The sequence below is a fragment of the Mycobacterium sp. 1164985.4 genome (genome assembly GCF_001668575.1).
GTDB lineage: Bacteria > Actinomycetota > Actinomycetes > Mycobacteriales > Mycobacteriaceae > Mycobacterium.
In genome coordinates this window covers 1-56,507 of record NZ_LZMD01000094.1, presented here as the reverse complement: position 1 = coordinate 56,507, position 56,507 = coordinate 1, and the positions used below count along the sequence as shown (strand labels likewise).

Sequence of the window (56,507 nt, the reverse complement as noted above, 5' to 3'; positions counted from 1 at the left end):
CCTCGGCGGCGCGATCACCTCGACGCTCGCGCTGGTGTTGATCGCCGTGTCGCGTCCGTCGTCGCGGTCAGCAGATTCCACGGAGGCACGCTACGAAACGCGTGCCATGAACCACGAGTGGGGCTAAGAACGCTCGGTCAGCGCAGCGAGGCGAGGTTGGACACCGACTTGCGCACGTCGGATTCGATCACCTTGGCCACCAGGTTGCCGACCCGCGTGTTCAGCAGGCCGCCGGACAGATCGGCGACCACCTGGAACGTCGACCCCGGTTGGTCGTCGCGGACGCACAGCGTCAACCCGATGCGGATACCCGGCCTGCCCCTGCCGACCATCTCCACGACCTTCGGCTCGTCGTAGCGCTTGACCTGCCAGTGGATGGTGTTGCGGAATCCCTTGACCTTGATCAGCGACGACACGCAGGTGCCGACCTCGATGTTGTCGGGCACCTCGCTGCGCCACCCGCCGAAGATCGTCAGCCACTCGTCGAACCTGCTCAGGTCCGACGCCAACTCCCACGCCTTGTGGGGGCTGAGATCCGACGACACCGAAACGTCCACTGCTGCCATGCCTAGTGCCTTACCCGGCGAAGCCGGGCAGGTAAACGGCGTTTCACCCGATCGGGCCTGCTCCGGCTGCGAAACTGAGCGGGAGAACCCCTCGAGCGTCGGCGCCGGCTGCGGCAGCCGACCGGATTCCGACGGTTCGAACGCAGCGAATTTGGTGCCCGCGATCACACCAGACAAAGGATTCCATTGTGAATATGTAAATTCCGTGCGGAATCGCTTGCGAGGGACCGCGTGATCCGCGATTGTTTACCCACAGCTGGGGGGCAGCCTGTAGGAGGATCCGCACTGACCGGCTCACACACCACCGCCGTCGACCAATCTTCGGGACACCACGAGGCGACCCGCCCGAGCGGGGCCCCGGTCATCGAGATCGACCACGTCACGAAACGCTTCGGTGACTATGTCGCCGTCGCCGAGGCGGACTTCTCGATCGCCTCGGGTGAATTCTTCTCGATGCTGGGTCCGTCCGGCTGCGGTAAGACCACGACCCTGCGCATGATCGCGGGGTTCGAAACCCCGACCGACGGCGCGATCCGGCTCGAGGGCGTCGACGTTTCGAAGGTTCCGCCGCACAAACGCAACGTCAACACGGTGTTCCAGCACTACGCCCTGTTCCCGCACATGTCGGTGTGGGACAACGTGGCCTACGGTCCACGCAGCAAGAAGCTGGCCAAGGGTGAGATCCGCAAGCGGGTCGACGAACTCCTCGAGATCGTCCGGCTGACCGACTTCGCCGACCGGCGCCCGGGCCAGCTGTCCGGAGGGCAGCAACAACGCGTCGCGCTGGCCCGCGCACTGGTGAACTACCCCAGCGCGCTGTTGCTCGACGAACCGCTCGGCGCCCTCGACCTCAAGCTGCGCCAGGTGATGCAGTTCGAGCTCAAGCGCATCCAGCGCGAGGTGGGGATCACGTTCATCTACGTAACCCACGACCAGGAAGAAGCGCTGACGATGAGTGATCGCATCGCGGTCATGAACGCCGGCAACGTCGACCAGATCGGCACGCCCACCGAGATCTACGACCGGCCCGCCACCGTGTTCGTCGCGAGCTTCATCGGGCAGGCCAACCTGTGGGCGGGTCGCCAGACCGGCCGGGCAAACAGCGATTACGTCGAGATCGAGGTGCTGGGCTCGACGCTCAAGGCGCGTCCGGGCGAGACCACGATCGAACCCGGCGGTCACGCGACGCTGATGGTGCGCCCGGAACGGATCCGCGTGTGCATGGACGCCCCTACCGGTGACGTCGCCGGTGTGCGTGCGACGGTCACCGACCTGACCTTCCAGGGTCCGGTGGTGCGGTTGTCGCTGGCCGCGCCGGACGATTCGACGATCGTCGCCCACATCGGACCCGAGGAGGATCTGCCGATGCTGCGGCCCGGCGACGATGTTCATGTCTGCTGGACGCCGGACGCCTCGCTCGTGCTGCCGGCCGCCGACATCCCGACCGCCGAGGATCTCGAGGAGATGCTCGACGATTCCTGATCGTCACGTGGCGCACCGACACCGCCCCGAGCGGCGCCCTCGAAAGCTGTCGGCCCCTCCCCTCCCTCCGACGAAAGGCACAGTCGCCATGCCCTACGAGATGGACCCCCGCCTGGCCCGTTTTGCCACCAACCGCACGTCGCGCCGCCGCTTCATCGGCGGAGGCGCCGCCGCGGCCGCCGCAATGGTTCTCGGCCCGTCGTTCCTCGCGGCCTGCGGTTCGGACAGCGGCACATCCGGGACCACCACGCAGGAGGGCGGACCCGCGAGCGGGACCCTGCGGATCTCGAACTGGCCGCTGTACATGGCCGACGGGTTCATCGCCGCGTTCCAGCAGGCGTCGGGTATCACCGTCGACTACAAGGAAGACTTCAACGACAACGAGGAATGGTTCGCCAAGGTCAAGGAACCGTTATCGCGCAAGCAGGACATCGGCACCGACCTCGTGGTGCCCACCGCGTTCATGGCGTCCCAGATCCGATCGCTCAACTGGGTCAACGACTTCAGCGAGAACGGCATCCCGAACAAGAAGAACCTGCGCCCAGATCTGCTCGACGCGCAGATGGACCCGGGCCGCAAGTGGAGCGCCCCGTACATGACCGGCATGGTCGGCCTCGCGTTCAACCGCGCGGCCACCGGTCGCGACATCACCAAGATCGACGACCTGTGGGATCCGGCGTTCAAGGGTCGCGTCAGCTTGCTCTCCGACTTCCAGGACGGCTTGGGCATGATCATGCAGTCGCAGGGCGGCGACCCGGCCTCGCCCAACACCGAAACGGTCCGCAAGGCGGTCAATCTGGTCCGCGAGCAGAACGACAAGGGACAGATCCGCCGGTTCACCGGAAACGACTACGCCGACGACCTGGCGGCGGGCAATGTCGTGATCGCGCAGGCCTATTCGGGCGACGTCGTGCAGCTGCAGGCCGACAACCCGGACCTGCAGTTCGTGGTCCCGGAGTCCGGTGGCACCGACTTCCTCGACACCATGGTGATCCCGTACACGACGCAGAACCAGAAGGCCGCCGAGGCGTGGATCGATTACGTCTACGACCGGGCCAACTACGCCAAGCTCATCGCGTTCACACAATTCGTGCCGGTGCTCTCGGACATGACCGCCGAGCTCGACCAGATCGACCCCAACCTGGCCAAGAACGAGCTGATCAATCCTCCGCAGTCCACCCTCGACCGCGTCAAGGCGTGGGCTCCGCTCAAGGACGAGCAGAAGCAGGAGTACGCCTCGATGTACGCCGAAATCACCGGCGGTTGATGAATGGCAGGCGTCGCCAGTAGCGGCCGGCAACGCAGCAGGATCGCCCCGTATCTGATGATCCTGCCAGCGATGGTGTACCTCGCGGTGTTCTTCGTCGTTCCGTTCGTCTCCCTGGCGCGGATGTCACTGTCGACGACCAGCGGGTCGATTTTCCTTCCCACGCTGACGTTTTCGTGGGACTTCGCGAACTACGGCGAGGCGTTCAGCAAGTATCACGAACAGATACTGCGGTCGTTCGGCTACGCCACCACAGCGACGGTGCTGAGCATCCTTCTCTCGTTCCCGTTGGCGTACGTGATCGCTTTCAAGGCAGGCCGGTTCAAGAATCTGATCCTGGGCTTGGTGATCCTGCCGTTCTTCGTGACGTTCCTGATCCGCACCATCGCGTGGAAGACCATTCTCGCCGACAACGGTTGGGTGGTCGACGCGCTGGACGCCATCGGGCTGCTGCCCGCCGACGGGCGGTTGCTGTCGACCAGCTGGGCCGTCATCGGCGGACTCACCTACAACTGGATCATCTTCATGATCCTGCCGCTGTACGTCAGCCTGGAGAAGATCGACCCGCGGTTGATCGAGGCGAGCAAGGACCTCTACTCGTCGAACACCCGCAGCTTCACCAAAGTCATCCTGCCGCTGTCACTTCCGGGCCTGCTGGCCGGAAGCCTGCTGGTCTTCATCCCGGCGGCGGGCGACTTCATCAACGCCGAATACCTTGGCAGCACGCAGACCGCGATGATCGGCAACGTGATCCAGCAGCAGTTCCTGGTCGTCAAGGACTATCCCGCCGCAGCGGTGCTGAGCATGGTGCTGGTGGGCATCATCCTGGTCGGCGTCCTGCTCTACACGCGGGCATTGGGCACGGAGGAACTCGTATGACCGTGCAGGCGATGGAAGCCGCGACCAGTCCGGCCCCGGCCGGTCGGGTGAAGGGTTCGCCGAAGTGGGGCGATTGGCTGCTACGTATCGTCGCGGGCCTGGTGCTGCTGTATCTGTTCCTGCCCATCTTCGTGATCGTGTTGTTCTCGTTCAACGATCCGAAGGGCAAGTTCAACTACAGCTGGCAGGGCTTCACCCTGGAAAACTGGGCCGATCCGTTCAAGTACCCGGCGCTGACCGAGGCCCTGAAGCTGAGCATCAACGTCGCGGCGGTCTCCACCGCCATCGCGCTGGTGCTGGGCACACTGGTGGCCATAGCCCTTGTGCGCCAACGGTGGCGGGGACAGCGCGCGGTCGACACGTTCTTGGTTCTGCCGCTGACGGCACCCGAGGTGGTCATGGGCGCCGCGCTGCTGGTGTTGTTCCTCGACCTGGGCTGGGCCACTGGCTATACGACGATCGTGTTGGCGCACATCGCGTTCGAGGTCAGCTTCATCGCGATGACCGTGCGCGCCCGGGTGCGCGGTTTCGACTGGACGCTCGAGGATGCGTCGATGGATCTGGGCGCCAGCCCCACACGCACGTTCTTCCGGGTGACGCTTCCGTTGATCGTTCCGGGGATCGTCGCGGCGGGCATGCTGTCGTTCGCGTTGTCGCTCGACGACTTCATCATCACCTACTTCGTCAGCGGTTCGACGGTGACGTATCCGCTGTATGTCAACGCCGCGGTCAAAGCCGCGGTGCCGCCGCAGATCAACGTCCTCGCGACGGCGATCCTGGTGATCAGCCTCATCCTGCTGGCCCTCGGAACGCTCTACCGGCGCAAGCGGATCGACGTCTAGCTACACACCGACCTCGGCGGGCACCGCGGGCTGGCGCGCGCCGCTGCGGGCGGCACCCATTCCGGCGGCCACGACGAAGCACATGCCGAGCACGCCGAGCGCCTCGGGGACCTGACGCAGGATGACGAGGCCGACGATCATCGCGAAGCCCGGTTCGAGCGCCATCAGCGTGCCGAACGCCGCGGTGGTGAGCCGTCGCAACGCCAGCAACTCCAACGCGAACGGCACGACGGGCAACAGGATCGCCAGGCCGATCCCGATCAGCAGGATGTCGACCGAGAGCCGCGGCAACACGAGGTGCCCGACGGCCAGCGTGGCCACGATGCCCGCAACCGGCATCGACACGGCGAGCCCGTTCATGCCCGACACCTCGTCCCCCACCCGCTGGGTCAGCAGGATGTAGCCGGCCCAGCAGACCGCGGAGGCCAGCGCGAACAGCACGCCGACACCGTCGACGTGCCCCGCCCACGGCTGAGTGAGCAGGATGACCCCAACGGCGGCGAAGCCCGGCCAGAGCACGCGACCGCGCCCCGTACCGTGCATCACCGCCACACCCAACGGGCCGAGGAATTCGATCGCGCTGGCGGTGCCCAACGGGATGCGGGCCAGTGCGGCCATGAAGAGCAAGGTGATGCCCGCGGTCACCACGCCGAGCACCACACACATCCGAAAGCTCGCCCGGGTGAAGGCTTTTGGGCGCGGCCGGACGATCAGGAGCATGAGCACACCCGCCCAGGCCAGGCGCAGCCACGCCGCACCTTCGGCGCCGATGCGGTCGATCAGCGTGACGGCGATCGCCGCGCCGGTCTGCACACACAGCATCGACGCGACCGCCATCAGGGCACCGATGCGTGCGTGGCCCGTCATTAGTGCATTGAACGGGATGCCGACCGGATCCGTCCACGGGATTTTCGTGGCTGCAGGCTAAAGGCGAGCGAGGCTGAACGGGTAGGTGAAGGTCCCGCCCGGAGCTCCGTCGCAGCCGGTCGCGAACGACGATTCGAGGGTGCCCGACCGAGTCGCCGCATCCCACGAATAGACATCCCGGGTCGGGATCACCGGACCGTAGTAGACGTTGCCGCACCGCAGCCCGTCCGGAACGTCGACGGTCAGCGTGTACCGGCCATCGGCGAGGTATGCATCACCGCGGTAGGCAAACGCTTTCGCGATGGGCTGCGGGGTCGCCTGGATGTGCACGCAGTCGCCGGGGCAGCGCGAGATGGCCCACAGCCACGTGTGGAAGTCGTAGCGCCCGTCGATCACGAGATGGAAGTTGCCGTAGACGGTCTCGGCGTGGGCGGGCCCCGGGGCGAACAACGCCGCGATGGCCAGCGTCACACCGATCAATGCGGAGGCGACGGAACGGCGTCGGACAGGCACGGTGTCCTTGATACGTCATGTCGACGACGACCGACGGCGGTGGTGCCGCTCAGCGGGATCACCTGTTCCACTGAGCGGACGCGGATCGTCCTGCGCGCCGGAACCGGCCTAGGTTGATCATTCGTCACGATCGGTGAAGGAGACGGCGATGCGGATGACCGGTGTCGCGGTGGGTGTCGTCGCTGCTGCCGTGACGGGCATCGGCTTGGCCAGCGAAGCCGAGGCCACCGACAACGAGTGGGGCCTCAACGGCCGCTACACCGCCACCTCGAACGGCGAATTCGCCAAGACCAACGACAGGTTCCGCGACGAGGCCAGCCTGCGCAGCACCTGGACGATCACTACGACGTGCAGCTATCCGACCGAATGCACCGGCACGGTCGTCAGCGACTTCGGTTGGACCGCCCCGATCTACAAGACGGGTGGCGTCTGGTACGTCAAGCACACGGTGGAGGACTGGATTCCGTGTCCCGATGGCACGGCGGCCCCCGGTCTTCAGGTGTTCCGGTTCGTCCCCGTCAATGAGGACGGCAGCCTGACCGACCCCGCATCGACGACGCTGGCGGGCGAAGACCAGACCACCGGCCCGAGCGGCGCGTGCGGCGTCAGCAAGCCGGTCTTCATCAACATGCCGTTCAAGCTCGTCAAAAACGACGCCTGACCCGCTTACCCATTCGGGACGAGTAGGTCCTGCCACGACTTCGGACCCGCAGGCGCCGCCAGGTCGGCTTGCCGGAACACCTGTCCGTCCGGCGTCGCGTACTGACCCGTCTGCGGATCGTAGGGGGCGAAGGCGACGGACGGGCCACCCGAGCTCGAGGAACTCGGGGCCGTGGCGGGAGCTGCACCGCCGGGCGGCGGCGGTGGCGGTGACGGTGGCGCAGCTTCGCCTGGTTGGGCGGGCGGCATCGGCGTGCCTTGCACCGGACCGTAGATCCGCTCTTCGAAGTCGACGCGGTCGTCAGGTGCGAAGCCCTGGGCGATCAGGTTCGGATCGATCGGGTACGCGCCCAGCGGATGCTGGCGCATCGCCAGCGGCTCGAACGGCTTGTCGCTCTGGCACATTTCGGCGGTCGGCGCGCGCTTGCCCGGCCGCGCCAGGCACGGATAGTTACGCGCCCCGCGCACCCCGATGGGCGAATCCTGCGGCAGTTTGCAGTACAGGCCGTCGGGCGTGTCGACGATCGTCTCGTCCTCGGGTGAGCGCCACTGGTTCGGCGGTAGGAACCCGACCGTGCACGCGGGCGGGTCGCTGATCACCAGCGTGAAATCCCCCATCGCCATGCCGGTGGGGTTGTTGCGCGCAACGCCGACGGTCTGCGTGGCCGCCACATACGGCGGAAACAGCACCAGAAGTTGTTCCAGCGCGGCGTGATACGTCACGCCGACCTCGCCGACCGACGTCAGGTTGGCCAACAGCACGGGGAGGGTCGCCTTGACGTCGTTGAACAACCGCGAGGCCTCGTCGGCCGCGCCGGGACCGACCTCGAGAATCGTGCGCATCTGCGCGTCATCGGCCTGGAGTTGACCGGTGATACCCGCCACGCTGCGCGCCCAGCTGCGGATGGCGTCGGCCGATTGCGCCTGGCCGTCCAGCAGCGGACGGCTGTCGTCGATCAACGCCCGTGTCTTGTCGGCGATCGCGTTGCCGTCACCGACGATCTTCGCCGAGGAGTCGATCAGTGAGCCGAAGTCGTATCCGGCCCCGTCGAATGCCTTGAACGACTCGTCGAGCAGACCGCTGATCTTGTCCTTCGGAATGCTGTCGATCAGGGCGCTGACCTGATCGAGCATCGGGCCGACGGCTTGCGGTACCGAGGTCTTCTCCCGGGGGATCACCGAGCCGTCCTGCAGGGACGGTCCATTCGTGTCGTCGGGCACCAGGTCGACGTACTGTTCCCCGACGGCGGACACGCTGCGCACGGCGGCACGAGTGTCGGCCGGAACCTTCGGTGAGGTGTTCAGCGACAGCGTCGCGACGGCCCCCTCGCGGGTGGCGCGCACGTCGAGGACCTTGCCCATCTGGACACCGCGATAGGTCACGTTCGAGAACCGGTAAAGGCCACCGGTGCCGGGCAGTTCGAGCTGCACCGTGATGCGGCCGATGCCCAGTAGCGTCGGCACCTGCATGTAGCCGAACACCATCAAGGCGATGCCGATCACCGAGGCGATGGTGAAGATGATGAGCTGATTGCGGACGAAGCGCGTCAACATCAGTTGCCGCCTCCCCCGGCGACAGCCGCGCCGTCCGCCGCGAGGCCCGATCCGTGGTCGACGACGACCGCGGCCGAATCATCCGAGCCGTCGGCGCTTTCGACGAGCGGTGGTGGCTCGACGACCTCGGTTGGCGCCGGTGTGATCGGCGCGTTCAACGGGTCCAGGGTGTAGGTCAGGTACCAGGGATCGCCTGGCGCGGGCACCATCGGCGCGCCCTCCTGCCCCCAGCGGGTGCCGAGGAACAACCCCCGCTTGAGCCGCGGAATGGTGAAGTCGAAGATGATGAATTGGTTCATGTAGTCGCCGCGGATCGCACGGTCGATGAAGCTCTGTGTGTAGGGGAACGTCGGCGCGTAGGCCAGGACGGTGCCCAGGTTCGGGCCGACGTCGGCGAGCGCGCGCAACGTCGGTTTGAGGTTGGCGAGGTTGCGCACGATGTCGTCTTTCGTGTCGTTGATCAGTCCGGTGGCCGTGTCGCTGAATCGTCCTAGGCGCGCGAGCGCCTCGGTGATGCGCGGCCGTTCCTTGATCAGCACATCGAGAGCGGGCGGAATGCGGTGCAGCCCAGCCGTGATGACGTCCCGTTCGGCGGCGAACGTGCTCGACATCCGGTCCATCGCGGCGATGGAGGCGTTGATGTCGTCGCGTTGGGTGTCGAGCATCCCGATGAAATCGTCCAGACGGACCAGCAGGTCCCTGATCTGGTCTTCGCGTCCGTTCAGTGCGGCGTTGAACTCACGGACGATGTCACCCATCTGTCCAAGGCCGCCGCCGTTGACCACGACCGACAGCGACGACAGCGTCTGTTCGGTGGACGGGTACGTCGACGACCTGTCGAGTCCGATGGTCGACCCGGGTTCCAGCGCGCCGCTGGGTGCCTGCCCCAGGGGCGGGTCGAGCGCCAGGTGCATCGAGCCGAGCAGGCTGGTCTGTCCCACGGTCGCCACCGCGTTCGCGGGTATCACGACGTCGGGCCGCACCGACACCTCGATGTCGGCGTGCCAGTTCGTCACCTTCATCCTGCCGATGCTGCCGACGACCACGTCACCGAGGAGGACCGGTGAATTGGGTTCCAGCGAACCGACATTCGCGACCTGGACGTGATACACGGCACCCTCACCCCGGCCCACCGTGCCCGGCAGCGGCAGCGAGTTCACGCCTTCGAACGTGCACCCGGTCACCGCGAGGGCGACGCAGCACGCCATGACGACGAGGCTACGGATCGAGCGGGCCCTCATCATGACGGCCCCATCGGGGTCGCGGGCGGTGCCGGCGCCTCGGCAGGCAGCAGCATGCCCTCGAGCGTCGTCGGCTGCGAGACCGTCGTCGGTGGGCCCGGCGGGATCGGCGCGCCCGGATACAGAGCGGGTTGCGGTGCGGCCGGCAGTCCGTTCGGGGCGTAGGCACCGGGCGGACCGGGCGCGGTGGCCCACCCCGCAGGCGGCGGCACGTCAGCGGCGCCGGTGTACGCCGACACCGCCGGTGGGGCCTCCGGAGGTTGCGGAGCCCCGCCGGCTCCCCCGGGCGCCAGCGCGGGATCCGAATAGATCAGGTTGCCCGGGCTCGGCGACTTCTGCAGATAGGCGTTGAACGGCATCGGCAGATAGTTGAAGTTCAGCAATCGCAGTGCCGGACCGAGGTATTCGGCGCACGCCTTCGACGCCTCGGGCGCCGTGGCGTTCTTCACCGCGGCGATCGACGAGCACACCAGCTGCACCGGGTTGGCGAAGTTCGCCAATGCGAAGCCGCCGATCATGGTGCCGGTGTCGGGGTTGTAGATGTTGTATCCGTTGCCGATAGCGTTGGGCGCGACGTGAAGCACGTTCTCGAGGGTCAGCCGATTGTCGGCGAGGTTCTGTGTGACGGCGCCGAGGCGCTGGATCTGTTCGGCGGTCTGATCCCTGCTGCCCGCGATGAACCGCTGCACCTCGCCGACGGCTTCGGCGAGATACGTGAGTGCGGCGTCGAGATCGGACCTGCTCGAATCGATCACGCTGCTCACCGTGGCGAGGCGGTCCTGGAACTGCACGATCTGGGCGTTGCTGTCGCGCAGTGCGTTGACGAAGGTCTGGAGGTTGACGATGACGTCGACGATGTCGCCGCTGCCGTCGGCGAGGATTCGGCCGACCTGTGCCAGCTGTGTGATGGTCTCGCGGAGTTTGTCGCCGTTGCCGTTCATGGCGTTGGCCGCGCTGTCGATGAAGCGGCTGACCGATGTCGTCGAGATGTCGCCGCTGGGGCCGAGTTCCGTCGCCAGCCGCGTCAGTTGCTCCTTGACCTCGTCCCACTCGACAGGCACCGCGGTCCGGTCGACGCCGATGACGGCGTTGTCGGGAAGTGTCGGGCCGCTGGTCTCGTAGGCGGGGGCGAGCTGGACGTAACGGGCGGACACCAGGTTCTGCGCGACGATGACCGCCTTGGCGTCGGCGGGGATCGGCACGTCCCGGTCGACAGACAGCCGCATGCGGGCCAGGGCTCCGTCGGGCTCGATCGCTTTGATCGTGCCGACCCGCACTCCCGCGACGCGCACCTCGTCGCCGGGGTAGATCGCGGTGGCGGAGGTGAAGTACGCGGTGATGGTTCGGGGGCTGAAGAACGCCTGGCGGATGACCATCGCGGTTCCTCCGACGAGCAGGCCCACCAGGACCACCATCAGCACGGTCGACAGCGTTTTGCGGCCGATCATCGCGACCCTCCCGGAATACCGTTGTACGGGAAGGGGAATTCGGCGCGGGGCCCCGCGTTGTCCGGCGGCTGTCCGGCGTTCACGCCGCGGCGATAGCCCAGCGCATAGTCGAGGAACGGTTGCAGCGACTGCGCAGGAAGCAGGTTGCCGACGAACGCGTTGTAATAGAACCCGTTGTTGACCGCCTCGCCCTGAGTGACTTGATATTTCGCCAGCCCGGACAGCGCCTTGGCGATGTTGTCGCGGTTACGCTCGAGCATCTCGTAGACCGCGTTGAGCTTCTGCAGCGTCGGCGCCAGTTCCTGCTCGTTGTCGTGCACCAGGCCGGTCAACTGCCGGGCGACCACCGAGGTGTTGGCGAGCAGGCTGACGATGGCTTGCCGGCGGGTCTCGAGAACACCCATCAGGTCGTTGGCGTTGAGGATCAAGGTGTTCAGCTGCTCGCTGCGCTCGGACAGCACACCGGTGACGTCGGCGGCACTCTTGAGCAGCCGGCCCAGCGACTCATCGCGTCCGTTCAGTGAGCGCGACAGCCGGCTCAAGCCGTCGAAGGTCGGTCCGAGTTGGGGCGCGATCCGGTCGATCGTGTCCGACAGGGTGTCGAGGGCCTGGTTGATCGATGCGGTGTCGGTGTCGGCCGTGTTCGCGGTGAATTCGCTGACCGCCTCGGTCAGTGAGTACGGCGACGAGGTCCTCGACACCGGGATGACGTACAGCGGCTTCACCCGGTCATCACCCGCCGGTTCCAGGGCCAGCGTGCGCTCCCCCAGCAGGGTGCCGGTGCGGATGTGCGCCGTGGTCTGCGATCCGAGGCGGACCTTTCCGTCGACGGTGAACGTCACGAGGGCCTTGCCCTTGTCCAGGGATACCTCGGACACCGAGCCGACCGTCATACCGGAGACCTTCACGTCGTTGCCCGGCGCCAGACCGCCGGCCTCGGTGAACAGTGCCTGATACCTGACGGCGGTCGCCCATGACCACAGCCGCTCGGGTTGCAGCCCCACAGCGATGATCAGGACGATGAGAACAACGCCGATGAATCCGGCTCGAATCAGCTCTGGGGCACGATATTTCAGCATCAGGGCTCCCCGCATCTTCCGTTGTTCTGCAGGATCCATGGGAAGTGCGCGGTGCGCCCCTGAAGGTCGGTGACCCTGACCGATATTCCGCACAGGTATTGGTTCAGGAAGCTGCCGTACGCGCCCAGACGCACGAGCTTCTTGTAGTTCTGCGGCGCCTTCTGCAGGGAGATGTCGAGAAGCGGTATGTCCTTCTCGAGCAGCGGAGCGACGCGGTTGAGCTGGTCGACGCTGCCGGCAAGTGGTGGCCGCGCCTGGGTCATCAGATCCGCGAGCGACGCGGTCCCGCTGTCCAGTGCGGTGATCGCCTCCCCGATCGGGTCACGGTCGGCGGCCAGGCCCGTGATCAATTTCTCGAGGCGGTCCACCGCGCCGGAGAACTTGTTCCCGTCCTTGGCGATGACCGTCAGCACGGCGTTGAGGTTGTCGATCAGGTTCCGAACGGTCTCGCCGTTGTCGGCGATCGAGTTGGTGAAGGACGCGGTCTTGGCGAACAGCGATTCGAGGTTCCCACCCTGCCCCTGCAGGACCTGAATCAGGGAGCGGGTCAACGCATTGACGTCGTCGGGGTTCAGGCCGCGGATCACCGGCTTCAGCCCGCCGAGAAGGAGGTCAAGATCGAGGGCAGGCTCGGTACGGTCGGCGGGGATTCGTGAGCCGGGTCCGGCGACCCTCGTTGAGCCGGGCCCGTCGAGGAGTTCGAGGTAGCGATCCCCGACGAGGTTGAGGTAACGCACCGCGGCTTTGGTTCCGGTGGTGAGCACGATGTCGGAGGCGGCGTCGAAGGTGACCACGACGGTGTTGTCCGGTTGCAGGGAGACGTCGTGGACGGTGCCGACGCGGATACCCGAAACCCGCACCGAATCACCGGGTTTGAGGTCGGAGATGTCGGTGAACACGGCGGAGTAGTTGTGCGCGGACCCGGTGCGGTACTGGCCGAAGATGGCGAACAGCGCCGCGGTCAACAGCAGCATCACCGCGCCGAAAACGCCCAGTTTGATCGCAGTTTTGGCACCGCTCATCCCGGTTGTCCGATCTGCGAGGAGTTGCGGGGCGGACCGTCGATCGGGCCGAACAGCGCCTGCTTGAGCGCATCGGAGTTCAGCAGGATGCCCTGGTTGCCGTACTGCGCACGGCTCGCGTCGATATCGCTGACGACGTAAGGTGCCCGGGTTTCGTATCCGACGTCGGGCAGTCCCGCGCACTGGGGCCCGCCCTTGGCCGCGACCTTGGGCAGGTTCTGCGGATAGCGGTAGCGTTCGGAGCCCAACACGAACGAGTCGAGCAGCAGCACCCCGGGGACCGGCGCGGGTGCGGCGGTGGCCAGCGGGGCCATACCTGCCAGAAGGCAATTCAGCGCCGGGTGGTATTGGTTGGTCAGGTCGGTCGTCGGCACCAGAAGGTGAAAGACGTCGGTGATCGCCTTGCGGTTGCCGGCGAGCACTTCGTCGCCGATGTCGGCCAACCCGATCGTGCTGAGCAGCAGGGTGTCGAGGTCCTGCTGCTTGTCGACGATCGTGCCGCTGATACTGGTGGCGTTGTCGACGATGTCCAGCAAGTTCGGGCTGGCGTCGGCGTAGGCCTCGAGAACCTGTGGCATGACCGCGATGTCGTGACTCAGATTCTCCAGGCTGGGATCGATCGTCGCGAGCATTGCATCCAGATCGGACAGCGTCTGCCCGAACTTCTCGCCGCGTCCGCTCAGACCCGAGGCCAGCGCCCCGAGCGTCTCGTTGAGTTTGGCGGGTTCGATGCGGTTCAAGACCGACACGAGTTGTTCGAAGATGGTGTTGATCTCGACGGTGACGTGATCGGCGTCGAGCACCTGGCCGGCGCGCAACACCTCCGGTGACGGATTCGCAGGCGGAACCAGCGCAACAGATTTCGCGCCGAACACCGTCGACGACGCGATGTCGACACGCACGTTGGCGGGGATCAGCTCCATCGCGGAGGGGTCCATTGCGAGGTGGATCGCGGCACGGCCGTCGGGCAGGGGTTCGACCGAGGCGACAGTGCCCACTTGGGCGCCGTGCAGCTTGACCCTGGCGTCGGGGTTCATCACCAGACCGGCGCGGTCGGTGATCACGGTGACCGGTTCGGTCTTCGTGAAATCGCCCCGGAAGAGCGCGACGGCGATGGCGACGATCGCGACGATCGCGAGGACGGCAACGAATCCCGCTGCCGGTCTTGCGTATTCACGCGGCTCCGCGGGGGCGGGCGTCTGCTGATTTGTCGTCAACGTGCCACTATCCGGACAGGTTGAAGTTGCCGTTGGAACCGTAGATGGACAGCGAGACCAGCAAGGTGACCGACACGACGACCACCAGCGAGGTACGCACCGCGTTGCCCACAGCAACCCCCACACCCGACGGCCCGCCCGAGGCAAAGTAACCGAAATAGGTGTGAATCAACAAGATCGTGATCGCCATCAGCACCGCCTGCAGAAACGACCACAACAAATCGATCGGATTCAAAAACGTATCGAAATAATGGTCATAGAGCCCCCCGGACTGACCGAACAACACCACCGTGGTGAACTGCGACGCCACAAACGACAAGATCACGGCGATCGAATACAACGGCGTGATCGCCACCATCCCCGCCACGATCCGCGTCGAGACCAGATACTCCACCGGCCGAATAGCCATCGACTCCAGTGCGTCGATCTCCTCGTTGATACGCATCGCACCCAACTGCGCGGTCACCCCGGCCCCGAACGTGGCCGCCAACCCGATCCCGGCCACCACCGGCGCCGCGATACGCACATTGATGAACGCCGCCAAAAACCCCGTCAACGCCTCGATACCGATATCGCCCAACGACGAATAACCCTGCACCGCCAACGTGCCACCGGCCGCCAACGTCAAAAACCCCACGATCGCGACCGTGCCGCCGATCATCGCCAACGTGCCCGCACCCATCGAGATCTCGGCGATCAACCGCACGATCTCCTTGCGGAAGTGCACCGCCGCATGCGGCACCCCACCCAACGCGCGCAGATAAAACAGCATGTGATCGCCGATACGACTCAAAAAGTCCACCGGACGGCGCATCCCCGACGTCAAACGCGGATACGTACTACGCAGAACCTGAACCGTGCCCATTCGGCGACCCCGCTAACCCGTCGTCCGGATGTGGCCGCTCGCGACCGTCATCGCGAAGCACCTGGCGGGGTCGCCGGCGACATCGGGCCTCCTGACTACACGCGGGCGCGTCGACGGCCCGTCTCTCTCGACCGGCAGCGTCGCAGTGAAACGCACACCGGCACAGTGAGCGTCCCGCTTACCGGGACGACCGATGAACGGAACACCCGCCCGAGGCGTGACCGGGCGCGTGGCAGGCTATGGGCGTGACCGATACCGCAGCCTTCATCGCCAGCGTCGAGAACGACCTCCGCGAGACGCCCACCCCCTCTGGTGTGCTGCGCTACTACGACGTCGGTGACGGTCCCGCCCTGCTGTTTCTTCACGGCTCCGGGCCCGGCGTCACCGGCTGGCGCAACTTTCGCGGTGTGTTACCCACCTTCGCCCAGCACTTCCGTTGCCTGATCCTGGAATTCCCGGGTTTCGGGGTCAGCGACGACTTCGGCGGCCATCCGATGATCACCGCGCAGGGCGCCGTCGTCCCCTTCCTCGACGCGCTGGGGATCGAACGCGTCGACATCGTCGGCAACTCGATGGGTGGCGGCGTGGGGATCAACTTCGCGATCAACAACCCCGATCGCATCGGCCGCCTGGTCACGATCGGCGGCATCGGCACCAACATCTTCAGTCCCGGTCCGAGTGAAGGGATCCGGCTGCTGCAGGAGTTCACCGAGGACCCCACCCGTCAGCGGCTGGTGGACTGGCTCAACTCGATGGTGTACGACCCGTCTTTGGTCACCGAACAACTGATCGAGGAGCGCTGGCAGTTGGCGACCGATCCGGAGACGCTGGAGTCCGCCCGGCGGATGTACGGCAAGAAGGCCTTCGCGCAGATGATGGCATTCATGCGCAGCAGCGATGCGCCGTTGCCGTGGGCGCAGATGCACAAGGTCGCCGCACCCACGCTGTTGACGTGGGGGCGTGACGACCGGGTCAGCCCACTGGACATGGCGCTGATACCGATGCGCACCATTCCCAACGCCGAGCTGCACGTGTTCCCGAACTGCGGGCACTGGGCGATGATCGAGGCCAAGACGGCGTTCGAAAGCGCCGTGCTGGCGTTCCTCTCCCGAGACGCCTAGGACAGCCTAGGACTGCCTAGGACGAAGCAAGCAGCCGGAAGCCCTTGTAACCCGCGGCGGCCACCTCGGCGCAGATGTCGAGGTAGGTGCCGAATCCGCCGATGAACAACATGAATCCGCGCGGTTTGCCCGGCACGTTGGCGCCCATGTACCAGGAGTTGGCCTTCGGGAACAACGTCGCATCCGCGCGTCGGGTGCACTCGGCGATCCAGTTGTCCACGGCCTCGCCGGTGGCTTCGATCGCGGTGTAGCCGTGGTCGTCGAGATAGGAGATGGCCTCGGCAATCCAATTCACGTTCGCCTCGGCGTGCAGCACCATGTTGGCCAGCACCGCGGGCGCGCCGGGACCGGAGACCAGGAACAGGTTCGGGAAGCCGTCGACGCCGAGACCGAGGTAGGTGCGCGGACCGTCCGACCAGTCGTCACGCAGCTTCTGTCCGCCCCGACCGACGATGTCGATCTTGCCCAGTGCACCGGTCATCGCGTCGAACCCGGTGGCGAGCACGATGGCGTCGACGTCGTAGTGCGCGTCGGTGGTGTTGATCCCGTCGGCGTCAATCGACACGATCGGGGTCTTGCGCACGCTGACCAGGCTCACGTGCGACTGGTTGAACGTCTGAAAATAGTTGGTGTCGGTGCAGATTCGCTTCGTGCCGATGGGATGGTCGTTCGGGATGAGAAGTTCGGCGACCTCGGGGTCGTCGATCACCGCACGGATCTTCTGCTCGTAGAACTTGCGCGCTTCCTCGTTGGCGGCCATATCGATCATCTGGTCGCTGAACGTCTTCGAGAACAGCACACCCCCGAGTTCCCAACGCTTCTCGAACGCGGCCCGGCGTTCCTCGGGCGTGGCCTCCATCGTGAGCTTCGGATGGGCGATATGCGGCGAACCGCCGCCGCTGCGCCACGACAGCCGCCGCCGTTCGGCATAAGTTGCCTTGACCCTCGCTCGGTCCTCGTCGGTCAACGGTCGATTACCGGCGGGCACGCTGTAATTCGGCGTGCGCTGGAACACGAAGAGACGATCGGCCTGTTCGGCGATCACCGGAATGGACTGGATACCCGACGAACCCGTGCCGATCACCGCGACCCGCTTGCCGGTGAAGTCGACGGGCTCGTGCGGCCAGTGCGCGGTGTGGTACAGCTCCCCCGCGAAGCCGTCGAGACCGGGAAAGTCAGGCGTCAGTGCCGCGGACAGCGGACCGGTCGCCATCACGCAGAAGCGTGCGGTGACGACCTCACCCTTATCGGTCGACACCGTCCAGTGCAGGTTGTCCTCGTCGAGTGTCGCCGAGGTGACCCGGGTGTCGAACGTGATGCCGTCGCGCAGGTTCAGCTTGTCGGCGACCCAGTTCAGGTAGCGCAGGATCTCGGCCTGCGTCGCGTACTTCTCCGACCAGTCCCACTCCTGCTCGAGTTCCGGATCGAACGAGTAGCAGTAGTCGACGCTCTCGACGTCGCAGCGAGCACCCGGATAGCGGTTGTAGTACCAGGTTCCCCCGATCTCCGGCGCCGCTTCGAACACGCGCACCGACAAGCCCTGCGACCGCAGCTTGTGCAAGGCGTACAGCCCGGCGAAGCCGGCGCCGACCACCACCGCGTCCACGCTTGACCGCTCATCGGAGATCTCCACGCAGCCACGGTAGGTCGTGGGAGACCCGCAGCCCCCCGAGTTTCCCGATGACCGGGCAATCGAGCGATGACAGTTCCGCCCATCGGAAGGACTGCTCGACCCGATTCCCGACGACGGTGAGGATCACCCCATGTCACAGACCGACGCCTGCGGGACGCGGGTCGATGCCACCGTTCGGATTGATCTGGACGGAACTCGGCACCACCTGTGCTGGCCGCGCGACAAGACATTGGTCGACGCGATGCTCGCGGCCGGTATCGACGCTCCGCACTCCTGCCGGGAGGGTCACTGCGGCTCATGCGTCGCAACCGTCGTCTCAGGCGAGGTCGACATGGCCACGTGCGACATCCTCGAGCCCGACGACCTGGCCGACGGCCTCATCCTGGGCTGTCAGGCCCGACCGGTCAGCGACGACCTTCACGTCGAGTACTGAGCCGGAAACGTCGCCCGCTGACCGGGATTGCGTCCCATTCGCACCTCCGGTGCGGTAGACCATCAAGTGCAGCCAATAGTGAGGACATCAGCATGAGTGAGCGCGTACTCGACCGGGTGATGCACCTGGCCGAGCAGTTCAAGGATCAGGGCGCCGAGGCCGAGAAGATCGGGCGGCTGACCGACGCCACGGTCAAGTCGATGAAAGCCGCCGGGTCCATCCGCCTGCTGCAGCCCAAGAAGCACGGCGGCTACGAGGCTCATCCGCGCGAATTCGCCGAGACCGTGATGGCCACCGCGGCCCTGGACCCCGCCGCCGGCTGGGTCAACGGCGTGGTGGGCGTGCACCCCTATCAGCTCGCCTATGCCGATCCGCGGGTCGGCGACGAGGTCTGGGCCGATGACATCGACACCTGGATGGCGTCGCCGTACGCACCGCAAGGTGTGGCCAAGCCCGTCGACGGTGGCTACATCTTCAACGGGCGCTGGCAGTTCAGCTCCGGGACCGACGCGTGCGACTGGATCATCCTCGGCGCGATGATCGGGGACGCGGACGGTAAACCGTTGATGCCCCCGCAGATGCTGCACATGATCTTGCCCCGGTCGGACTACGAGATCGTGGACGACTCGTGGGACGTCGTCGGATTGCGCGGCACCGGATCCAAGGACGTCATCGTCAAAGACGCGTTCGTGCCGGAGTACCGCACGATGGACGCGATGAAGGTGATGGACGGCACCGCCCAGCGCGAAGCCGGCATGACCGAACCGCTGTACCTGATGCCGTGGTCGACGATGTTCCCGCTCGGCATCTCCGCCGCCACGATCGGCATCGCCGAGGGCGCGTTGGCCGCACACCTGGACTACCAGCGCGAACGCGTGAACTCCAGCGGTGTTGCGATCAAGGACGACCCGTATGTCATGTACGCGATCGGCGAGGCCGCCGCCGACATCAACGCCGCGCGCCAGGAATTGCTGGCCAACGCCGACCGCATCTACGACATGGTCGCCGCGGGCAAGGAGGTCAGCTTCGAGGACCGCGCCGCGGGCCGTCGCACCCAGATCCGTGCGGTGTGGCGCGCCGTGTCCGCCGTCGACGAGATCTTCGCCCGCTCGGGCGGCAACGCCGCGCGCATGGACAAGCCGTTGCAGCGGTACTGGCGCGACGTGCACGTCGGCCAGCTGCACGCGATTCACGTGCCCGGCACGGTGTTTCACGCCGCGGCGCTGAGCTCGCTAGGCGTGGATCCGCAGGGCCCGCTGCGGGCGATGATCTAGAAAGGGCACGATGAGCGATCTCAAGAGCCTCGGATACGTCAAGGTTCAGGCCACCGACATCGACCGCTGGCGCCACTTTGCGTTCAAGGTGCTCGGCTTCGCCGAGGGCTCCGGTCCCGACGACGATGCGTTGTATCTACGCATGGACGAGCGCGCCGCGCGCATCATCGTGGTGCCCGGCGACGTCGACAAGATCGTCACCGTCGGGTGGGAGGTCCGCGACCATGCGGCGTTGACGCGCGTGAAGTCGACCCTCGACGGCGCAGGCGTGGCGGTCAAGGAACTTTCGCTCGAGGAGGCCGACGCACGTCGCGTCGAAGAGGTGATCGCGTTCGACGATCCGGCGGGGACATCCACCGAGGTCTTCCACGGCGCGGTGCTCGATCACAGCCCGGTGGTGACGCCCTACGGCGCCCGATTCGTCACCGGCGATCAGGGACTGGGCCATGTCGTGCTGCCGGCCCTCGACGTCCCGGGGCTTTTCCAGTTCTACACGGAGGTCCTGGGATTCAAGTCGCGCGGTGCGTTCCGCGTTCCGACGCCGCCGGAGTTCGGGCCGCTGCGGGTCCGGTTCCTCGGCATCAACGCACGCCACCACAGCCTGGCGATCTGTCCCGCGATGACGCTGCGTGACCCGGGCCTGATCCACTTGATGGTGGAGGTCGACAGCCTCGACGCGGTCGGGCAGGCCCTCGACCGGGTGAACAAGGACGGCTTCCAGCTGTCCTCGACGCTGGGCAGGCATACCAACGACAAGATGGTGTCGTTCTACGTGCGCGCGCCCGGCGACTGGGACATCGAGTTCGGCACCGACGGTATGCGGGTCGACGAAACGTATTACACCGCAGAGGAAATCACGGCCGACAGCTACTGGGGCCACGAGTGGGTGTCCGACCTGCCGGCCGCAATGCGCCCGTGAGCGACGATCTCACTCCTCTGCCCGCGGCAGACATCACGCAGTGGGACGAGGAGGCCGACGTCGTCATCGCCGGCTTCGGCATCGCCGGGGCGGCCGCGGCGGTGGAGGCCACACGTGCCGGCGCCGACGTCCTGGTCCTCGAACGCACCGGGTCCTGGGGCGGCGCGGCGTCGATGGCCGGCGGGTTCATCTACCTGGGCGGCGGTACACCCATCCAAAAGGCTTGTGGATTCGACGATTCCGTCGCGAACATGGCCGCGTACCTGAACGTCGCGATGGGCCCCGGAGCCGACGAGAAGCGCATCGCCGACTACTGCGACGGCAGCCTGGAGCATTTCGACTGGCTTGTCGGCTGCGGCGTCCAGTTCAAACCGGAGTTCTTCGGTGAGCCCGGCTGGGAGCCCATGGGCGATCAGGGGCTGATGTACAGCGGCGGGGAGAACTCCTACCCGTTCAACACGATTGCCACGCCCGCGCCGCGCGGACACGTCCCGCAGATGTCGAACAAGAAGCAGGGCGAGGCGAGCGCCGGCTACATGCTGATGAAGCCGCTCGTCGAGACGGCCACCGCGGCCGGCGCGCGGGCGATCTACGACGTTCGTGTGCAACGGTTGGTCGTCGATTCCGACGGCCGGGTGGTCGGTGTGTACGCGCGGCGGTACGGCGAGGAGATCGCCGTGCGGGCGCGTCGCGGTGTGGTGCTCGCGATGGGCAGCTTCGCCTACAACGAGGCCATGGTCGCCCAGTACGCGCCGCGCATCGCCGGCCGGCCCGCCGCCGCCATCGAGCAGCACGACGGCCAGGCGATCCGGATGGCGCAGGCGCTGGGCGCCGATCTCGCCCACATGGACGCCACCGAGGTCGCCATCTTCATCGATCCGCAGCAGCTGGTGCGGGGCATTCTGGTCAACGGCCGCGGCCAGCGCTACGTCGCCGAGGACACCTATCCCGGCAGGGTCGGGCAGCTGACCTTGTATCACCAGGACAACACGGCGTTCCTGATCATCGACGACCAGGCGCAGGAGGAGGCGATGGCCTCGCTGTCGCCGCAGTTGATGCTGCGCCCGCCGACCTGGGTGTGCGAGACGGTGGCCGAACTCGAATCCGAGATGGGGCTACCGACGGGGTCACTTCAGGCGACCGTCTCCGCGTACAACGCCGGCGCCGCCGTGGGTGAGGATCCGTTGCTTCACAAGAAGCCGCAGTGGCTGCGACCGATCGGCACGCCGGTCGGCGCGATCGACCTGCGCGAGAGCACCGGCGGCTTCACCCTGGGCGGGCTGCTGACCTCACTGGACGCGGAGGTCTTGCACGTCAGCGGCGAACCGATCCCCGGCCTGTTCGCCGCGGGCCGCTGCACCGCGGGCCTCGCGGCGTGGGGGTACGCGAGCGGTATCTCGTTGGGCGACGGCAGTTTCTACGGTCGACGGGCCGGACGCAACGCGGCGGGCGCCTAGTCCCCTGTCCGCGTGGTACACGATGGACCCATGAAGGCCGTCAGCTGTGAACGAGGCACCCTGGCGACTTCTCTGCGACCCGTCGCGAGATGGCGGTGCGCTGCGGCGCCGACGTCGTCGTCGACCCCGCCGTCGACTCCCCGTACACGGCCGTCGATCAGTCCGGGGCTGTCACCGAGGCCCAACAGTTGTTCGAACTCGCCGTCGGCACGATGGAGAAGCTGCGCCGCGTGCCCGGGTGGTCGCATGTGTACCGGGTCGCCGACAGGCTGGGCGCAGCGTCGCCGAAGCGGCCGGTGGTTTTCGAATGCGTCGGCGTGCCCGGGGTCATCGACGGCATCATCCGGGCGGCGCCCGTGCAGTCGCGGGTCGTCGTCGTCGGCGTGTGCATGGGCACCGACCACTTCCGCCCGGCGGTCGCGAACGGCAAGGACATCGACCTGCGGTTCGTCTTCGGCTACACGCCGCTGGAGTTCCGCGACACGCTGCACCTGCTCGCCGAGGGCAAGGTGGACGCCTCGTCCCTCGTCACCGGCACGGTGGGCCTGGACGGCGTGGCCCGCGCCTTTGAGGTGCTGGGCGCGGCCGAGGCGCACGCCAAGATCCTGATCGACCCCCGAAGCGACGCCGTTTCGCCCTAGCCGGGGTCGCAACACGCCGGTGCGCGGCCCGACACCGCAGTCATTGACGTGACCGAAAGCAAATCGTAGTGATCGTGTGACACCTCGCACAGCGGCATGCTACAAATAGGCATATTCCTATTAGAAATATTGCCTGCCTGTGCAGGTCGCTCTCCGGAGGCCACATGACACCGACTGTTGAAACACCCAGCGCCGTCCTCGACCGCGTATCGCTGGTTCTTGACGCTTTCGATGGGCCGGGACGGCTGACACTGGCGCAGATCGTTCGCCGCACCGGGCTTCCCCGCTCGTCCGCGCACCGCATGCTCGAGCGCCTCGTCCAGCTGCGCTGGCTACGGCGCAACGGGCGCGATTACGAGTTGGGCATGCGGCTGGTCGAGTTGGGTTCGCTTGCCGTGCACCAGGACCGCCTGCACCGCGCAGCGGTGCCCCTGCTGCACGACCTGCATCGCGCCACCGGTCTGGTCGTCCACCTCGCCGTCCTCGACGGCACCGATGTCGTGTATCTGGAGAAGATCGGCGACGGGTTGGGCGCAGCCATTCCCAGCCGAGTCGGAGGGCGTCACCCCGCGCACTGTTCGGCGCTGGGCAAGGCGATGCTGGCCACCGCGACCGACCTGAACTACGACACGATCGACCTGACGAACCGCCGTACCAAGTACTCCATCGGGTCGCCCGTCCAATTGCGCACCGAGCTGGCCAAGGTGCGTTCGCATGGCATCGCGTTCGACCGCGAAGAAGCCCTCACCGGATTCGGTTGTGTCGCAGCGCCGATCGGCGGCCAGGGCGAGGCCGTGGCGGCCGTGTCGGTGTGCGGCCCGATGAACCGCATGATGTTCGACCAGCGTCTCGTCGCGCCGGTGCGGATGACGGCCATGGCGGTGTGGCGCAACGCCGAGGACGGTCCGCGACGGGTGGCCCCGACGCTGCAGCAGGCCCGGCCGCTGCGGAACATGCCTGCACCGCGACCCACGGCGCCCCGCGAGCCGGTGTTGCAGTACGCGTGACACTCGATCCGCAGATCGCCGACCTGATCGAGGCGCTGGACTCCGGATTTCCGCCGGTGCACACCATGAGCGGTGCGCAGGCGCGAGCGACGATCCGATCGCGGTTTGTGCCTCCGGCACAGCCCGAGGCCGTCGGATCGGTCGAAGACGTGACCATCGCCGGCGATGTCCCGGTCCGGATCTACCGACCGGTGTCGGATGTCCCGATGCCGGTGGTGGTGTACGCCCATGGCGGTGGATTCGTGTTCTGCGACCTCGACAGCCACGACGGTCTGTGCCGCAATCTGGCGAATCTCCTCTCCGCGGTGGTCATCTCGGTGGACTACCGACTCGCGCCCGAGAGCAGGTGGCCGGCCGCCGCCGAAGACGTGTACGCGGCGACGCGGTGGGCGGCCGAGCACGCCGCGGACTTCGGTGGCGACCCGGACAGGCTCGCGGTGGCAGGTGACAGCGCCGGAGGCAACCTCGCGGCGGTCACCACCCTGATGGCGCGCGACCGCGGCGGGCCCGCGCTGTCCGCCCAATTACTGATCTATCCGATGATCGCCGCGGACTTCGAAACCGAGTCATACCGGCTGTACGGCAAGGGTTTCTACAATCCGCGGCCGGCACTGCAGTGGTACTGGGACCAGTACGCGCCCTCCCCCGCCGACCGCACCCACCCCTATGCGTCGCCGCTACAGGCGCGCCTGGCCGGGCTGCCGCCGGCGGTGGTGGTGATCGCGGGTCACGATCCGCTGCGGGACGAGGGCGTTGCCTACGCCGACGCGTTGGAAGCTGCGGGTGTGCCCGTGGCGCGGTGCACGTTCGACGGCGGGATTCACGGTTTCATGACGATGCCGATGCTCGACATCGCTCATGAGGCGCGGCGCCAAGCCACCCAAGAACTCGCGAAGGTGTTGTGACGCCCTCCGGCTAGACCTTCGGCACCGGCCCGTAGCGCTGGTGCGGGTCGAGCACGCAGTGGGTCCGGCCGAACACCGTGACCATGCACTTGTTGTTGTGGTTGCAGCGACTGCGCGTGTCGTGGTCGGCGATCATCGCGTTGACCAGGTCGGGTTCACGCAGCAGTGCCCTGCCCATCGCCATGAAGTCAAAGCCCTCACGCAGCCCTGTCTGGAGATGCTCGTAGTTCGTGACGCCGCCCAGCAGGATCAGCTTGGTGTTGCGGACCACCGGCACGAACTGCCGTGCCGCGTCGAGCATGTAGAGATCGCGGTACGGGTAACTGCCCATGACCCGCTTGCCTGCGAGGCGGACGCCGGGCCGCAGCGCGGACGGCATCACCTCGGCGAATTCCTTGACCGGGACGTCGCCGCGGAACAGGTACATCGGTTTGTAGACCGAGGAACCCTGGGTCAGCTCGATGGCGTCCAGCGCGGAGTCGGCGTCGAGCAGTTGCGCGGTCCGCAGGGCCTCGTCGATCCAGATGCCGCCGGGCAGCCCGTCGTCCATGTCGAGTTTCGCGATGACCGCGATCTGGTTCTTCACGACGTCTCGGACCCGGGTCGCGATTTCGCGGACCAACCGCGACCGGTTGTCGATCGAACCGCCGTATTCGTCGCGGCGCCGGTTGATCCGCGCACTGAGGAACGAGCTCGGCAGGTAGAGATGGCCGAAGTGCAGTTCGACGGCGTCGAAGCCGGAGTCGATGGCAACCTGCGCCGCTGTCGCGAATTGTCCGATCACGTCACGGATCTCGTCGCGGGTGATCTCGCGACAGTAGGCGAAGGAGGTGGGGTTGACGAAGCGGCTGGGGGCGACGGCCGTGACGCCGGTCAACTTCTTCGGAGCGACGACGCCGGCGTGGCCGAGCTGCGCCGAGATCGCCGCGCCTGTCGCGTGCACGGCGTCGGTGAGCCTGCGCAGTCCGGGCAGCGCCGCCGGGCTCATCACGATCTGGCCGGGTGCGCTGGCGCCCTCCTTCGAGACGCAGCAGTACGCGACCGTCGTCATGCCCACGCCGCCCTTGGCGAATGCGACGTGAAAGTCGATCAGGTCGTCGGTGACCATGCCGTCGGGCGAGCGGCCCTCTGACGTCGCGGCCTTGATGACCCGGTTGCGCAGCTTCACCGGACCGAGCCGGGACGGCGCGAACGGGTCCAGCGTCTCAACGGTCATCGGACCACGGTGCTCCCCACCGCGGCGGCGGTCAACCGTGTCGTCCCGATGGCCGGGAGCGTCATCGGCACCACGAACGCCGTCGCTCTAGTGTCGGGCCATGGCCGACGGTGAGGTGTTCGTCATCGACCGGGTCATCACCCGGCCCGGATGCGCAAGGCGTTTCGTCAACACGTATCTGGCCGAATACGCGCCGGGTGCGCGCGATCGCGGGATGACGCTTCGCGACGTGCTCGTCAGCCCACCGATATGGTTCGACGACCAATCCAACGTGGTCACCGTGACGTGGTCGCTACCCAGCCCGCAGGCCTGGTGGGAGATGACGTGGAAAGGCAGGCCCGACGCTACGCTCGGTGCGTGGTGGGACGGCGTGGCCGAACTCGTCGTGGAGCACACCCGCAGCGTCGCCGCCGCGGCAACCGATGTGGACGGACTGTGCGATGTATAGCGTCATCCGGCTGATCGATGTGGCCGGTGTGCCCGAACGCGACCGCCTGCTGAAGGAGCTGCGGGAGGCGTCGGTGGCCAGCGGCGCGGCCCACACTCTGGTGCAGCCGACGCTGCCGGGCGTGCGCAACGGCGGCGACATCCTCATGCATCTGCGGTTCGGCGACGCCGACGGATGGTCCTCGGTGGCACCGTCTTTCGACGCGTTGCTCGACCGCCCCGAGGTCGCCCACGTCAACGGCGCCACCTACACGGGCGTCTCGAGCGTCACCCGAGACATTTCCGCCACCGTTTATCGGACACTGCTGCTGCGGGTGCAACCGGACACCGACGAGGCGACGGTGGCGCGGTTCGAGGACGATCTGCGCCTGCTCCCCCGCTATGTCACCTCGATCGGCACATGGCAACTCAGTCGCGTCGACTCGGCCGTCGGCACCTCACCGTGGACCCACGTCTTCGAGCAGGAGTTCCGCGACCTCGAGGGTCTGACCGGTCCGTACCTCATGCACCCTATTCACTGGGCGTACGTGGACCGCTGGTTCGACCCCGAATGCCCCGACGTCGTCGTCCGCGACCGGGTCTGCCACAGCTTCTGCAGCACCCTTCCACAGTGATTTCGGTGCGCTAGCAGTCGCTCATCGATCGTTAGTGCACCGAAACCGCTAAAGGCCGGCGGGCAGGATGTTCGGATTGGCCGTCGCGGGCGGTTCCAGCGGCGGCAACTCGGCGGTGCCGTCGAGCGTGTGCACGGTCAGCCCTTGCGACCACGGATAGTGCAGGCTGAACGCGACCAGCCCGGTGCGCTCGGCGGCGGGCCGGTGACACATCGCCAGCACCGTCTCGGCCAGATACTCGACCGGCTCGGTCGGGAAGGTGTCCGGAATGAGTTGTGCCGCACCGGGAGTGCGGATGGCCGTCGACGGGCCGACGCAGTTCACCGCGATGTTCGAGTCGAGTAGTTCGGCGGCCACTCCCTGCGTGAAGCGGTGCAAGGCGGCCTTGCAGGAGGCGTAGACGACGTCGCCGGACGTCTTGTTGTACTCGCGGTACGGCCGCACGGGAGCAACACCGGTCACCGACCCGATGTTGACGATCCAGCCTGCACCCCGTTTCCGCATCTGCGGCACGGCGGCCTTGGTCAGCACGAACGGCGTGCGCAGATAGTGCTCGACGGTGCGGTCGAAGGTGTCCAGGCCCATGTCCTCGACGCAGGCATAATCTGCGAAACCCGCGTTGTTGACGAGAATGTCCAGCCCACCCGCGCGTTCGACGACCTCGTCGACCAACCCGCCCCGTTGTTCCGGGTCTTCGAGGTCGGCGGCGATGCCGATCGCGGTGCCGCCCGCCCCCTCGATCAGCTCGACGGTCTCGGCGATCGTCCCCGGCAGGGCCGTCGCCGCACCGCCGCGTATCGACGCCGACGGCTCGAACGATCGCGCGGTGACCACCACAGTCGCGCCCTCGGCGGAAAGGCGTTGCGCCACAGCGCGTCCGATGCCCCGGCTACTGCCGGTGACCAGCGCCGTCTTGCCTGCGAGCAGGCCGGTCATCGGATCACGAAGTGTTCTTCGACGGGCGCGCGATGCTGGTGCCAGATGTCGACCAGGCGGTACGGCGTCGCGACGACCACGCGACCGGATGCCGAACGGTAGTAGGTGTGCGCGTTCGGGGTGTGGCACCACACCGTCCGCGACATCGCCTCGTCGATCTGCGCGACGTAATCGTCGTAGGCCTCCCGCGTCACCTCGATGGTGTCGGCATCGCGCAGCGCGAGCAGTTGCAGACATTCCATGACGTAATGCGCGAGCACCTCCATGGAGAAGTTGGCGCCCGCACCGTGGCCCGGGCTGTAGTTGGGGGCCGAGGTGATGAACAGGTTCGGGAAGCCCGGAACCGTGCCACCGCGGTACGCACGGGGACTGTCACCCCACTCCTCGCGCAGTGTCCTGCCGTCGCGGCCGCGGATGTCGACCGTGGACAGGAAGTCGAGGTGATAGCCGGTGGCGTAGATGATCACGTCGAGATCGATATGCCGCCCGTCTTCTGTAACGATGCCTGTGGCATTGACGGCGGTCGGTTCGCTCGCCTCCACGTCGACGTGTTCCCGGGTCAGCGCCGCGTAGTAGCCGCCCGGGTCGCGGATGATGCGCTTGCCGTATGGCGCGAAGTCGGGGGTGACCTTCTTCGCCAGCTCCGATCCCTCGCCGAACGTTTCGTTGATGTACTCCATGCACATCTGCAGCAGGACGTCGTTGGCCTGCGAGATCGACAGATGGTCCTTCGCCCACTCGGGGTCGCGCAGGATGACGGGATAGTTGTTGTCGGCCGTCGCCCAATAGGACTTCAGCCGGTGCCAGTTCGCGTAGTACGGCAGGTGCCGTCCGAGGAACCGCCGGAATTCGGGGACATCGTCGGACAACCGCTTTCGCGGAGCCACCCAGTGCGGTTGCCGTTGGAACACGGTCAGGTGTTCGACCTCGTTCACACACGCGTCGACGATCTGTACGGCCGTGCACCCCGCGCCGATGACGGCGACCCGCTTACCGGTGAGGTCCAGCGACGGATCCCACAGCGCCGAGTGAATACTGGTGCCCTCGAACGATTCTCGACCTTCAACATCGGGAAACCGCGGTCGGTTGAGATAGCCGGCGGCAGTGACGACCACCCGGGCGTAGCTGACGTCGCGATTCCCGTCGCGGTCGACCGCGTGGATCTGCCACTGGTTGCGCGCGTCGTCCCACCACAGCGCCTCGACCTCGGTGCCGAACCGGGTGTGCTCACGCAGTCCGTGCCTGTCGGCGAGCGACACCAGGTAGTTCTGGTATTCCGCGCCCTGCGGGTAGTAGCTCGACCAGTCGGGGTTGACCTCCCGCGACAGCGAGTAGTACGCCGACGGCGTGTCGACACCGATACCGGGATACTTCGTCGTCAACCAGGTACCGCCGACCTCGTCGTTGCGGTCGAAGATCTGATACCGCACCCCGGCGTCGGCTGCGGCCAGCGCGGTGATGATGCCCGCGATGCCCGCGCCGACGATCGCGACATTCGTCGTCGGCGGGATCGGCACGGTGCGCGGCAACGTCGGCTGGGAGAGGTGAAAACCGCCCTGCTCGAGCAGGAGCGGAACGAACTCGTCGTCGACGTCGGAGCCGAGCGCCACCGGCAGCGCGCGGGTGAACAGATCGATGTCGTCGGCGGCCATCGCCCCTTCGGCCCGCGGCGAGGACAGCGCCGAGACGACCGCATCGACAAGCGCCGCCATGGTGTCGGCGTCGGTGACGCCGGCGCGCTCGGGCGGATCGGGGATGTGCGTGATCTTGGGCCCGAACCGGTCGAGCACCGACGGGTCACCCGTCAACTGCGCCAGCACCGCGACCAGGACGCCGGGGTCCGCCTGAGCGAGGTTCGCCCTCAGTTCATCGCGGTCGACGTCCGCGGCGTGCGGCGACGGTATTGCTCGAGCGTCTGCAGTCACGGGCACAAGTATCGGCGCAGCACGGCCGACCGGGCAGTGCCCTGCCTACTGAGCGGGACATCGGTCCCTCGCCCCACGCCAGACATGCTTACGCTGCCCGCCATGGATCTGGATGCGGTGGTCGACCAGGCGCGCAGCCACACCTTGGGCGACATCCCGCGCCGCTCGGCCCGCAGGCAACCCGACAAGACCGCGATCATCGATGGCGACACGGTGTTGACGTTCGCCGAGTTCGACCAGCTCGTCGACCGGGCCGCGGCGGCGTTGCAGGACAACGGCTTTGACCCCGGTGACCGGGTGGCGCTGCTGGCACGCAACTGTTGGCAGTATGCGGTGCTCGCCTTCGCCACCGCCCGCGCCGCGGCGGTGCTGGTGCCGGTCAACTTCATGCTGACGGCCGAGGAGGTCGCATACATCCTCGGCCACAGCAAGGCCAAGGGCTTCATCGTCGAAGCCGAGCTGGCGGACGTCGCCGAGGACGCCATGCGCATCGACGGAGCGGTGCGCACCAGGGCGGCGATCGTTCGGCCCGGACAGAGCATTCCGTCAGGCTGGGACGACTTCGCGCGGTGGCTCTCCACCACCACCCCCGCGCCGAGTCCGCGCATCGACGACGACCAAGTGCTGCGGTTGATGTACACCAGCGGCACGGAGTCACGGCCCAAGGGCGCGATGCACACGAGCCGCAGCCTGATGTGGCAGTACGTCAGCACCATCGTCGCCGGTTCGATGGCCGGTGACGACGTCGAAATCCACTCGCTGCCGCTGTATCACTGCGCGCAGCTGGACAACTTTCTCGCCACCGACATCTATCTCGGTGCCACCAGCATCATCCTGCCCGGGCCCGACCCCGAGACGGTGCTGCGCACGATCGCCCGCTACGGGGTGACCAACTACTTCGCGCCTCCGACGGTCTGGATCAGTCTGTTGCGTTGTCCGGTGTTCGACGAGGTCGATCTGTCGAGCCTGCGCAAGGGCTACTACGGCGCTTCTGCGATGCCGATCGAGATCCTCGCCGAGATCCGCGACCGGCTGCCGAACCTGAGGTTGTGGAACTTCTACGGACAGACGGAGTTGGCACCGCTGGCGTCCGCGCTCGGGCCCGACGAGCAGGACACCCACGCCGGTTCGGCGGGACGCCCCGTGGTCAACGTCGAGACGACGATCCTCGACGAGGACGACGCTCCGGTAGCACCCGGCGTGGTGGGTGAGATCGCCCACCACAGTCCGCATCTGATGCTCGGTTATCTCGACGACCCGGCCAAGACGGCGGAGGCGTTCCGCGGCGGTTGGTTCCACTCCGGCGACCTCGGTTACTACGACGAACACGGGCTCCTGCACGTGGTCGACCGCAAGAAGGACATGATCAAGACCGGTGGCGAGAATGTCGCCAGCCGCGAGGTCGAGGAAGTTCTGTACCGGCACAACGGGGTTCAGGAGGTCGCGGTCTTCGGTCTTCCGCATCCGAAGTGGGTCGAGACCGTGGTCGCCGCGGTGGTGTCCCGCGAGGGCGCCAACCTGACCGAGGACGACCTGATCGCGCACTGCCGGCAGCATCTGGCCGGGTTCAAGACCCCCAAGCACGTCTTCTTCGTCGACACGTTGCCGAAGAACCCGAGCGGCAAGCTGCTGAAACGTCAACTGCGCGAACGCTTCGCGGCCGAACCGCTGAGCCGCTGAGCCAGAAGGGAACTGGGGATTGGTCACAGGACGTATCGCGCGCTTTAACGCGCCCGGAAAACCGTTCGAGATAGAATCCGTGAACCTGGCCGAGGTCGGCCCCGGCGAGATCCTGATCAAGGTCACCAGGACCAATATCTGCGGATCGGACCTGCACGCGTGGCACGGCACCTTCGCCACCCGCGGACTGGGGGGACAACTTCCGACGGTGCTCGGTCACGAAATGGTCGGCGCGGTATCCGAACTCGGTGACGGGGTCACGGCGGACTCGAACGGCGCACCGCTGGTGAAGGGCAGCCGGGTGGTGTTCCCCTACTTCTTTTCCTGCCACCGGTGCCGAAGCTGCCTGGCGGGCAGGCGCAACGCGTGCCTCAACCTCGCGATGGCCATGCTCGGACGCGCCGACGCGCCGCCCTACTTCGTCGGCGGCTACGCCGACTACTTCCTGCTGCCGGCCGGGGCGGTCGTGTACACCGTGCCCGACCGGGTCAGCGACGACATCGCGTCGGGCGCGAACTGTGCACTGTCCCAGGTGATGTACGGCCTCGAGCGTGTAGACCAACAACTCGGTGAGACCGTCGTCGTGCAGGGCGCCGGTGCGCTGGGGCTGTATGCGATCGCGGTGGCCAAGGCCCGCGGCGCGGGCCGGGTCATCGCCATCGACGGTGTGCCCGAACGTCTCGAGTTGGCAACCGCGTTCGGCGCCGACGCGGTGATCGACATCAACACGACCGCCACGGTGAAGGACCGCGCAAAGATCATCCGCGACCTGACCGACGGTCACGGCGCCGACGTCGTGGTCGAGGTCGTGGGCCACCCGTCAGCCATCGACGAGGGCCTCAAGATGCTCGGCCAGTTCGGCCGTTACGTCGAGATCGGAAACATCAACATCGGCAAGACCTTCGAATTCGACCCGTCACGGTTCGTATTCGCCAACAAGACGCTGGTCGGGGTCTCGCTGTACGAACCGCCGGTGCTGTCGCGGGCGCTGACCTTCCTCGAACAGCACCAGGATGCCCTCCCCCTGCACCGGCTGGCTGCAGCGCAGTATCCGCTCGACGACATCAACGAGGCGTTCGCCGCCGCCGAGCACAAGCGCGACGTCCGCGCCAGCATCGTTCCCTGATCCCAAGGAGACCCATGCACGACTACACCCGCAAGACGCTGTTCATCGACGGGCAGTGGATGACACCGTCGGCGGCCGACGTGATCGACATCGTCGACCCCGCCACCGAGAAGGTGATCGGCTGTGTGCCCAACGGAACGGTCGCCGACGTGGACGCGGCCGTGGCCGCCGCCCGCCGAGCCTTCGATCCGTTGATCACCCGCGCCGAGCGCAGTGACCGGCTGGCCCGGGTGATCGCCGCGATGGAGAAGCGGCTGCCCGACATCGCCGAGACCATCAGCCGGGAGATGGGCGCACCGGTGCGGGTGGCGCAGGGCGTTCAGACCAAGGTCCCACTGGCGGTGGCCCACGGTTTCGCCGACGTCCTCGAGTCCTTCGAATTCGAAGAGCGCGTGGGCAACTCGTTGGTGCTGCGCGAGCCGTACGGCGTCGTCGGCGCCATCACCCCGTGGAACTACCCGCTCTATCAGGTGGTGGCCAAGGTGCTGCCCGCGATCGCCGCGGGCTGCACCGTCGTCCTCAAGCCGAGCAACGAGGCGCCGCTGTCGGTGTTCGCGTTCATCGAAGCGGTCGAGGAGGCCGGACTTCCCGACGGTGTGGTGAACCTGGTGTCAGGACGCGGATCCGTGGTGGGCGAGCGCATCGCGTCGCATCCCGACGTCGACGTGGTGTCGTTCACCGGATCGACCGCCGTGGGCCGCCGGGTCGCCGAGCTCGCCGCCGGATCGGTGAAGAAGGTCGCCCTCGAACTCGGCGGCAAGTCCGCCAACGTCATCCTCGACGGCGGCGACCTGACCACCGCGGTGAAGGTCGGCGTGGGCAACGCATTCCTCAACGGCGGGCAGACCTGCATGGCGTGGACCCGGATGCTGGTGCCGCACTCGCGCTACGACGAGGCCCTCGAACTGATCGAGGCGGCCGCCGCCAAGTACACGGTCGGCGACCCGTCCGATCCCGGTACCCGGATCGGCCCCCTGGCCTCGGCCGCGCAGTTCGAATCCGTGCGCGGGTTCATCGACCGCGCACGCCGCGACGGCGCCCGCCTGCTCACCGGCGGATCCGAATCGGTCCGCGACACCGGCTACTACGTCGCCCCGACCGTGTTCGCCGACGTCGACCCCGACTCCGAGCTGGGCCAGGAGGAGGTGTTCGGGCCGGTGCTCGCGGTGATTCCGTTCCGGGACACCGACGACGCCCTACGCATCGCCAATGGCACGCCCTACGGGCTCGCGGGCGCGGTGTGGGGTCCCGACCTCGACACGGCCATTTCCTTCGCGCGTCGCGTGCAGACCGGACAGCTCGACGTCAACGGCGGCATGTACAACCCGGTCGCGCCGTTCGGCGGGTACAAGAAGTCCGGTGTCGGTCGCGAGCTCGGCCGCGCGGGGTTCGAGGAATTCCTGCAGACCAAGTCCCTACAGTTGCCGTCATGAGCACACCGCTGAACATCGCCGCTCACGGTGCGACACAGACGTGGACCATCGACCTGCCCGAGGTCGGCAACGCGATCACCGACAAGGGCTTCATCTCGGCGTTCGAGGCCGCGGTCGACGCCGCCAACGCCGACCTCGACGTGCGCGCGGTGATCCTGACCGGCGCGGGCAAGATCTTCTCCGCGGGCGGCAACGTCAAGGAGATGGCCGACCGCACCGGGATGTTCGGCCTCGACGCCCTCGACCAGCGGCGCGCCTACGTCGACGGGATCCAGCGCATCCCGCGCGCACTCGGGCGCCTGGAGGTCCCGCTGATCGCCGCGGTCAACGGACCCGCCGTGGGAGCGGGCTGCGACCTCGCCATGATGTGCGACATCCGCGTGGCTTCCGAACGGGCGTCGTTCGCCGAGAGCTTCGTACAGATCGGCATCATCCCGGGCGACGGCGGCACCTGGTTCCTGCCGAGGGCGATCGGCTACGAGCGCGCCGCCGAGATGACGTTCACCGGCGACCGCGTCGATGCGGCCACTGCCCTGGAGTGGGGCATGGTCAGCCGCGTTGTGCCGCACGACGACCTGCTCACGGAGGCGCTCGCGTTGGCCGAGCGGATCACCAAGAACCCCGCTCACGCGCTGCGGATGGCCAAACGTCTGCTGCAGGAATCGCGGGCCGGCTCGCTGGACTCCACGCTGGCCATGGCCGCGGCCATGCAGCCGCTGGCCCACCGCGACCGGGAGCATGAACAGCGCATCAGCCGATGGCGGACCGCCCCGTGACGCTCCCCCGCCTGGTGCCCCCGGCTGCCGTCGACGCCGCTGCGACCGCGGCCCTGCGGGCAGAGGTTCGCGCGTTCATTGCCGAGCAACGTGCCGCGGGCGCCTTCACGCCGTCGGTCGACGCGTGGCTGACGGGATGGGACGAGGACTTCACCAAAGCGCTTGCCGCCCAGGGCTATCTCGGAATGACCGTGCCGGTCGAGTACGGCGGACACGGACGCTCCTTCGTCGAACGGTTCGCGGTGACCGAGGAGCTGCTCGCCGCGGGCGCACCGGTCGCGGCGCACTGGATCGCCGACCGGCAGATCGTGCCGTCGTTGCTCAAGTACGGCACGGAACTGCAGAAGAGGGAGTTCCTTCCCCGAATCGTGCGCGGCGAGTGCTTCTTCGGCATCGGCATGAGCGAACCCGATTCCGGCTCCGATCTCGCGAGCGTGCGTACCAAAGCGGTACAGGTCGACGGCGGCTGGTCGCTGTCCGGGACGAAGGTGTGGACCTCGGGCGCGCACTACGCGCATGCGTTCATCGCGTTGGCCCGCACTGCGCCCGTCGATCCGGACAACCGCCACGCCGGATTGAGTCAGTTCATCGTCGACCTGCGCGGATCGGGCGTGCACATCCGGCCCGTCGTCTCGATGAACGGCGCACACCACTTCAACGAGGTGGTCCTCGACGGCGCCTTCGTCCCCGACGACATGGTGTTCGGTGAGATCGGTGCGGGCTGGCGCCAGGTCACGTCGGAACTGGCTTTCGAGCGCAGCGGACCCGAACGGTTCCTGTCCACCTTCGTGCTGTTGCGGATGTGCGGCGAAAAGATGGCCGCACAGAGGCTTTCGCGGGACGCCGGACTCGGCCGCCTTATCGCCCGAACCGCCGGATTGCACCAGATGTCGACCGCAGTCGCGGGCGCACTGGAGCGGCGCGAGCCCGCCGATGTTCCCGCGGCGGTGGTCAAGGTGCTCGGCACCACCACCGAGGGAGACATCGCGGACTTCGCCGACACGCTGACCGACGGGACCACGAATCCCGAACTCGCCGAACTGGTTTCGAGAGCCGTGGATCAGCGTCCCGGCTTCACGCTGCGCGGCGGCACCAACGAGGTGTTGCGCGGCGTGATCGCACGAGGGTTGGGGCTGCGATGACCGTCGATCCAGCGCTCGTCGAGATGATGGACGCGGTCTTCGCCGAGTACCGCGACGCCCACCCGCCTGCGAAGGCCGTCGAACGGGATACCGAGTTGTGGCGGCGCCTCGACGACCTGGGCCTGGTTCGCCTGACCGGCGCCGAGGAGTCGGGCGGCAGCGGGGCGGGCTGGTTCGAGGCCGCCGAACTGCTGGCGGCCGCCGCCCGCAACGCGGTGCGAACACCGTTGGCCGAACACGACCTACTGGCCTGCTGGCTGCTCGAGGCGAACGGGATGAGCGGCGACGACGCGGTGCGCACGGTGTGCCTGCTCGGCGAGGACGGCACCTCCGACGGCGTCCCCTGGGCCGCGGCCAGTGACCGGGTGGTCGTCGTCTGGCGCGACGGCGACGACCATCGCGTCGCCGACGTCGACGTCGCCGCACTCTCGATCACGGCCGGCAGCAACCTGATCGGTGAACCCCGCGACTCCATCGAGGCCGACGTCACCGCGCTCGACGGCGTCCCGGTGACCTCCGATCGGGTGGCCGAATTGCGGCTGAGAGCCGCGATGGTGCGGGCGATCCAGGTGTGCGCGGTGCTCGACCGCATCGTGCTGTCGTCGGTCGAACACGCCGCGTCGCGAATCCAGTTCGGCCGGCCCCTGTCCCGCTTCCAGGCCGTCCAGCACCTGATCGCCGACTCCGCCGCCGAAGCGGCGCTGGCGCGGGCGGCCACCGAGGGTGCGCTGACGACGGCCGTCACGAACGGTTGGTCGACGGGCAACCTCGCCTTCCGCGTCGCGGCGGCACGCTCCTGCGTCGGTCATGCCACGTCGGTCGTGGTGCGCAACGCCCACCAGGTTCACGGCGCGATCGGCACCACCCTCGAGCACCGGTTGCACGAGTTCACCCGCGCCGCGCTCGCATGGCGATCCGAATTCGGGTCGGTGCGCTATTGGGACGAACGGGTCACCGACGCGACGCTGGCCGCCGGAGCCGACGTGTGGAGCCTGATCGTCGACTGATCCGACTGCCCGGCCGCGCGGTGTTCCACTGACCGGGCACCGCCGCGCCACGTCCCGGTCGGCGACGGTTGACTCGCACCCATGAGCAACGAGATCACGCTGTCCGAGGTCCAGGAGTTCATCGCCGCCTTCTGGTACCACTACGACCAGGGTCACTTCGCCGAACTCGGGGCCCGGCTCGGCGAGGAGATGGAATACCTGAGCCGGTCCGATTCCGGGAACTGCCCGTTCGAGGATCTGCTGGCCGCCGAGTTGCACGGCAAGGACGAGACCTTGGCGTGGTTGACCCAGCACCGCAACGAGAATCCCTATCCGCTGCGCCACCACGCCACCAACGTCTTCCGCACCGGCGTCGACGGAGACGTCACCACCGCGCGCTTCTACCTGTACGTGAACCAGGTGACGAACAACGTCCCGTTCGACGTCTCCAGCGGTGTGGTCGACGTGGGCATCCGCCGCGCCGGCGACGGCCTGGTGTTCACATCGATGACCGTGATCCTCGACGCCGAGGACTCCGTCACGTTCTCCGAGCACGCCGCCAAGACCGCCACCGCCTCGACCGCCTCGTAAGGCGTGGACGCACGCGCGACGTTCGGCGGTGGTGTCGCGGTCATCACCGGCGCCGGAAACGGGATAGGCGCGGGACTGGCACGCCATGCCGCCGCGCTGGGCATGACCGTCGTACTGGTCGACATCGACGCCTCGGCTATCGCAGTACTTCGCGACGAGCTCACGGGCTCGGTGGACCTGGTGTGCGATGTGCGCGACCCCGAGGCGCTCGAAGGCCTTGCCGCACAGGTGTACTCAGAGGTCGGCCCGGTCCGGCTGCTGGTCAACAACGCCGGTGTCGAGCAGTTCGGATACCTGTGGGACACCCCCGTCGCCAATTGGGACCGGCTGGTGGACATCAACATCAACGGCGTGTTCCACGGAATCCGCGCATTTCTCCCGCGCATGATCGCCGCGGACACTCCGTCGTGGGTGTGGAACCTGTCGTCGATCGGCGGGGTGGCCGCCGTGCCGCTGCAGGCGCCCTACATCATGAGCAAGCACGCGGTGCTGGCGCTGACCGAATGTCTGCGACTGGAGGTCGAATTGGCCGGCCACGCCGACCGGATCCACGTGCAGGCGGTGCTTCCCGGCGCGGTCAAGTCGAACATCTTCGAGTCCGCCGGCGGCGTGGACGACGGCGACGTCGGGGCCGCCGAGGCGCAGCGGACCGCGATGCTCGACATCAAGGCCGAGGCAATGGATCCGGTCGAAGCGGCGCGAGTGGTCTTCGAACAGGCCGCGGCCGGCGAGTTCTATCTGCTCACCCAACCCGAGTACGTCGGCAACGCCATGGCGGAGCGCGCCGAAGTCCTGGCGTCGCGCCGGGCGCCGGCCCTGCGCGCCAAGCGGCGGTTCGACCCCACTCGGCATTGACGGAATCCGATTGAAGGAAGGTCGACGTGCAGATCGCCGACAAGGTGTTCGTGGTGACCGGCGCCGGCAACGGTATGGGCAGGCAAGTCGCGCTCGGACTCGCCCGCCGCGGCGCACGCATCGCTGCGGTCGACCGTGACTCGGTCGGCCTGGCTGGTACGGCGGAACTCGCGAGCATCACCGGCATCCCGATGTCCACGCATGTTCTCGACCTCACCGACGACGAGGCGGTCGCCGCACTACCCGAGGCGGTAGCGAAAGAGCACGGACAGATCGACGGACTGGTCAACATCGCCGGCGTCATCCACCGATTCGCCCCCTTCTCCGAGCTTTCCCCAGATGAGACCGACCGCATCATGGCCGTCAACTTCGATGCCACAGTGCGGATGTGCCGCGCCTTCCTGCCGTCCCTGCTGACGCGGCCGGAGGCGAACATCACCAACATGTCGAGTCTCTCCGCGCTGTTGCCGTTCGCCAGCCAAACGCTCTACAGCGCGAGTAAAGGAGCGGTGAAGCAGTTCAGCGAGGGTCTCTACGCCGAACTGTGCGACACCAATGTCCATGTGGTGACGGTGTTTCCGGGAAACATCGACACCAACCTGACGGGGAACTCCGGGGTGGCGATGCTCGACGCCGGTGACAAGAAGGTTCGTTCCGCCACCGCCGAAGCCGCAGGCAAGAAGATCGTCGACGGAATCGCCCGTGACCGCTTCCGAGTCCTGATCGGCACGGACGCATTGGCCCTCGACATCTTGGCCCGGCTGTCGGCGAAGCGCACTACCCGGTTGGTCGCCAAGCAGATCAAGTCGGTTCTGTGAGGTTGAACGTGGCAGCTGAAACCGAGTACGACGTCATCGTTGTCGGGTTCGGTGCTGCCGGCGCCGCCGCCGCGATCGAGGCTGCCGATCGCGGAGCTCGCGTCCTGGTGCTGGATCGGGGGTATGGCGGCGGCGCGACTGCCTTGTCGGGCGGGATCGTCTACGCGGGCGCGGGTACGGCCGAACAGCGGGCCGGCGGATACGACGACAGCGTCGCGGATATGCGGGCGTATCTCGAACAGGAGGTCGGCGACGCGGTCAGCAGTGAAACCCTTCGGAGGTTCTGCGAACAGAGCCCGGATCTGATCGAGTGGCTCAAGAGACAAGGGGTCGGGTTCCGCGGCGGTCCCGTGTCCTCATACAAGACGTCGTATCCGACCGACGATTTCTACCTCTACTACTCCGGCAACGAGAAGGCCCATCCCTACGCGCGGCACGCGCGGCCCGTGCCGCGCGGGCACCGCGTGGTGGCTCCGGGTATGAGCTCGGGCAAGGTGCTGTTCGAGAACCTGCGCCGTTCGGCGAAAGCCAAAGGCGTCGAATTCATTCCGTTGTGCCGAGTGCACCAACTCATAGCCGATGACCACGGGCGGATCCGCGGGGTCCGGTATCGCGCGATGCCGACGAACCATCCCGATGCGCGCAAGCACCGCGTTCTGACCAAGCTCACCGGAAAGGCAGGCACCTGGCTGCCCGGCCTGGTCAAGGGCGCGGTCGCGCGCGCCGAGACGCTGTGGTCCGAGGCCGCCGTGGACGGCGAGGCGTCCGCACGAGCAGTGATACTGGCCGCCGGCGGTTTCGTCCACAACCGTGAGTGGATGGCCGAACACGCTCCGGAGTTCATGAAGATCTCGCCGCTCGGCACCCCCGGCGACGACGGCTCGGGTATCGCCCTGGGAGTCGAAGCCGGAGGCATGACCGACAAGATGGGCAACATCACGGCCTGGCGTTTTCTGTCGCCACCGAGCGCATTTCTCGAAGGCCTCACCGTGGGCCGGGACGGCCGACGCATCGCCAACGAAGACCTTTACGGCGCAACGCACGGCAATGTGATGATGCGCGAGTTCAGCGGCGCGGGCTGGGCCATCTACGACGCCCCGACCTGGAGAAAAGTAAAGGCCCAGATTCGCACGCAGACACAGCTCTTCCAGCGCCTGCAATTGATGTACCTGTTGACGGTCGGACACCGCAAGGCGTCGACGGTCGAGGACATCGCACGAAAGAACGGGATCGATCCGACGGGTCTGCGCCGCACCGTCGAGGAGTACAACCGCGGCATTGCCGGCGGTGCGGGCGACCCCGCGCACAAGGAGCCGGATCTGTGCCCCCCGCTGACAACCCCGCCGTTCTACTCGATCAACATCTCTGCGGACTCGTCGATGTTCTACCCGATCCCCGGGCTGACACTCGGCGGCCTCATCGTCGATGAACACACCGGCGAAGTCGCCCATCGTGACGGTGGAACCGTGGCGGGCCTCTACGCCGCGGGTCGCAATGCGGTCGGTATCTGCTCCAACAGCTATGTCAGCGGGTTGTCCATCGCGGACTGCATCTTCAGCGGACGGCGCGCAGGGGCGCACGCGTCGGACACGCTGCGGTCGGTCTCGAGTGATCGAGATCGCCTGTGACGCACTACTGCCTGGATCCCGACGCCGCGGCGCGGGTTGCGCAGTTCGGGGACGTGGCGCCGATGCGGGAGCGCGGGCTCGACGCCGTGCGTGACGCGTTGGAATCCGCGCCGCTGCCTGCGATGCCGGAGATTGCCGACGTCGAAGACCGGATCATCGAGGGCCCCGTCGGGGACATCCCGCTGCGCATCTACCGGCCGTCAACCGACAGCGACGCCCCAGCGGTCGTCTACTTCCACGGCGGCGGGATGGTTCTGGGCTCCAACCACTCCTTCGAACCGTTGGCGCGCAACCTCGCCCAGCACTCCCACGCCACGGTGGTGTCCGTCGACTACCGCCTGGCCCCCGAAGCGGCACCCCCGGCCCAGTTCGACGACGCCTACGCCACGACCTGTTGGGTGGCCGCCCATGCCGACGACCTCCGGATCGACTGCACCCGGGTCGCGGTGGCGGGCGACAGCGCCGGGGGAACGCTGGCCGCCGGCGTCGCGTTGGCCGCCCGCGACCGCGGCGGCCCAACCCTATTCGCTCAGGTGCTGATGTATCCGGGCGTCGACAAGGATCTCGAGGTCCCGTCGATCCGGGCCATGCCCGAGGCGCCGATGCTCACACTCGCCGACATCGAGTACATGCACGAGCTGGCCGAAGGCCCCGAGCACCCGTACACGGTTCCCGCGCGCGCGCATGATCTGTCGGGCCTGCCGCAGGCCGTCGTCGTGACGGCCGAAGCCGATCCGATCCGCGACTGGGGTGAGCGCTATGCGGACCGGTTGCGCGAGGCGGGAGTGCAGACGACGGTGACCCGCTACCCCGGTGTGTACCACGGGTTCTTGATGCGTTCAGAGGCGACGGCCCGCGGGAGACTGGCGGTGGCCGAAATCGGCGCGCTGCTGCGCGCGAAGTTCGCCCATCCGCTGCCTTTCTGACCGGGCGGAAACAGATGTCCCGATGACCGGACAGGCACGCGTCCACTTGCGCGCCGCAACCACAGAATTGGCCAAGCGACCGGCATGAGATGCCGGCCTCGAGAGTAGGAGAGAACATGCTCACCCAAGAGCAGCGGATTGAGTTGTCCGACATCCTGCGGCCCGCCTCACCGCCCCGCGAGATCGACAACCTCTATACCGACGACCAGCGGGAGCGCCTCCTCGATGTGGTGCGCACCCAGGGTCCGTGGAAGCTGATCATCGCCCAGCACTTCGCGTCTGCCGAAGAACTGATGGCCACCATGAGCGGGTTGTTCCCCGAGGGCTTCACCCCCTCGCTGGACCTGTTCCTCACCGCGACGTTCCGCGGTTATCTGGCCAATTACGGCACGGTGCTCTACCCCGAGTTGCACGACTGCTTCTACAACCAGCGCTTCGTCGAGTACGCCAAGAGCTACTGGAACGCCGAGTACGCCAAGCCCGAGATGATGCTGTTCAACATCAACGGCCCCTGCGCGAACCGCGATCCCGGCCACCTGGACTCCCCCAGTTTCCGCGGCGTGCGCCACGAGAACGCTCCCACCTGGCTGACCAGCGTGATGGGCAAGTCGGGGCTGTTCCGCGACTACCTCATCAAGATGGCTCAGGTCATCACGTGGTTCTCGCTCGACGAGGGCAGCGGCTTCACCTACTGGCCCGACGGACCACTCAAGCCGCCGAAACGCCTGCTGCCGCCGGTGTACAACCGCGGTGTGCTCGTGCAGAACGAGATGATGGTGCACCGCGGCGAGGCCAACGGGCCGCTCGATCAACAGACCCCGGCCGGCCTGGCGTTCGACACGGTGTTTACCGGAGATCCGTCCGACCGCGACTTCTGGCTGCTCAAGAACGGCGACGACGTCATCGCCCGTCACCACACCGACGAACTGCGGTTCCTGGTGCACTGGTCGGCGGAGGTGTTCACCGACTTCGACGAGCTCAAGAAGAACATGGACGGCAGCGACGATCTGACCATCGACAAGGCGATCGACATGCTCGTCGACGATGTGCACTCCAAGGGCATCAAGCTCGATGTGCCGAGCGAGCCTCTACACGACCCGGAGTTCATCGCGGCGCTGAACGCGGTCTACGACCTCGGCGGGCCGGCGGAGTACCCGCAGGAAGCTCCCCTCTCGGCATTCCAGCTGACCTAGTAGCGATTTCGGTGCGCTATCAATCGCTCAGCGATCGGTAGCGCACCGAAGTCACACTGTTTCGTCGACGATCGGCACCGCCCCGCGGCGCGCCGCCTCCTCGATCGAATCCCGCAGCTCGAAGCAGACGAGGAACGGTCTGCCGTCGTGCGCATGGATGGCTTCGGCGTCGCGGCGCTGGTGGCACTTCTCGGTGGACTCGGCGTCCCATTGCACGCTGGTCTGCTGCCAGGTGCTCTTGCGCACCAAAACGGTTGCCGCGCAGAGCCGGCACGTCACCGAGGTCATCGGCGTGTCGGCGAGTCGGTTGTCCTGGCGGACGGTCATCCCGCGCTCGTGACGGCGTCCCGTGCGGCGATATTGGCCTCGACGACCTTCATCCACTCCTCCCGCGGGCGGGTGGTGTCGATCTCGTACTCGAAGCGGTCCACCATGTCGGGTGTCACGTCGGCGACATCCACATAGAACTGCTCGTACCACCGACGCAGTTGGTAGACCGGCCCGTCCTCCTCGCACAGCAGCGGATTGTCGATGCGGGCCTTGTTCTTCCAGATCGCGACGTCCTGCTCGAAACCCATCTTCACGAAGTCGCCGAGACCGATCGCGGTCTGCATCGCGAGGTCCTCGGGCAGCTGCTCGGACTTCTTGACGATGATCCCGTACTGCAGCACGAAGGAGTTCTGGTCGATCGGATAGTGGCAGTTGATCAAGATCGTCTTGTGGTCGATGTCGGTGTAGTGGTACGTCAGGTCGTCGATCATGAACGACGGCCCGAAATACGATGCGACGGAGGTGGTTCCGAGCATCTGCGTCGGACCGGGCTCGCCGAGGTCCGGCCGCCCCGCGCTGTTCATGTACTGGGTGGCGACGTGGCCTTCGAAGATGTTCTTGAAATGCGTCGGCAGTGAACCGTGAATGTAGAAGAAGTGCGCCATGTCGACGACGTTGTCGATGATCTCGCGGCAGTTGGTGTTGACCACCGTGGTGTACCAGTGCCAGTCGGTCCACTCATCGCTCGTCGCACCCTCGATGCGCGGAATGGTGACCTCGGGAGGTGGAGGGTTGCCCTCCGGGTCGTTCCAGACGAACAGCATGCCGTCCTGTTCGAGCGTGGTCCACGTGGCGGTGCGGGCCAACCGGGGGACGCGCTTGCTGTAGGGCACCTTTTTGCATCGCCCGTCACCGCCCCAGCGCCAGTCGTGGAAAGGGCACGCGATCTCGTCGCCCTTGACCTCGCCCTGGCTCAGGTCGCCGCCCATGTGCCTGCAATACGCGTCCAGGACGTTGATGCGGCCGTCACCGCCGCGGAACACCACGAGCTTCTTGCCGAAAGCGTGCACTTGGTGCGGTTTGCCGTCACCGAAATCTCTGATCAGGCCCAGGCAGTGCCATCCACGAGCGAACCGCGACGGCGCGGCCTCCGCCTCGATCTGGCGGACCTCGATATCGGTGTCCATCGTCATACCGCTGTTGTAGCAGCCCTCGGCGAGCGTGTTCACGGTTCTGTTCCGCTCATCAGGACATCGATTCCGCACCGCGTCGAACAGCTCTAATTTGTTCGGTTGTGAGTAGCGCACACCGGGCGACGATCCCCGACGGCTTGCCGATGACCGACACCGACGTCGATCTGGTGGTGATCGGGTCCGGCACCGGCATGGCCGCCGCACTCGCCGCTCACGAGCGCGGCCTGTCCGTGCTGATCGTCGAGAAGTCGGCCTACGTCGGCGGCTCGACTGCACGTTCGGGCGGCGCGCTGTGGCTCCCGGCCAGCACGGTGATCAAGGGCGACGGCGGCGCCGACACCGCGGCCCGGGCCAAGACGTACCTCGACGCGGTGGTGGACGGGACGGCGCCCGCGCAGCGGTCGGACGCGTTCCTGGCGAACGTCGGCGCGACGATCGAGCTGCTGCGGCGGGCGACGCCGATGCGGCTCTTCTGGGCCAAGGAGTACTCGGACTACCACCCCGAAGCGCCCGGCGGCACCGCCGTGGGTCGCACGTGCGAATGTCGTCCCCTCGATTCGGAGATCCTCGGCCGGTACCGCACGCGTCTGCGGCCCGGCGTGATGGAGGCCAAGGTCCCGATACCGACCACCGGCGCGGATTACCGCTGGATGAACCTGATGTCGCGGGTGCCGCGCAAAGGTCTGCCGGTCATCGCCAAACGCCTCGGCCAAGGAATCGGCGGACTGGCCCTCAAGCGGCGGTACGTCGCCGGCGGTCAGGCGCTGGCCGCCGGCCTCTTCGCAGGTGTGCTGCGCGCGGGCATCCCCGTGTGGACCGACACCACCTTGCGTCGGCTCGTCACCGCTGGCGACCGGGTGAGCGGCGTGGTGCTCGACCACAACGGCGCGGAGATCACGGTGTCGGCGCGCCGCGGTGTCGTGTTGGCGGCGGGTGGTTTCGACCACGACATGGACATGCGCTGGAAGTTTCAGTCGGAATCCCTCGGCGAGCATGCCAGCCTGGGCGCGGAGACGAATACTGGCGACGCGATCCGAATCGCCCAAGACGTCGGCGCCGCAACCGATCTGATGGACCAGGCGTGGTGGTTCCCCGCCGTCGCGGCGCTGCCGGGCGCCGATCCGAAGGTCATGCTGGCGGAGCGATCGCTTCCCGGATCTCTCATTGTCGACCAGACCGGTAGCCGGTTCGTCAACGAGGCGACGGACTACATGACGTTCGGACAGCGTCTGCTCGAGCGTGAACGCGCCGGGAACCCGGTCGAATCCATGTGGATCGTCTTCGACCAGGGCTATCGCAACAGCTACGTCTTCGCCGCCGAACTGTTCCCGCGTATGGCGATACCCCAGAGGTGGTACGACGCCGGTATCGCGCACCGCGCCGACTCCATCGCCGGACTCGCCCCCAAGATTGGCGTCGACGAATCGGCGCTGACCGCGACCGTCGAACGGTTCAACGAAAACGCCGCCGCCGGAGTCGATCCCGACTTCCTCCGCGGGGCCAGTGCCTACGACCGCTACTACGGCGATCCGACCGTCACGCCGAACCCGAACCTGCGTCCGTTGAACCGGGGGCCGTTCTACGCCGTCAAGATGGTGCTCAGCGACCTGGGCACATGCGGCGGGTTGCGCGTCGACGACCACGCCCGTGTGCTGCGGGAGGACGGCAGTGCCATTGACGGGTTGTACGCGATCGGCAACACGGCGGCCAATGCGTTCGGCGCCACCTATCCCGGTGCGGGCGCGACGATCGCGCAGGGTTTGGTGTACGGCTATATCGCCGCCGCGAACGCCGCAGGCGGGTGACTCGTCAGTCCTCGGCTTCGGCCTTCTTCTCGATCTCGTACCAGTATTCCGGTGCAGGCCAAGGGATTTGCGTGCCCCGTTCGATACCGGCATCCGCGAAGGAGGCCTCGGCCTCGTCGAGTTCCTTGAGCATCTTCATGGCGAGCTCGCGTTCTGCGGCGTAATACCGCTCGGCCCACTGCAATGCGACCTTCGCGTATGCCCACGACGGGTCCACGCCCGCCCACTTGGCGTCCTTCGCGGCTTGGCGCTGCATGTCGTCGGCGTAGGCGATGTGTTCCTGCAGGATCTCCTTGAGGCGCTCCGGTTCGGTCAGATGTCCGAACGTCACGCGCAGCAACGGGTTGTGCTTGAGCACCGGCGGATCGACGGGCGCCTCGTTGGCCCAGCGCCGCACCGCGTCGAGACCCGCGGGGGTGATCTTGTAGAGGCGACGGTTGCGGGTCCGGCCGGTGTTCTCGACGCGCGAGGACAGCAGTCCCAACTTCTCGAGCTTCTTCAGCTCCGAATAGATCTGGCTGTAGGCGGGGCTCCCGTAGAAGAAGCGCATGCTCCATTCGATCCACTTGCGAATGTCGTAGCCCGACAGTTCGTGTTCGTAGGTCAGCATGCCCAGCAGCGCCCAACTGGTCGCGGCCAGATTCGGCTTCGCGTCGGACGTGCTTTTCGCCATTTGCCTAGCCTAACAACGCAGGAGCACACCGCACCTCCAACGCACCACTGGCCGGGACGCCGCCTTGCGGAGTCGCCCAGGCGTGCGCACGCTGAAGCCCATGGCCGGTTCCGAACTCGACGACCTGCGTGCGGTGTACGAACCGCTGGCGCAATCAGTGCGCCGACTGATCGACGTCACCATCCGCACCCGCGCGGACGCCGCGACGGTCGCGGCCGCGAAGGGCCGAATCGATTGCGCCAGTCATGAACTCAGTGAAGCGCTGCGCGACGGCTCATTCGGACTCGAACACACCCGTGACGGCGAGGCCATGGTGTGGGGAAATGTCGTCATCGGAGTCCGCAATCCAGCTGCCCCACCGCTGGTGGTGCATCACGATCCCGACGGCCGGGTATGGGCCGAATTCACACTCGGCGCCGCATTCGAAGGCCCGCCCGGGCACGTCCACGGCGGAGTCTGCGCGATGCTGCTCGACCACGTCCTCGGCGCCACGGCGCACAAACCGGGCAAGCCCGCCGTCACGGGCACGTTGACCACGCGGTACCGGCGCGGGACCCGGCTTGGTCACCCGCTGCGCGCGGAGGCCTGGGTCGAACGGGTGGACGGCCCGAAGACGTTCGCGGTCGGGCATATCGCCGACGCCGATGGCGTCACCGTCGAAGCCGACGGTGTCTTCATTCACCCCCGGAACCCCTGAGCGCTCGGGCGGGCGGGTCGACCCTCAGGCGGCCCCGCGGCGCCTGCGGTGCCGCGTATCCGTCGACCACAGATGCCCGCAGGTCGGGCATTGCAGATGAACGACCGTGGCCCGGTTGCTCAGCAGATACTGCCAGTGGTCTGCGCAGTTGCGCTGACTGGCACACTCACCGCAGCCCGAGCCGTGGTCGCAACCGGGGCAGGCCAGCCAGGCCCGCCGTGCGCGGTCGGCGGTGGGATCAATCGGCAGCACGGGTCACCGTCCGATCGGGCAGGACACCGGCGCGCACGAGCTCGTCGTAGATCCGCTGCTGCTCGTCGTCCAAGTCGCTGTAGAGCATGTCGTAGGCCAACCGCTCCTGCTGCAGCACGGCGATCGGATCCCAATCGTCGCCGATGGCTTCCAGGACGGCCGCGCGCCGCCGCCCCTCGTCGAGCGTGAGGTCGTACGCGAAGTCGAAATCCGACGTATCAGGCATGAACTGAAAGCACCTTTTGGCAAATATTCGATAGGAAAGGCCAGCGTGCCCGCCCGCCGAGGCGCCTGACAATGAATTAGGTCACACTTATGTGTTGAAATTCGTCACTTTCGGGCGGTGAGCCAGCGGCGCTGCCGACGGACGAAGTCGGCGTCGACCGCGGACCCGTGACCGGGCACGTAGACCGCGTCGCCGCCCCCTGCGGCCAGCACCCGATCGAGCGTCGCCGGCCAGGCGTCAAGGTCGGAGTCGAACTCGATGGACGGGTCGCCCGATTCCTCGACGAGGTCGCCGCAGAACACGACCGTCACATCCGCCGCGGCCACCACCGCGATCAGATCGTGGTCGGTATGGCCGCGACCGGGATGGCTGATCACCACCGTCCGTCCACCGAGGTCGACAGTGGCTTCCCAGAGCTTGCAGTCCGGCTCGCGCAGCGCACCGATCGCCGCGTCCACCTCTTCGGTGTCGGCGCCGTGCCGTATCGCGTCCGCGCGCAGGTACTCCCTGCCGGAGGTCACGGTGCCGGCCACCGGGGGCGCGCAGTAAACCTGCGCGCCGCCGAAGGCGGGAAAGCCCAGGACGTGGTCGAAGTGGTCGTGGGTCAGAAGCACATGGCACACCGGTTGCATGGTGAGCTCGGCGACGTCGGTATTGATGGCCCGCCCCTCGGCCAACGTGCTGCCCGTGTCGATCAGCAGGCAGCCGCTACGTCCGGCGACCACGCCCACCGCGACGTCGAGAAACGGCAAACGGGTGCGAAACACGCCGTCTGCCAATCGATCCCACGAAAAGTTCACTGCCCCAGAGTAAGCGGCTGCGCAGCCCGATACTGGTCGAACACCGACGGGGTGGGATCCGCACGGTAGGTCGCGATGTCGGCCAGCGGCCACGACGGCGGCACGTCCGATTGGGCCAGCGTCCACGCGGCCTGACGGGCAGCACCGAGCGCAACGTATTCGGCGGGTTCGGGTACCTGTACCGCCGCTCCGAAAATCGCCGGTGCGATCCGGCGAGCCGCCTCCGAGCGCGCTCCCCCGCCCGTCAGCATGACGCGTCCCACGTCGACACCGTGTGTCCTGATCTTTTCGATGCAATAGGCCATCGAACACAACAGGCCTTCCACAGCGGCTCGAGCGACGTTTGCGGGCAGCAGGTTTCGTGTGGTCACACCGTGCAGGGCTCCGGCGGCCGCGGGTAGGTTAGGCGACCGCTCACCCTCCAGATACGGCACCAGGGTGAGACCCTCCGCACCCGGCGGCGCCGACAGTGCCAGCCGGTCCAGGTCGCCGAACTCGACGCCCAACATCTTCGCTACGGCGGCGAGCACGGGGGCGCCGTTGAGAGTGCACACCAACGGCAACTGACGACCGGTGGCATCGGCGAAAGCGGCGACGATGCCCTCCGGATCGCGGGGCGCGACCGCGCCGACGGCGCTGACCACACCCGACGTGCCCAGCGACACCACACAATCGCCCTCGTCGGCGCAGAGGCCGAGCGCCGCCGCGGCGTTGTCGCCGGCCCCAGGCCCCAACACCGCACCGGAGGCCGAGCGTCCGGCGCTCGCGGCCGGTTCGAGCACCGGCGGAACGAGGGGTCGCCTGCCCCGCATGGCCATCTCGAGAAGATCGATGTCGTAGCGACCGGTGGCGGCGGAGAAATACCCCGTTCCGCTGGCATCGCTGCGATCGGTGCGCAGGTCGCCGAGATCCGGGGAGCCGCTCAGCCGCCAGGTCAGCCAGTCGTGCGGAAGGCACACGGCCGCGGTCGCATCCGCGTGCCCGGGCTCGTGATCGGCCAGCCAGCGCACCTTCGCCGCGGTGATCGCCGCGACCGGCACCACGCCCACCCGCGCGGCCCATTCCTGCGGACCGCCCAACTCACGGATCAGGTCGGCGGCGGCGCTACTCGAGCGAACATCGTTCCACAGCAACGCATCTCGCACCACACGACCGTCGTCAGCAAGGCAGACCATGCCGTGCTGCTGCGCGCCCACCGAGATCGCCGCCACGTCGTCGAGACCGCCCGCCGCCGAGGCCGCGGCCTGAAGCGCCGACCACCAGTGCCCGGGATCGACCTCGGTTCCATCCGGGTGCGGAGCCGAGCCCGAGCGGACCACCGCCCCGGTGCCGGCATCACAGATGAGCACCTTGCAGGACTGAGTCGATGAATCTATCCCCGCGACGAGCGCCACCCTCGCCAACGTACTCCGACGTCGACTGCCACCGACCGGTTGGCCGGAAACCGTCATTCGGTCGACCGGCCACTGGAGCGGCTGCCAGAATCAGATGTGGACTTCGAGCGACCCGATCCGGACGGGCCGGAGGGCTACCGGCGCCACGAGACGGAAGCCCAACGGCTGGACCGCAATTGGTCGAGCCTGTTGCAGGAACTTCGGGTCGCGCAGACGGGTGTGCAGCTGCTCACCGGCTTTCTGCTGATACTGCCGTTCAGCGATCGCTTCTCCGAGCTGGACGAGGTCATGCGCACGGTCTATCTCGTCACGGTGGCCTGCTCCATAGGCGCGACGATATTGCTGATCGCCCCGGTCAGCATGCACCGACTGTTGTTCCGGCGGCACCGCATGGAGACGTTGGTGGCAACCGCGCACGCCTTCGCGATCACGGGCACGTTGCTGCTCGGCGTCGCGCTCTCCGGCGTCGCGACGATCATCTTCGATGCCGTCGCCGACCGAACGGCGGCGTGGATCGCCTGCAGCGTCGTGCTGATCTCGCTCGTCGGGTTCTGGTACATCATGCCGCTGCGGCACCGGACTCCCCGCGACGCGCCCAATTGACGTTTGCGTCCCGATACGCCTGGGAACTCCCGAGCCATGTTGATTCGCCGTATCGCGCGCCCGATGCTCTCAGCAGCCTTCATCGCCAGAGGTGTGGAAGCCCTTCGCAGCCCGAAACCGGCGGCCGACGCCGCACGCCCGACCCTCGAGGGGCTCAGCAAGCTGCCCGACCCGGTCGGGACCAACGTTCCGACGAACGCCGAAACCGTCGCCCGCGCGACGGCCGCCGTCCAGATCGGCGGTGGCCTGCTGCTCGCGACCGGCAAACTCCCTCGGCTCGCCTCCGCGGCCCTCGCATTGAGCGTGGTGCCGGGCAGCCTTGGCGGACATACGTTCTGGAGCGAGACAGATCCCCAGCGCAAGGCCGATGAGCGGCGTGCGTTCATCACCGACGTGAGCCTCATCGGCGGACTGATCATCGCGGCGGTCGACACGGAGGGCAAACCCTCGCTCGGTTGGCGTGGCCGGCGCGCGGCGCACAAGGTCTCTGAAGCGGTCACGGCGGCGTTGCCCGTCGGCGCGGCCGCGGGTGGCGCACTCTCCGACAGCGCGCTGGCCGACAAGGTGGGCCATGGCCTGCATGTCGGCGCAGAGCGGGGCCGCGAGCTGGCCAACGTCGCACTCGAACGCGGGGCCGAATTCGCCGACGTTGCCCGCGAACGCGCGCCCGAGTTCGCCGAACTGGCGCGCAAGCGCAGTGCGGAACTCGCCGACGTCGCCCGCGAACGCGGACCCGAGCTCGCCGAGGTGGCGCGCAAACGCGGAGCTGTGCTCGCCGACGTCGCGCGCGAACGGGGTTCGGAGTGGGCAGACATCGCTCGTGACCGCGCTCCCGAGTTGGCCGAGACGGCGCGCGGCCGCGCCGCGGAGTTGGCCGAGACCGCACGCAAGCAGGCCGACACCGCTCGCAAACAAGCCGAGACCGCACGCAAGGAGGCGCGCAAGCAGGCCAAGCGCCAGCAGCGCAAGCTCCGCTGAACTCCCTGCGGAGCGTACGAAAAGCGGCCCTGAACCGCGAGGTCGCCGGTACATTGACTCGGATGACTAGCGGAAATCTCGGATCACAGCCTGGGCAGTACGGCGGCGGCTATCCCGCCGCGGGCGGACAACCGGGCGGCCTGCTTCTGCGCTGGCTCGCCCGAATCATCGACGGCATCCTCGTGGGGATCGTGAGCTGGCTGCTCGCGTTCGTCACCGACACCGCCTCCAACATCATGGTCACCGGGTTTTTCACCGGCGGCCTGATGTTCGTTTACTTCTTGGCCTTCGAGGCTGGCATGGGCTCGACTCCGGGTAAGAAGCTGCTCGGGCTCAGCGTCCGCGGACCGGGCGGTGCGCCCAAGCCGACGGCCGCGCAGGCGGCCATCCGCAACTCCTGGACATTGCTGCCGATCATTCCGTTCGTCGGCGGGTTGCTCGGTGTCATCGCGATCATCGTCATCGCCGTGACCATCAGCGGCAGTGCGACCAAGCAGGGCAAGCACGACGAACTCGCGGGCGGTACTCAGGTCATCAAGGGCTGAGCGACGCGCGAATGCCATTGACCCCCAACGAGGGTCAGATCACCAGCCACAAGATGAGGCTGAACGCGAAGGCGGTCAGGCCGAGCATGGTCTCCATGACCGTCCACGTCTTCAGCGTGGTCTTCACATCCATCCCGAAGAAGCGGCTGACCAACCAGAAGCCCGAGTCGTTGACATGGGAGAGCACGGTGGCCCCGGCGGCGATGGCGATGCACAACAAGGTGAGGTGAAGACTGCTCAGAGCCGCCTCGCCCGCTGCGGCACTGAGCAGGCCCGCCGTCGTCGTGATCGCCACCGTGGCCGAACCCTGCGCCACGCGCAACAGCGTCGCGATGATGAAGGCCTGGACGATCAGCGACATTCCGAGCCCCGACAGCGAGTCGCTCAGTGCGCTTCCGATGCCGCTCAACCGCAGCACTCCGCCGAACATGCCGCCGGCGCCGGTGATCAGGATGACCGAACAGATGGGCCCGAGTGCTTTGTCGTAGAGGGCGCTGACGTCGTCCATCGACCGGCCCCGCCGCAACCCCAGCACTACTGCCGCGACGATCACCGTGATCAGCAGGGCAACGCTGGTGTTGCCGAGCAGCATGAGGTAGCGCGCCCAGGTGGCGCCCTCGTCCAGCACCCCGGCGGAGACCAGGGTGTCGAGGACGGTGTTGAACGAGATCAGCACGAACGGCAGCAGCAGCACCCCGAGCACGGTGATGAACGAGGGTGCGGTCCGGGAGGCAGTGGCGACTGCTGACGTGCCGGCGCCATCGGCGGAATCGGGCTCGGGAGTCGTTGCTCCGCCGTTGATCTCGCCGAACAATGCCGTCGGGACGTCGACGTGCACGCGGCTCCCGATCACCCGCGACACCAGCAGCACGCCGATGTACCACGACAGGACGGCGACGGGCGCGCCGATCAGGAGCGTCACGCCGATGCTCGCGCCGAGCGCTTCGGCCGCGGCGACCGGACCCGGGTGGGGCGGGACCAGGGCGTGCATGGCGGCGAACGCTCCGGCAGCCGGTAGACCGTAGAGCAGCAGCGAACCCCCGAAGCGGCGGGCGACGGTCATGATGATCGGCAGGAAGACGACAAGACCGGCGTCGAAGAAGATCGGGAAGCCGAACAACAGGGCCGCGACCCCAAGGGCGAGCGGCGCCCGTCTCTCACCGAAGCGGGCGATGAGCGTATCGGCGAGAACCTGTGCGCCGCCGGTGACTTCGAGCAGCCGACCGAGCATGACGCCGAAGCCGACCAGTAGGGCGACCGAACCGAGGGTGCTCGAGAAGCCGTAGCTGATGGCGTCCGGAACGTCACCGACCGGGATGCCTGCGACCAGCGCGGTGAGCACGCTCACGAGCACCAGCGCCACGAAGGCGTGCAGCTTGACCTTCATGATCAAGAACAGCAGAACCGCCACCGCGACCGCGGCGATCACCAGGAGCGTGGTTGCTCCGTAAGCGGGCTCGATTGCTTCCATCAGGCCTCCGACTGTGCGTGTCTCCGGATGTCTCTTGCTGTTACGCCGTGTTGTGGCAACGGATGTGGCTCGGCCGGTGCGGCGGTCACGGGTCTTGCCGGTCGGTCGAGTCCGAACCCGTTGCGGATACGTAGGCCTCGACGATGGCGTCGATGCTCTGGTCGACGTCGATGTCGACACCGCGCTCATCGGCTGCCAACGGTTCGAGGGTCTCGAATTGGGAGGCGAGCAGAGAAGCCGGCATGAAGTGTCCCGGGCGGCTGGCTTGCCGCCTGCCGATGATCTCCGGAGTGCCGACCAGATGCAGCAGCACGGTCTCGGCGCAGTGGCGCCGCAACTGATCGCGGTACTTGCGCTTGAGTGCCGAACAACTCATCACCCCACCGGTTGCGCAGTGTTCGGCCAGCCACTCGCCGATCGCTTCCAGCCAGGGATAGCGGTCGTCGTCGTCGAGCGCTTCACCGGCGGTCATCTTCGCGATGTTGGCGGGCGGATGAAAGTCGTCGGCGTCGGCGAACGGAACGCGCAGGCGCTGCGCGAGTGCGGCGCCCACAGTCGACTTGCCCGAGCCCGAAACGCCCATGACGACGATGGGAGACGCCATTTCCTCACCTACCCAGTTGTGTTTGGCATCACACAGCATGCCGTAATCGTCATATGATTGCAATGCCATCACGCATTTATATGTCTTTAATCGGGTTTAGCAATCGTATGAAAAGATGTATCCGTGGCGTCTCAACCAATCGTCGGCGCGCTGCACGGCAATCTGCTGAACTCGCTGGGCACCGCGATCGTCTCCGGTGAGTATCCCGCCGGGCAGGTGCTCACGCTGGACGGTGTCAGCGCGCGACACGGGTTGTCGCGCAGCGTCGCACGCGAGGCGATCCGGGTGCTCGAGTCGATGGGCATGGTGGAGTCGCGACGCCGGGTCGGCATCACGGTCCAACCCTCGGAGAAGTGGAATGTCTTCGACCCCATGCTGATTCGTTGGCGATTGGAATCCGGCGACCGGGCCGCGCAGCTGGTCTCGCTCTCCGAACTGCGACGGGGTTTCGAACCCGCGGCGGCGGCGCTGGCCGCGCGGCGCGCGGATCCGGACCAGTGCCGCATCATGGCGGCCGCCGTCTCGGACATGGTCGTGCACGGGCGTGCCGGAGACCTCGAGGCCTACCTCGAAGCCGACAAGCTCTTTCACCGCACGATGCTCCAGGCCAGCGGTAACGAGATGTTCCGCGCGCTCAACGGCGTGGTCGCCGAGGTGCTCACCGGGCGAACACATCACGGGATGATGCCCAGGACGCCGAATCCGGCTGCGATCAATCTGCACGACGAGGTGGCACGCGCGATCCGAATGCGCGACGAGGCGGCGGCCGAGCAGGCGATGCGGGCGATCATCGACGAGGCCAGTTCGGCGGTGTCGGGGGACGCCTCCGGCTGACGCCGGGACCCCGGCGAGCGCGTCCAGGTGTGAGTGGTTAACTGCCGACGTGGACAGGCAACCGTCGTTGGCGCGCCGATTCTTCGATCGACTCGAACCCGTGCACGCCGTCACCTACTTCGCCCCGGAAGCCCGCACCGCCCTCGACGACCTTGGCTACAAGGGGTTTTGGATGGGCTACTTCGCCGCCAGGTCGGCACCGCTCGGCCAGGTGCCGCCCGAGGTGGTGACGGCGGCGTTCTACAACTTCGCGCCGCATCGTGTGGCCAAGGCGCTCCCGGCCGCATGGGAGGTCGCTCCCCCGGCCGACGCGCTGCGGGTCCGGCAGCAGTCCGCCGTCGCGGCGCTCGAGCGGTACGGCGTTGGACACGGCGACGACGTGGCGACCGCGGCGGACCTGCTGGCCGTAGCGGCGCGCAACGCCACGCTGGATGGTCGGCCGTTGTTCGCGGCCAATGCCGCGCTGCCATGGCCGGACGAGCCGTTGGCCAAGCTGTGGCACGCCACCACTCTCCTGCGCGAGCAGCGCGGCGACGGGCATATCGCGGTGCTGGTCAACCACGGCATCTCCGGACGCGAGAGCAACGTGCTGCACGCCGCGGCGGGTCGCGTGCCCAAGCAGATGATCATGCGCAGCCGCGACTACGACGACGAGCAGTGGGAGTCGTACCGGGCGCGGCTCACCGACCGTGGGTTGTTCGACGGCGACGAACTGACCGACGCCGGCCGCGAGCTGAAGCAGCGGATCGAGGACGCCACCGACGAGCTGGCACTGCCGGTGCTCGACGCGTTGAGCGACGACGAGATCGAGACGCTGTTCCGCGCGTTGACGCCGATCACCCGCAAGGTGGTCGCCGCCGGTGACGTTCCCGCCGCCACGCCGATGGGGCTGAACCGCGACGATCTCGACGACGACAGCGCCCATCTCACGTAACCCTCTGTTGCGCGAGCGTGCGTGTTTGCACACGACACGCCGCG

At 67.1% G+C, this 56,507-nt stretch carries 56 protein-coding genes and 1 pseudogene (1 of these 57 running past the window's edge); 35 read left to right on the top strand and 22 right to left on the bottom strand.

Features of this window, described 5'->3' with window-relative positions:
* Positions 1–127, top strand: partial view of an MFS transporter gene (locus tag A5650_RS22275; RefSeq protein WP_067296897.1) — the final stretch only. The gene continues 1,346 nt to the left of window position 1, outside the view; only the last 127 of its 1,473 coding nucleotides appear in the window; its start codon lies beyond the left edge, outside the window; the stop codon is at positions 125–127.
* Positions 128–137: 10 nt separating this feature from the next.
* Here A5650_RS22275 and A5650_RS22270 read toward each other — a convergent pair whose 3' ends face one another.
* Positions 138–566 carry a type II toxin-antitoxin system Rv0910 family toxin gene (locus A5650_RS22270; protein WP_067296950.1) on the bottom strand — a complete coding sequence of 143 codons (429 nt, stop codon included), beginning with the start codon at positions 564–566 and terminating at the stop codon, positions 138–140.
* Positions 567–851: 285 nt separating this feature from the next.
* Here A5650_RS22270 and A5650_RS22265 point away from each other — a divergent pair, with 285 nt between their 5' ends.
* The 4 genes from A5650_RS22265 to A5650_RS22250 all read left to right on the top strand — a co-directional run bounded on the left by A5650_RS22265 (position 852) and on the right by A5650_RS22250 (position 5,036).
* Positions 852–2,048 carry an ABC transporter ATP-binding protein gene (locus A5650_RS22265; protein ID WP_502687091.1) on the top strand — a complete coding sequence of 399 codons (1,197 nt, stop codon included), beginning with the start codon at positions 852–854 and terminating at the stop codon, positions 2,046–2,048.
* Positions 2,049–2,136: 88 nt separating this feature from the next.
* Positions 2,137–3,315, top strand: coding sequence for a polyamine ABC transporter substrate-binding protein (locus tag A5650_RS22260; protein WP_067296894.1), 1,179 nt, complete (start codon positions 2,137–2,139; stop codon positions 3,313–3,315).
* A gap of 3 nt (positions 3,316–3,318) precedes the next feature.
* Positions 3,319–4,194, top strand: a complete 876-nt coding sequence (locus A5650_RS22255; protein ID WP_067296890.1) for an ABC transporter permease — start codon at positions 3,319–3,321, stop codon at positions 4,192–4,194.
* Positions 4,191–5,036, top strand: a complete 846-nt coding sequence (locus A5650_RS22250; RefSeq protein ID WP_067296886.1) for an ABC transporter permease — start codon at positions 4,191–4,193, stop codon at positions 5,034–5,036. The genes A5650_RS22255 and A5650_RS22250 overlap by 4 nt, the downstream gene beginning before the upstream one ends.
* Here A5650_RS22250 and A5650_RS22245 read toward each other — a convergent pair whose 3' ends face one another.
* Positions 5,037–5,903 carry an EamA family transporter gene (locus tag A5650_RS22245; RefSeq protein WP_067296882.1) on the bottom strand — a complete coding sequence of 289 codons (867 nt, stop codon included), beginning with the start codon at positions 5,901–5,903 and terminating at the stop codon, positions 5,037–5,039.
* Positions 5,904–5,960: 57 nt separating this feature from the next.
* Positions 5,961–6,383, bottom strand: a complete 423-nt coding sequence (locus A5650_RS22240) for a hypothetical protein (protein WP_067296878.1) — start codon at positions 6,381–6,383, stop codon at positions 5,961–5,963.
* Between the two features lie 181 nt (positions 6,384–6,564).
* On the opposite strand from A5650_RS22240, the gene A5650_RS22235 reads away from it, so the two are divergent.
* Positions 6,565–7,077 carry an Rv2253/PknI dimerization domain-containing protein gene (locus A5650_RS22235; RefSeq protein WP_067296945.1) on the top strand — a complete coding sequence of 171 codons (513 nt, stop codon included), beginning with the start codon at positions 6,565–6,567 and terminating at the stop codon, positions 7,075–7,077.
* A 5-nt stretch (positions 7,078–7,082) separates the two neighbouring features.
* On the opposite strand, the gene A5650_RS22230 is transcribed toward A5650_RS22235, so the two are convergent.
* Genes A5650_RS22230 through A5650_RS22200 form a run of 7 tightly spaced genes read right to left on the bottom strand, consistent with a single transcriptional unit; the run spans position 7,083 to position 15,502 of the window.
* Positions 7,083–8,630: an MCE family protein gene (locus tag A5650_RS22230; RefSeq protein ID WP_067296874.1), complete on the bottom strand. Its 1,548-nt coding sequence runs from the start codon at positions 8,628–8,630 to the stop codon at positions 7,083–7,085.
* Entirely contained in the window at positions 8,630–9,871 is a 1,242-nt protein-coding gene (locus tag A5650_RS22225) for an MCE family protein (RefSeq protein ID WP_502687090.1), read from the bottom strand. The genes A5650_RS22230 and A5650_RS22225 overlap by 1 nt, the downstream gene beginning before the upstream one ends.
* Positions 9,871–11,319, bottom strand: a complete 1,449-nt coding sequence (locus A5650_RS22220) for an MCE family protein (protein ID WP_067296868.1) — start codon at positions 11,317–11,319, stop codon at positions 9,871–9,873. Before A5650_RS22220 ends, A5650_RS22225 begins: the two co-directional genes overlap by 1 nt.
* Positions 11,316–12,398, bottom strand: a complete 1,083-nt coding sequence (locus A5650_RS22215) for an MCE family protein (protein WP_067296939.1) — start codon at positions 12,396–12,398, stop codon at positions 11,316–11,318. Before A5650_RS22215 ends, A5650_RS22220 begins: the two co-directional genes overlap by 4 nt.
* The gene (locus A5650_RS22210) at positions 12,398–13,420 is read right to left on the bottom strand and encodes an MCE family protein (protein ID WP_067296865.1); all 1,023 of its coding nucleotides are present in this window, start codon (positions 13,418–13,420) and stop codon (positions 12,398–12,400) included. The genes A5650_RS22215 and A5650_RS22210 overlap by 1 nt, the downstream gene beginning before the upstream one ends.
* The gene (locus A5650_RS22205; protein WP_082950891.1) at positions 13,417–14,637 is read right to left on the bottom strand and encodes an MCE family protein; all 1,221 of its coding nucleotides are present in this window, start codon (positions 14,635–14,637) and stop codon (positions 13,417–13,419) included. The genes A5650_RS22210 and A5650_RS22205 overlap by 4 nt, the downstream gene beginning before the upstream one ends.
* A gap of 7 nt (positions 14,638–14,644) precedes the next feature.
* On the bottom strand, positions 14,645–15,502 hold the full coding sequence (locus tag A5650_RS22200) for an MlaE family ABC transporter permease (RefSeq protein ID WP_067296862.1): 858 nt from the start codon (positions 15,500–15,502) through the stop codon (positions 14,645–14,647).
* A 245-nt stretch (positions 15,503–15,747) separates the two neighbouring features.
* Between A5650_RS22200 and A5650_RS22195 the strand changes: the two genes are divergently transcribed.
* Positions 15,748–16,623, top strand: coding sequence for an alpha/beta fold hydrolase (locus A5650_RS22195; protein WP_231992731.1), 876 nt, complete (start codon positions 15,748–15,750; stop codon positions 16,621–16,623).
* 16 nt (positions 16,624–16,639) lie between these two features.
* Here the strand turns inward: A5650_RS22195 and A5650_RS22190 are convergent, their stop codons facing one another.
* On the bottom strand, positions 16,640–18,256 hold the full coding sequence (locus A5650_RS22190; RefSeq protein ID WP_067296853.1) for a flavin-containing monooxygenase: 1,617 nt from the start codon (positions 18,254–18,256) through the stop codon (positions 16,640–16,642).
* A gap of 130 nt (positions 18,257–18,386) precedes the next feature.
* On the opposite strand from A5650_RS22190, the gene A5650_RS22185 reads away from it, so the two are divergent.
* The 7 genes and pseudogenes from A5650_RS22185 (at position 18,387) to lipP1 (ending at position 24,892) form a co-directional block, all read left to right on the top strand.
* Positions 18,387–18,689 (top strand): 2Fe-2S iron-sulfur cluster-binding protein, encoded by a 303-nt coding sequence (locus A5650_RS22185; RefSeq protein WP_064404388.1) that lies wholly within the window; start codon positions 18,387–18,389, stop codon positions 18,687–18,689.
* Positions 18,690–18,781: 92 nt separating this feature from the next.
* Positions 18,782–19,963 (top strand): acyl-CoA dehydrogenase family protein, encoded by a 1,182-nt coding sequence (locus A5650_RS22180; RefSeq protein WP_067296850.1) that lies wholly within the window; start codon positions 18,782–18,784, stop codon positions 19,961–19,963.
* A 10-nt stretch (positions 19,964–19,973) separates the two neighbouring features.
* Entirely contained in the window at positions 19,974–20,882 is a 909-nt protein-coding gene (bphC, locus tag A5650_RS22175; protein ID WP_067296847.1) for a biphenyl-2,3-diol 1,2-dioxygenase, read from the top strand.
* Entirely contained in the window at positions 20,879–22,339 is a 1,461-nt protein-coding gene (locus A5650_RS22170) for an FAD-dependent oxidoreductase (RefSeq protein WP_067296937.1), read from the top strand. Before bphC ends, A5650_RS22170 begins: the two co-directional genes overlap by 4 nt.
* A 65-nt stretch (positions 22,340–22,404) precedes the next feature.
* A pseudogene (locus A5650_RS22165) lies at positions 22,405–22,980 on the top strand (MDR/zinc-dependent alcohol dehydrogenase-like family protein); the annotation flags it as partial.
* Positions 22,981–23,144: 164 nt separating this feature from the next.
* A complete protein-coding gene (locus tag A5650_RS22160; protein WP_067296843.1) occupies positions 23,145–23,987 on the top strand; it encodes an IclR family transcriptional regulator in 843 nt (280 codons plus the stop codon).
* A complete protein-coding gene (gene lipP1, locus A5650_RS22155) occupies positions 23,984–24,892 on the top strand; it encodes a LipP1 family hormone-sensitive lipase (protein WP_067296839.1) in 909 nt (302 codons plus the stop codon). Before A5650_RS22160 ends, lipP1 begins: the two co-directional genes overlap by 4 nt.
* A 10-nt stretch (positions 24,893–24,902) precedes the next feature.
* On the opposite strand, the gene A5650_RS22150 is transcribed toward lipP1, so the two are convergent.
* The gene (locus A5650_RS22150; RefSeq protein WP_067296836.1) at positions 24,903–26,108 is read right to left on the bottom strand and encodes an NADH:flavin oxidoreductase; all 1,206 of its coding nucleotides are present in this window, start codon (positions 26,106–26,108) and stop codon (positions 24,903–24,905) included.
* 100 nt (positions 26,109–26,208) lie between these two features.
* On the opposite strand from A5650_RS22150, the gene A5650_RS22145 reads away from it, so the two are divergent.
* Positions 26,209–26,556 carry a hypothetical protein gene (locus A5650_RS22145; protein ID WP_067296833.1) on the top strand — a complete coding sequence of 116 codons (348 nt, stop codon included), beginning with the start codon at positions 26,209–26,211 and terminating at the stop codon, positions 26,554–26,556.
* Positions 26,549–27,169: a Dabb family protein gene (locus A5650_RS22140; protein WP_067296829.1), complete on the top strand. Its 621-nt coding sequence runs from the start codon at positions 26,549–26,551 to the stop codon at positions 27,167–27,169. Before A5650_RS22145 ends, A5650_RS22140 begins: the two co-directional genes overlap by 8 nt.
* Before the next feature lie 48 nt (positions 27,170–27,217).
* Here A5650_RS22140 and A5650_RS22135 read toward each other — a convergent pair whose 3' ends face one another.
* Together A5650_RS22135 and A5650_RS22130 are read right to left on the bottom strand one after the other, a co-directional pair.
* On the bottom strand, positions 27,218–28,105 hold the full coding sequence (locus A5650_RS22135; protein ID WP_067296826.1) for an SDR family NAD(P)-dependent oxidoreductase: 888 nt from the start codon (positions 28,103–28,105) through the stop codon (positions 27,218–27,220).
* Positions 28,102–30,030, bottom strand: coding sequence for a flavin-containing monooxygenase (locus tag A5650_RS22130; protein ID WP_067296934.1), 1,929 nt, complete (start codon positions 30,028–30,030; stop codon positions 28,102–28,104). Before A5650_RS22130 ends, A5650_RS22135 begins: the two co-directional genes overlap by 4 nt.
* 102 nt (positions 30,031–30,132) lie before the next feature.
* On the opposite strand from A5650_RS22130, the gene A5650_RS22125 reads away from it, so the two are divergent.
* From A5650_RS22125 to A5650_RS22070, 12 genes are all read left to right on the top strand, one after another.
* Positions 30,133–31,710 carry an acyl-CoA synthetase gene (locus A5650_RS22125; protein ID WP_231992730.1) on the top strand — a complete coding sequence of 526 codons (1,578 nt, stop codon included), beginning with the start codon at positions 30,133–30,135 and terminating at the stop codon, positions 31,708–31,710.
* A 19-nt stretch (positions 31,711–31,729) separates the two neighbouring features.
* Positions 31,730–32,836 (top strand): zinc-binding dehydrogenase, encoded by a 1,107-nt coding sequence (locus A5650_RS22120; protein WP_067296819.1) that lies wholly within the window; start codon positions 31,730–31,732, stop codon positions 32,834–32,836.
* A 14-nt stretch (positions 32,837–32,850) separates the two neighbouring features.
* The gene (locus tag A5650_RS22115; RefSeq protein WP_067296815.1) at positions 32,851–34,269 is read left to right on the top strand and encodes an aldehyde dehydrogenase family protein; all 1,419 of its coding nucleotides are present in this window, start codon (positions 32,851–32,853) and stop codon (positions 34,267–34,269) included.
* Positions 34,266–35,045 (top strand): crotonase/enoyl-CoA hydratase family protein, encoded by a 780-nt coding sequence (locus tag A5650_RS22110; protein WP_064350111.1) that lies wholly within the window; start codon positions 34,266–34,268, stop codon positions 35,043–35,045. The genes A5650_RS22115 and A5650_RS22110 overlap by 4 nt, the downstream gene beginning before the upstream one ends.
* Positions 35,042–36,187, top strand: a complete 1,146-nt coding sequence (locus A5650_RS22105; RefSeq protein WP_197501951.1) for an acyl-CoA dehydrogenase family protein — start codon at positions 35,042–35,044, stop codon at positions 36,185–36,187. The genes A5650_RS22110 and A5650_RS22105 overlap by 4 nt, the downstream gene beginning before the upstream one ends.
* Complete coding sequence (locus A5650_RS22100; RefSeq protein ID WP_064350109.1) at positions 36,184–37,194, top strand: acyl-CoA dehydrogenase family protein; 1,011 nt, start codon at positions 36,184–36,186, stop codon at positions 37,192–37,194. Before A5650_RS22105 ends, A5650_RS22100 begins: the two co-directional genes overlap by 4 nt.
* Positions 37,195–37,275: 81 nt before the next feature.
* Entirely contained in the window at positions 37,276–37,764 is a 489-nt protein-coding gene (locus A5650_RS22095) for a nuclear transport factor 2 family protein (RefSeq protein ID WP_067296808.1), read from the top strand.
* A gap of 3 nt (positions 37,765–37,767) precedes the next feature.
* Positions 37,768–38,619: an SDR family oxidoreductase gene (locus A5650_RS22090; RefSeq protein WP_064350107.1), complete on the top strand. Its 852-nt coding sequence runs from the start codon at positions 37,768–37,770 to the stop codon at positions 38,617–38,619.
* A gap of 26 nt (positions 38,620–38,645) precedes the next feature.
* Positions 38,646–39,437 carry an SDR family NAD(P)-dependent oxidoreductase gene (locus tag A5650_RS22085; RefSeq protein WP_064350106.1) on the top strand — a complete coding sequence of 264 codons (792 nt, stop codon included), beginning with the start codon at positions 38,646–38,648 and terminating at the stop codon, positions 39,435–39,437.
* An 8-nt stretch (positions 39,438–39,445) separates the two neighbouring features.
* Positions 39,446–41,065 (top strand): FAD-binding protein, encoded by a 1,620-nt coding sequence (locus A5650_RS22080; protein ID WP_064350212.1) that lies wholly within the window; start codon positions 39,446–39,448, stop codon positions 41,063–41,065.
* Positions 41,062–41,991, top strand: coding sequence for an alpha/beta hydrolase (locus A5650_RS22075; RefSeq protein WP_064350105.1), 930 nt, complete (start codon positions 41,062–41,064; stop codon positions 41,989–41,991). Before A5650_RS22080 ends, A5650_RS22075 begins: the two co-directional genes overlap by 4 nt.
* 116 nt (positions 41,992–42,107) lie before the next feature.
* Entirely contained in the window at positions 42,108–43,184 is a 1,077-nt protein-coding gene (locus A5650_RS22070; protein ID WP_064350104.1) for a hypothetical protein, read from the top strand.
* Between the two features lie 51 nt (positions 43,185–43,235).
* On the opposite strand, the gene A5650_RS22065 is transcribed toward A5650_RS22070, so the two are convergent.
* Entirely contained in the window at positions 43,236–43,511 is a 276-nt protein-coding gene (locus A5650_RS22065) for a hypothetical protein (RefSeq protein ID WP_064350103.1), read from the bottom strand.
* On the bottom strand, positions 43,508–44,647 hold the full coding sequence (locus tag A5650_RS22060) for a 3-ketosteroid-9-alpha-monooxygenase, oxygenase component (protein WP_067296932.1): 1,140 nt from the start codon (positions 44,645–44,647) through the stop codon (positions 43,508–43,510). The genes A5650_RS22065 and A5650_RS22060 overlap by 4 nt, the downstream gene beginning before the upstream one ends.
* Positions 44,648–44,748: 101 nt before the next feature.
* Here A5650_RS22060 and A5650_RS22055 point away from each other — a divergent pair, with 101 nt between their 5' ends.
* The gene (locus A5650_RS22055; protein ID WP_067296806.1) at positions 44,749–46,452 is read left to right on the top strand and encodes a 3-ketosteroid-delta-1-dehydrogenase; all 1,704 of its coding nucleotides are present in this window, start codon (positions 44,749–44,751) and stop codon (positions 46,450–46,452) included.
* Positions 46,453–46,456: 4 nt separating this feature from the next.
* Here A5650_RS22055 and A5650_RS22050 read toward each other — a convergent pair whose 3' ends face one another.
* Positions 46,457–47,125 (bottom strand): PadR family transcriptional regulator, encoded by a 669-nt coding sequence (locus A5650_RS22050; RefSeq protein ID WP_064350100.1) that lies wholly within the window; start codon positions 47,123–47,125, stop codon positions 46,457–46,459.
* A 100-nt stretch (positions 47,126–47,225) separates the two neighbouring features.
* On the opposite strand from A5650_RS22050, the gene A5650_RS22045 reads away from it, so the two are divergent.
* The gene (locus A5650_RS22045) at positions 47,226–47,822 is read left to right on the top strand and encodes a PaaI family thioesterase (RefSeq protein ID WP_067296930.1); all 597 of its coding nucleotides are present in this window, start codon (positions 47,226–47,228) and stop codon (positions 47,820–47,822) included.
* Positions 47,823–48,060: 238 nt separating this feature from the next.
* On the opposite strand, the gene A5650_RS22040 is transcribed toward A5650_RS22045, so the two are convergent.
* The 3 genes from A5650_RS22040 to A5650_RS22030 form a co-directional block, all read right to left on the bottom strand.
* Entirely contained in the window at positions 48,061–48,300 is a 240-nt protein-coding gene (locus A5650_RS22040) for a DUF6400 family protein (RefSeq protein WP_064350099.1), read from the bottom strand.
* A gap of 104 nt (positions 48,301–48,404) precedes the next feature.
* Positions 48,405–49,100 carry an MBL fold metallo-hydrolase gene (locus tag A5650_RS22035; RefSeq protein ID WP_067296803.1) on the bottom strand — a complete coding sequence of 232 codons (696 nt, stop codon included), beginning with the start codon at positions 49,098–49,100 and terminating at the stop codon, positions 48,405–48,407.
* Positions 49,097–50,494: a xylulokinase gene (locus tag A5650_RS22030; RefSeq protein WP_067296800.1), complete on the bottom strand. Its 1,398-nt coding sequence runs from the start codon at positions 50,492–50,494 to the stop codon at positions 49,097–49,099. Before A5650_RS22030 ends, A5650_RS22035 begins: the two co-directional genes overlap by 4 nt.
* 96 nt (positions 50,495–50,590) lie before the next feature.
* Between A5650_RS22030 and A5650_RS22025 the strand changes: the two genes are divergently transcribed.
* The 3 genes from A5650_RS22025 (at position 50,591) to A5650_RS22015 (ending at position 52,620) form a co-directional block, all read left to right on the top strand.
* Positions 50,591–51,097 (top strand): DUF6328 family protein, encoded by a 507-nt coding sequence (locus A5650_RS22025; protein ID WP_064350096.1) that lies wholly within the window; start codon positions 50,591–50,593, stop codon positions 51,095–51,097.
* Positions 51,098–51,133: 36 nt separating this feature from the next.
* Positions 51,134–52,075: a DoxX family protein gene (locus A5650_RS22020; RefSeq protein WP_064350095.1), complete on the top strand. Its 942-nt coding sequence runs from the start codon at positions 51,134–51,136 to the stop codon at positions 52,073–52,075.
* 62 nt (positions 52,076–52,137) lie between these two features.
* The gene (locus A5650_RS22015; RefSeq protein ID WP_067296795.1) at positions 52,138–52,620 is read left to right on the top strand and encodes an RDD family protein; all 483 of its coding nucleotides are present in this window, start codon (positions 52,138–52,140) and stop codon (positions 52,618–52,620) included.
* Between the two features lie 34 nt (positions 52,621–52,654).
* Here the strand turns inward: A5650_RS22015 and A5650_RS22010 are convergent, their stop codons facing one another.
* Together A5650_RS22010 and A5650_RS22005 are read right to left on the bottom strand one after the other, a co-directional pair.
* Complete coding sequence (locus tag A5650_RS22010) at positions 52,655–54,091, bottom strand: GntP family permease (RefSeq protein ID WP_067296790.1); 1,437 nt, start codon at positions 54,089–54,091, stop codon at positions 52,655–52,657.
* An 85-nt stretch (positions 54,092–54,176) separates the two neighbouring features.
* A complete protein-coding gene (locus A5650_RS22005) occupies positions 54,177–54,695 on the bottom strand; it encodes a gluconokinase (protein ID WP_067296927.1) in 519 nt (172 codons plus the stop codon).
* 123 nt (positions 54,696–54,818) lie between these two features.
* On the opposite strand from A5650_RS22005, the gene A5650_RS22000 reads away from it, so the two are divergent.
* Positions 54,819–55,529: a FadR/GntR family transcriptional regulator gene (locus A5650_RS22000; protein ID WP_067296787.1), complete on the top strand. Its 711-nt coding sequence runs from the start codon at positions 54,819–54,821 to the stop codon at positions 55,527–55,529.
* A 49-nt stretch (positions 55,530–55,578) separates the two neighbouring features.
* Entirely contained in the window at positions 55,579–56,463 is an 885-nt protein-coding gene (locus A5650_RS21995; protein WP_067296783.1) for an SCO6745 family protein, read from the top strand.
* The last annotated feature ends 44 nt before the right edge of the window (positions 56,464–56,507 follow it).

What these genes read in the sequence shown, in the direction of transcription:
- A5650_RS22270 (WP_067296950.1), bottom strand. Translation starts at nt 566, where the DNA reads ATGGCAGCAGTGGACGTTTCGGTGTCGTCGGATCTCAGCCCCCACAAG.
- A5650_RS22260 (WP_067296894.1), top strand. Translation starts at nt 2,137, where the DNA reads ATGCCCTACGAGATGGACCCCCGCCTGGCCCGTTTTGCCACCAACCGC.
- A5650_RS22255 (WP_067296890.1), top strand. Translation starts at nt 3,319, where the DNA reads ATGGCAGGCGTCGCCAGTAGCGGCCGGCAACGCAGCAGGATCGCCCCG.
- A5650_RS22250 (WP_067296886.1), top strand. Translation starts at nt 4,191, where the DNA reads ATGACCGTGCAGGCGATGGAAGCCGCGACCAGTCCGGCCCCGGCCGGT.
- A5650_RS22245 (WP_067296882.1), bottom strand. Translation starts at nt 5,903, where the DNA reads ATGACGGGCCACGCACGCATCGGTGCCCTGATGGCGGTCGCGTCGATG.
- A5650_RS22235 (WP_067296945.1), top strand. Translation starts at nt 6,565, where the DNA reads ATGCGGATGACCGGTGTCGCGGTGGGTGTCGTCGCTGCTGCCGTGACG.
- A5650_RS22230 (WP_067296874.1), bottom strand. Translation starts at nt 8,630, where the DNA reads ATGTTGACGCGCTTCGTCCGCAATCAGCTCATCATCTTCACCATCGCC.
- A5650_RS22225 (WP_502687090.1), bottom strand. Translation starts at nt 9,871, where the DNA reads ATGAGGGCCCGCTCGATCCGTAGCCTCGTCGTCATGGCGTGCTGCGTC.
- A5650_RS22220 (WP_067296868.1), bottom strand. Translation starts at nt 11,319, where the DNA reads ATGATCGGCCGCAAAACGCTGTCGACCGTGCTGATGGTGGTCCTGGTG.
- A5650_RS22215 (WP_067296939.1), bottom strand. Translation starts at nt 12,398, where the DNA reads ATGCTGAAATATCGTGCCCCAGAGCTGATTCGAGCCGGATTCATCGGC.
- A5650_RS22210 (WP_067296865.1), bottom strand. Translation starts at nt 13,420, where the DNA reads ATGAGCGGTGCCAAAACTGCGATCAAACTGGGCGTTTTCGGCGCGGTG.
- A5650_RS22200 (WP_067296862.1), bottom strand. Translation starts at nt 15,502, where the DNA reads ATGGGCACGGTTCAGGTTCTGCGTAGTACGTATCCGCGTTTGACGTCG.
- A5650_RS22185 (WP_064404388.1), top strand. Translation starts at nt 18,387, where the DNA reads ATGTCACAGACCGACGCCTGCGGGACGCGGGTCGATGCCACCGTTCGG.
- A5650_RS22180 (WP_067296850.1), top strand. Translation starts at nt 18,782, where the DNA reads ATGAGTGAGCGCGTACTCGACCGGGTGATGCACCTGGCCGAGCAGTTC.
- bphC (WP_067296847.1), top strand. Translation starts at nt 19,974, where the DNA reads ATGAGCGATCTCAAGAGCCTCGGATACGTCAAGGTTCAGGCCACCGAC.
- A5650_RS22160 (WP_067296843.1), top strand. Translation starts at nt 23,145, where the DNA reads ATGACACCGACTGTTGAAACACCCAGCGCCGTCCTCGACCGCGTATCG.
- A5650_RS22150 (WP_067296836.1), bottom strand. Translation starts at nt 26,108, where the DNA reads ATGACCGTTGAGACGCTGGACCCGTTCGCGCCGTCCCGGCTCGGTCCG.
- A5650_RS22145 (WP_067296833.1), top strand. Translation starts at nt 26,209, where the DNA reads ATGGCCGACGGTGAGGTGTTCGTCATCGACCGGGTCATCACCCGGCCC.
- A5650_RS22140 (WP_067296829.1), top strand. Translation starts at nt 26,549, where the DNA reads ATGTATAGCGTCATCCGGCTGATCGATGTGGCCGGTGTGCCCGAACGC.
- A5650_RS22135 (WP_067296826.1), bottom strand. Translation starts at nt 28,105, where the DNA reads ATGACCGGCCTGCTCGCAGGCAAGACGGCGCTGGTCACCGGCAGTAGC.
- A5650_RS22125 (WP_231992730.1), top strand. Translation starts at nt 30,133, where the DNA reads ATGGATCTGGATGCGGTGGTCGACCAGGCGCGCAGCCACACCTTGGGC.
- A5650_RS22115 (WP_067296815.1), top strand. Translation starts at nt 32,851, where the DNA reads ATGCACGACTACACCCGCAAGACGCTGTTCATCGACGGGCAGTGGATG.
- A5650_RS22110 (WP_064350111.1), top strand. Translation starts at nt 34,266, where the DNA reads ATGAGCACACCGCTGAACATCGCCGCTCACGGTGCGACACAGACGTGG.
- A5650_RS22100 (WP_064350109.1), top strand. Translation starts at nt 36,184, where the DNA reads ATGACCGTCGATCCAGCGCTCGTCGAGATGATGGACGCGGTCTTCGCC.
- A5650_RS22095 (WP_067296808.1), top strand. Translation starts at nt 37,276, where the DNA reads ATGAGCAACGAGATCACGCTGTCCGAGGTCCAGGAGTTCATCGCCGCC.
- A5650_RS22070 (WP_064350104.1), top strand. Translation starts at nt 42,108, where the DNA reads ATGCTCACCCAAGAGCAGCGGATTGAGTTGTCCGACATCCTGCGGCCC.
- A5650_RS22065 (WP_064350103.1), bottom strand. Translation starts at nt 43,511, where the DNA reads ATGACCGTCCGCCAGGACAACCGACTCGCCGACACGCCGATGACCTCG.
- A5650_RS22060 (WP_067296932.1), bottom strand. Translation starts at nt 44,647, where the DNA reads ATGACGATGGACACCGATATCGAGGTCCGCCAGATCGAGGCGGAGGCC.
- A5650_RS22050 (WP_064350100.1), bottom strand. Translation starts at nt 47,125, where the DNA reads ATGGCGAAAAGCACGTCCGACGCGAAGCCGAATCTGGCCGCGACCAGT.
- A5650_RS22045 (WP_067296930.1), top strand. Translation starts at nt 47,226, where the DNA reads ATGGCCGGTTCCGAACTCGACGACCTGCGTGCGGTGTACGAACCGCTG.
- A5650_RS22040 (WP_064350099.1), bottom strand. Translation starts at nt 48,300, where the DNA reads ATGCCTGATACGTCGGATTTCGACTTCGCGTACGACCTCACGCTCGAC.
- A5650_RS22020 (WP_064350095.1), top strand. Translation starts at nt 51,134, where the DNA reads ATGTTGATTCGCCGTATCGCGCGCCCGATGCTCTCAGCAGCCTTCATC.
- A5650_RS22015 (WP_067296795.1), top strand. Translation starts at nt 52,138, where the DNA reads ATGACTAGCGGAAATCTCGGATCACAGCCTGGGCAGTACGGCGGCGGC.
- A5650_RS22010 (WP_067296790.1), bottom strand. Translation starts at nt 54,091, where the DNA reads ATGGAAGCAATCGAGCCCGCTTACGGAGCAACCACGCTCCTGGTGATC.
- A5650_RS22005 (WP_067296927.1), bottom strand. Translation starts at nt 54,695, where the DNA reads ATGGCGTCTCCCATCGTCGTCATGGGCGTTTCGGGCTCGGGCAAGTCG.